The organism is Streptomyces sp. NPDC048392 (assembly GCF_043200575.1).
In the GTDB taxonomy this organism is placed as follows: Bacteria; Actinomycetota; Actinomycetes; order Streptomycetales; family Streptomycetaceae; genus Streptomyces.
In genome coordinates, this window is the sequence record NZ_JBICYB010000029.1 from 1 (window position 1) to 57,389 (window position 57,389).

49 protein-coding genes, 3 pseudogenes and 1 riboswitch (1 of these 53 running past the window's edge) are annotated in these 57,389 nt (G+C 69.5%); of the genes and pseudogenes, 22 read left to right on the forward strand and 30 right to left on the reverse strand.

Annotated features, from left to right (window positions below; all coding sequences use genetic code 11):
* Positions 1–534 precede the first annotated feature (534 nt).
* The 4 genes from ACGFYH_RS28640 to ACGFYH_RS28655 all read right to left on the reverse strand — a co-directional run bounded on the left by ACGFYH_RS28640 (position 535) and on the right by ACGFYH_RS28655 (position 3,601).
* A complete protein-coding gene (locus tag ACGFYH_RS28640) occupies positions 535–1,155 on the reverse strand; it encodes an HAD domain-containing protein (protein ID WP_393806072.1) in 621 nt (206 codons plus the stop codon).
* 15 nt (positions 1,156–1,170) lie between these two features.
* The gene (locus ACGFYH_RS28645; protein ID WP_393806073.1) at positions 1,171–1,863 is read right to left on the reverse strand and encodes a class I SAM-dependent methyltransferase; all 693 of its coding nucleotides are present in this window, start codon (positions 1,861–1,863) and stop codon (positions 1,171–1,173) included.
* A gap of 1 nt (position 1,864) precedes the next feature.
* Entirely contained in the window at positions 1,865–2,776 is a 912-nt protein-coding gene (locus ACGFYH_RS28650) for a phosphotransferase family protein (RefSeq protein ID WP_393806074.1), read from the reverse strand.
* Positions 2,777–2,851: 75 nt separating this feature from the next.
* Entirely contained in the window at positions 2,852–3,601 is a 750-nt protein-coding gene (locus ACGFYH_RS28655; RefSeq protein ID WP_393806075.1) for a hypothetical protein, read from the reverse strand.
* A 223-nt stretch (positions 3,602–3,824) separates the two neighbouring features.
* Here ACGFYH_RS28655 and ACGFYH_RS28660 point away from each other — a divergent pair, with 223 nt between their 5' ends.
* Positions 3,825–5,180: a tetratricopeptide repeat protein gene (locus ACGFYH_RS28660; protein WP_393806076.1), complete on the forward strand. Its 1,356-nt coding sequence runs from the start codon at positions 3,825–3,827 to the stop codon at positions 5,178–5,180.
* A gap of 1 nt (position 5,181) precedes the next feature.
* Entirely contained in the window at positions 5,182–5,712 is a 531-nt protein-coding gene (locus ACGFYH_RS28665) for an NUDIX domain-containing protein (RefSeq protein ID WP_393806077.1), read from the forward strand.
* A gap of 67 nt (positions 5,713–5,779) precedes the next feature.
* On the opposite strand, the gene ACGFYH_RS28670 is transcribed toward ACGFYH_RS28665, so the two are convergent.
* Positions 5,780–6,232, reverse strand: a complete 453-nt coding sequence (locus ACGFYH_RS28670; RefSeq protein ID WP_393806078.1) for a hypothetical protein — start codon at positions 6,230–6,232, stop codon at positions 5,780–5,782.
* Between the two features lie 80 nt (positions 6,233–6,312).
* On the opposite strand from ACGFYH_RS28670, the gene ACGFYH_RS28675 reads away from it, so the two are divergent.
* The gene (locus ACGFYH_RS28675) at positions 6,313–7,431 is read left to right on the forward strand and encodes a DUF4062 domain-containing protein (RefSeq protein ID WP_326443059.1); all 1,119 of its coding nucleotides are present in this window, start codon (positions 6,313–6,315) and stop codon (positions 7,429–7,431) included.
* A gap of 323 nt (positions 7,432–7,754) precedes the next feature.
* Here the strand turns inward: ACGFYH_RS28675 and ACGFYH_RS28680 are convergent, their stop codons facing one another.
* From ACGFYH_RS28680 to ACGFYH_RS28700, 5 genes are all read right to left on the reverse strand, one after another.
* Positions 7,755–7,982: a hypothetical protein gene (locus tag ACGFYH_RS28680; RefSeq protein WP_393806079.1), complete on the reverse strand. Its 228-nt coding sequence runs from the start codon at positions 7,980–7,982 to the stop codon at positions 7,755–7,757.
* A 26-nt stretch (positions 7,983–8,008) separates the two neighbouring features.
* Entirely contained in the window at positions 8,009–8,593 is a 585-nt protein-coding gene (locus ACGFYH_RS28685) for a dihydrofolate reductase family protein (RefSeq protein ID WP_393806080.1), read from the reverse strand.
* Between the two features lie 84 nt (positions 8,594–8,677).
* A complete protein-coding gene (locus tag ACGFYH_RS28690; RefSeq protein ID WP_393806081.1) occupies positions 8,678–9,304 on the reverse strand; it encodes a GNAT family N-acetyltransferase in 627 nt (208 codons plus the stop codon).
* 226 nt (positions 9,305–9,530) lie between these two features.
* Positions 9,531–10,691 (reverse strand): family 2 encapsulin nanocompartment cargo protein polyprenyl transferase, encoded by a 1,161-nt coding sequence (locus tag ACGFYH_RS28695; protein WP_393806082.1) that lies wholly within the window; start codon positions 10,689–10,691, stop codon positions 9,531–9,533.
* A gap of 85 nt (positions 10,692–10,776) precedes the next feature.
* The gene (locus ACGFYH_RS28700) at positions 10,777–12,183 is read right to left on the reverse strand and encodes a family 2B encapsulin nanocompartment shell protein (protein WP_393806083.1); all 1,407 of its coding nucleotides are present in this window, start codon (positions 12,181–12,183) and stop codon (positions 10,777–10,779) included.
* Between the two features lie 327 nt (positions 12,184–12,510).
* Here ACGFYH_RS28700 and ACGFYH_RS28705 point away from each other — a divergent pair, with 327 nt between their 5' ends.
* Together ACGFYH_RS28705 and ACGFYH_RS28710 are read left to right on the forward strand one after the other, a co-directional pair.
* A complete protein-coding gene (locus ACGFYH_RS28705) occupies positions 12,511–13,089 on the forward strand; it encodes an N-acetylmuramoyl-L-alanine amidase (RefSeq protein ID WP_393806138.1) in 579 nt (192 codons plus the stop codon).
* Positions 13,090–13,125: 36 nt separating this feature from the next.
* Positions 13,126–14,034, forward strand: coding sequence for a 1-aminocyclopropane-1-carboxylate deaminase/D-cysteine desulfhydrase (locus tag ACGFYH_RS28710; protein WP_393806084.1), 909 nt, complete (start codon positions 13,126–13,128; stop codon positions 14,032–14,034).
* A gap of 36 nt (positions 14,035–14,070) precedes the next feature.
* On the opposite strand, the gene ACGFYH_RS28715 is transcribed toward ACGFYH_RS28710, so the two are convergent.
* Complete coding sequence (locus ACGFYH_RS28715) at positions 14,071–15,663, reverse strand: Na+/H+ antiporter (RefSeq protein WP_393806085.1); 1,593 nt, start codon at positions 15,661–15,663, stop codon at positions 14,071–14,073.
* Between the two features lie 62 nt (positions 15,664–15,725).
* Here ACGFYH_RS28715 and ACGFYH_RS28720 point away from each other — a divergent pair, with 62 nt between their 5' ends.
* From ACGFYH_RS28720 to ACGFYH_RS28730, 3 genes are all read left to right on the forward strand, one after another.
* A complete protein-coding gene (locus ACGFYH_RS28720; protein WP_271320307.1) occupies positions 15,726–15,986 on the forward strand; it encodes a UBP-type zinc finger domain-containing protein in 261 nt (86 codons plus the stop codon).
* A gap of 249 nt (positions 15,987–16,235) precedes the next feature.
* Positions 16,236–16,649 (forward strand): anti-sigma regulatory factor, encoded by a 414-nt coding sequence (locus tag ACGFYH_RS28725; protein WP_351995178.1) that lies wholly within the window; start codon positions 16,236–16,238, stop codon positions 16,647–16,649.
* Entirely contained in the window at positions 16,646–17,731 is a 1,086-nt protein-coding gene (locus ACGFYH_RS28730) for an RNA polymerase sigma factor SigF (protein WP_393806086.1), read from the forward strand. The genes ACGFYH_RS28725 and ACGFYH_RS28730 overlap by 4 nt, the downstream gene beginning before the upstream one ends.
* Positions 17,732–17,787: 56 nt before the next feature.
* On the opposite strand, the gene ACGFYH_RS28735 is transcribed toward ACGFYH_RS28730, so the two are convergent.
* Positions 17,788–18,240 (reverse strand): hypothetical protein, encoded by a 453-nt coding sequence (locus ACGFYH_RS28735; RefSeq protein ID WP_393806087.1) that lies wholly within the window; start codon positions 18,238–18,240, stop codon positions 17,788–17,790.
* 126 nt (positions 18,241–18,366) lie between these two features.
* Here ACGFYH_RS28735 and ACGFYH_RS28740 point away from each other — a divergent pair, with 126 nt between their 5' ends.
* The gene (locus tag ACGFYH_RS28740; protein WP_393806088.1) at positions 18,367–19,335 is read left to right on the forward strand and encodes a diacylglycerol/lipid kinase family protein; all 969 of its coding nucleotides are present in this window, start codon (positions 18,367–18,369) and stop codon (positions 19,333–19,335) included.
* A gap of 320 nt (positions 19,336–19,655) precedes the next feature.
* Positions 19,656–19,913, forward strand: a complete 258-nt coding sequence (locus ACGFYH_RS28745) for a WhiB family transcriptional regulator (RefSeq protein ID WP_003973730.1) — start codon at positions 19,656–19,658, stop codon at positions 19,911–19,913.
* A gap of 184 nt (positions 19,914–20,097) precedes the next feature.
* Here the strand turns inward: ACGFYH_RS28745 and ACGFYH_RS28750 are convergent, their stop codons facing one another.
* On the reverse strand, positions 20,098–21,573 hold the full coding sequence (locus tag ACGFYH_RS28750) for a sensor histidine kinase (RefSeq protein WP_393806089.1): 1,476 nt from the start codon (positions 21,571–21,573) through the stop codon (positions 20,098–20,100).
* Between the two features lie 427 nt (positions 21,574–22,000).
* Positions 22,001–22,619 (reverse strand): annotated as a pseudogene (locus tag ACGFYH_RS28755) (TetR/AcrR family transcriptional regulator).
* On the opposite strand from ACGFYH_RS28755, the pseudogene ACGFYH_RS28760 reads away from it, so the two are divergent.
* Positions 22,563–22,997, forward strand: a pseudogene (locus tag ACGFYH_RS28760) (SDR family oxidoreductase); the annotation flags it as partial. The pseudogenes ACGFYH_RS28755 and ACGFYH_RS28760 sit on opposite strands and share 57 nt — an antisense overlap.
* 158 nt (positions 22,998–23,155) lie before the next feature.
* The gene (gene nagB, locus ACGFYH_RS28765) at positions 23,156–23,941 is read left to right on the forward strand and encodes a glucosamine-6-phosphate deaminase (RefSeq protein WP_393806090.1); all 786 of its coding nucleotides are present in this window, start codon (positions 23,156–23,158) and stop codon (positions 23,939–23,941) included.
* Positions 23,942–24,262: 321 nt separating this feature from the next.
* On the opposite strand, the gene ACGFYH_RS28770 is transcribed toward nagB, so the two are convergent.
* From ACGFYH_RS28770 to ACGFYH_RS28785, 4 genes are all read right to left on the reverse strand, one after another.
* Positions 24,263–25,753, reverse strand: coding sequence for a glycoside hydrolase family 3 protein (locus tag ACGFYH_RS28770; protein ID WP_393806091.1), 1,491 nt, complete (start codon positions 25,751–25,753; stop codon positions 24,263–24,265).
* Between the two features lie 8 nt (positions 25,754–25,761).
* Positions 25,762–26,592, reverse strand: coding sequence for a carbohydrate ABC transporter permease (locus ACGFYH_RS28775; RefSeq protein ID WP_393806092.1), 831 nt, complete (start codon positions 26,590–26,592; stop codon positions 25,762–25,764).
* The gene (locus tag ACGFYH_RS28780; protein ID WP_393806093.1) at positions 26,589–27,575 is read right to left on the reverse strand and encodes a carbohydrate ABC transporter permease; all 987 of its coding nucleotides are present in this window, start codon (positions 27,573–27,575) and stop codon (positions 26,589–26,591) included. Before ACGFYH_RS28780 ends, ACGFYH_RS28775 begins: the two co-directional genes overlap by 4 nt.
* 97 nt (positions 27,576–27,672) lie before the next feature.
* Positions 27,673–28,950, reverse strand: coding sequence for an extracellular solute-binding protein (locus tag ACGFYH_RS28785; protein WP_393806094.1), 1,278 nt, complete (start codon positions 28,948–28,950; stop codon positions 27,673–27,675).
* A 453-nt stretch (positions 28,951–29,403) separates the two neighbouring features.
* Here ACGFYH_RS28785 and ACGFYH_RS28790 point away from each other — a divergent pair, with 453 nt between their 5' ends.
* The 6 genes from ACGFYH_RS28790 to ACGFYH_RS28815 all read left to right on the forward strand — a co-directional run bounded on the left by ACGFYH_RS28790 (position 29,404) and on the right by ACGFYH_RS28815 (position 36,542).
* Entirely contained in the window at positions 29,404–30,168 is a 765-nt protein-coding gene (locus ACGFYH_RS28790; RefSeq protein ID WP_217167591.1) for a GntR family transcriptional regulator, read from the forward strand.
* 146 nt (positions 30,169–30,314) lie between these two features.
* Complete coding sequence (locus ACGFYH_RS28795; RefSeq protein WP_393806095.1) at positions 30,315–30,590, forward strand: DUF3311 domain-containing protein; 276 nt, start codon at positions 30,315–30,317, stop codon at positions 30,588–30,590.
* Positions 30,587–32,197, forward strand: a complete 1,611-nt coding sequence (gene mctP, locus ACGFYH_RS28800) for a monocarboxylate uptake permease MctP (RefSeq protein WP_393806096.1) — start codon at positions 30,587–30,589, stop codon at positions 32,195–32,197. Before ACGFYH_RS28795 ends, mctP begins: the two co-directional genes overlap by 4 nt.
* 73 nt (positions 32,198–32,270) lie before the next feature.
* Positions 32,271–32,777: a GNAT family N-acetyltransferase gene (locus ACGFYH_RS28805; protein ID WP_393806097.1), complete on the forward strand. Its 507-nt coding sequence runs from the start codon at positions 32,271–32,273 to the stop codon at positions 32,775–32,777.
* A 113-nt stretch (positions 32,778–32,890) separates the two neighbouring features.
* Positions 32,891–32,989, forward strand: a riboswitch (cobalamin riboswitch).
* A gap of 146 nt (positions 32,990–33,135) precedes the next feature.
* Positions 33,136–35,529 carry a ribonucleoside-diphosphate reductase subunit alpha gene (locus tag ACGFYH_RS28810; RefSeq protein ID WP_393806098.1) on the forward strand — a complete coding sequence of 798 codons (2,394 nt, stop codon included), beginning with the start codon at positions 33,136–33,138 and terminating at the stop codon, positions 35,527–35,529.
* Positions 35,529–36,542 (forward strand): ribonucleotide-diphosphate reductase subunit beta, encoded by a 1,014-nt coding sequence (locus ACGFYH_RS28815; protein ID WP_393806099.1) that lies wholly within the window; start codon positions 35,529–35,531, stop codon positions 36,540–36,542. Before ACGFYH_RS28810 ends, ACGFYH_RS28815 begins: the two co-directional genes overlap by 1 nt.
* Here ACGFYH_RS28815 and ACGFYH_RS28820 read toward each other — a convergent pair.
* On the reverse strand, positions 36,455–36,700 hold the full coding sequence (locus tag ACGFYH_RS28820) for a hypothetical protein (RefSeq protein ID WP_393806100.1): 246 nt from the start codon (positions 36,698–36,700) through the stop codon (positions 36,455–36,457). The genes ACGFYH_RS28815 and ACGFYH_RS28820 overlap by 88 nt on opposite strands.
* Positions 36,701–36,792: 92 nt before the next feature.
* On the opposite strand from ACGFYH_RS28820, the gene ACGFYH_RS28825 reads away from it, so the two are divergent.
* A complete protein-coding gene (locus tag ACGFYH_RS28825; RefSeq protein ID WP_393806101.1) occupies positions 36,793–37,761 on the forward strand; it encodes a GlxA family transcriptional regulator in 969 nt (322 codons plus the stop codon).
* Between the two features lie 3 nt (positions 37,762–37,764).
* On the opposite strand, the gene ACGFYH_RS28830 is transcribed toward ACGFYH_RS28825, so the two are convergent.
* The 11 genes from ACGFYH_RS28830 to ACGFYH_RS28880 all read right to left on the reverse strand — a co-directional run bounded on the left by ACGFYH_RS28830 (position 37,765) and on the right by ACGFYH_RS28880 (position 48,778).
* Positions 37,765–39,141 carry a cytochrome P450 gene (locus ACGFYH_RS28830; protein ID WP_393806102.1) on the reverse strand — a complete coding sequence of 459 codons (1,377 nt, stop codon included), beginning with the start codon at positions 39,139–39,141 and terminating at the stop codon, positions 37,765–37,767.
* Positions 39,138–40,223 carry an epi-isozizaene synthase gene (gene cyc1, locus ACGFYH_RS28835; RefSeq protein ID WP_393806103.1) on the reverse strand — a complete coding sequence of 362 codons (1,086 nt, stop codon included), beginning with the start codon at positions 40,221–40,223 and terminating at the stop codon, positions 39,138–39,140. The genes ACGFYH_RS28830 and cyc1 overlap by 4 nt, the downstream gene beginning before the upstream one ends.
* Before the next feature lie 261 nt (positions 40,224–40,484).
* Entirely contained in the window at positions 40,485–41,135 is a 651-nt protein-coding gene (gene def, locus ACGFYH_RS28840) for a peptide deformylase (RefSeq protein ID WP_393806104.1), read from the reverse strand.
* A 116-nt stretch (positions 41,136–41,251) separates the two neighbouring features.
* Positions 41,252–42,232, reverse strand: coding sequence for a tetratricopeptide repeat protein (locus ACGFYH_RS28845; protein WP_393806105.1), 981 nt, complete (start codon positions 42,230–42,232; stop codon positions 41,252–41,254).
* 113 nt (positions 42,233–42,345) lie between these two features.
* Entirely contained in the window at positions 42,346–43,632 is a 1,287-nt protein-coding gene (locus ACGFYH_RS28850; RefSeq protein ID WP_393806139.1) for an HD-GYP domain-containing protein, read from the reverse strand.
* Between the two features lie 44 nt (positions 43,633–43,676).
* Positions 43,677–45,002, reverse strand: coding sequence for an HD-GYP domain-containing protein (locus ACGFYH_RS28855; protein WP_393806106.1), 1,326 nt, complete (start codon positions 45,000–45,002; stop codon positions 43,677–43,679).
* 97 nt (positions 45,003–45,099) lie between these two features.
* Positions 45,100–45,411, reverse strand: a complete 312-nt coding sequence (gene rsrA / locus ACGFYH_RS28860; RefSeq protein WP_393806107.1) for a mycothiol system anti-sigma-R factor — start codon at positions 45,409–45,411, stop codon at positions 45,100–45,102.
* Positions 45,408–46,091, reverse strand: a complete 684-nt coding sequence (sigR, locus tag ACGFYH_RS28865) for an RNA polymerase sigma factor SigR (protein WP_393806108.1) — start codon at positions 46,089–46,091, stop codon at positions 45,408–45,410. The genes rsrA and sigR overlap by 4 nt, the downstream gene beginning before the upstream one ends.
* Before the next feature lie 311 nt (positions 46,092–46,402).
* Positions 46,403–47,050: an alpha/beta family hydrolase gene (locus tag ACGFYH_RS28870; protein ID WP_393806109.1), complete on the reverse strand. Its 648-nt coding sequence runs from the start codon at positions 47,048–47,050 to the stop codon at positions 46,403–46,405.
* Position 47,051: 1 nt separating this feature from the next.
* Entirely contained in the window at positions 47,052–47,867 is an 816-nt protein-coding gene (locus ACGFYH_RS28875) for an SOS response-associated peptidase (RefSeq protein WP_393806110.1), read from the reverse strand.
* A 320-nt stretch (positions 47,868–48,187) separates the two neighbouring features.
* Positions 48,188–48,778 (reverse strand): transposase domain-containing protein, encoded by a 591-nt coding sequence (locus ACGFYH_RS28880; protein ID WP_393806111.1) that lies wholly within the window; start codon positions 48,776–48,778, stop codon positions 48,188–48,190.
* Between the two features lie 254 nt (positions 48,779–49,032).
* On the opposite strand from ACGFYH_RS28880, the gene ACGFYH_RS28885 reads away from it, so the two are divergent.
* The 3 genes and pseudogenes from ACGFYH_RS28885 to ACGFYH_RS28895 form a co-directional block, all read left to right on the forward strand.
* The gene (locus tag ACGFYH_RS28885) at positions 49,033–53,964 is read left to right on the forward strand and encodes a DUF6531 domain-containing protein (protein ID WP_393806112.1); all 4,932 of its coding nucleotides are present in this window, start codon (positions 49,033–49,035) and stop codon (positions 53,962–53,964) included.
* Positions 53,965–54,601: 637 nt separating this feature from the next.
* Positions 54,602–55,892: pseudogene (locus ACGFYH_RS28890) on the forward strand (ISAs1 family transposase).
* 955 nt (positions 55,893–56,847) lie between these two features.
* Positions 56,848–57,389 carry the 5' portion of a M50 family metallopeptidase gene (locus tag ACGFYH_RS28895; protein ID WP_393806113.1) on the forward strand. It continues 181 nt past the right edge of the window, so the window shows 542 of its 723 coding nt (coding positions 1–542); the start codon lies at positions 56,848–56,850; its stop codon lies beyond the right edge, outside the window.

Below are 57,389 nucleotides of genomic sequence, written 5' to 3' on the forward strand. Positions count from 1 at the left end.
CCCACTGGCGCCGCCGCCACCAGGCCCGATCCCAGGCCAGCCACTACCAGCGACAAGCCGCCCAGACATGAAGATCACGATCTACAGCTGGAGTATTAGCCATGTGCTTCTTCCTCTGCTTGAGGTAGCGCCGAATCTGACTTGCCCGGAAGACCGGACCGCTACGAAGGTCTGCGATGGGAACGGGGAAGCGCTTGTCGCGGGTCCGCCAGTTCGCGACAGCCGTCCGGCCGACCCCCGCCATCTCCGCCACTTCGAACAGTCCGACGAGCTGGTCCTCCGCCTCGGGTGTGCCTCCCATGACATCTCCCCGTGAACGGCATTCACATTTACCGGTCAAGGGTGAAGGCCGTTCACAGCAACTGTCAATCCTCAACTCTGTCCCGTAGGTGCAAAGTTGAGGACGCGCGCCCCCTGCGCGCCAGTTCGCTCTGGCATATTTCACCCATAACAACTTCCGGCTCCGGATGCAGTGCTGTTCGTGGCCGTGTCGACGGGCTACTACCAGCTCCCTCGGCGAGGTCACCCCCGTCCTCACCGATGCACTGGAGCCGGACTACCGGTGCAGCAGCAAGTGCGGCCGTGGAGAGAGTAGGGATCAGTTCGGGCTTGGCAGCGCAGGCTGGGAACAACGGAAGGTGCCCATCTCGTGACCTCTACCAGGTGCTCCGGTTGCAGCCCGAGGTAAGGGTCGGGTTGCAGAAGGAGGGTCTCCTTTCCTTGTGCGGTGCGCCGCGCTGCCCAGGCGTGGTCGAGGTTTGTGAAGTCGTCGTCGATCCAGACAGCGGGGGCGCCGTCCAGCCACGTATCGACGTGATCGCGCTTCCACAGGTAGCCGTTGGGGTGGCTGGTGGTGATCTGTGGGCGTGGGAGGTCGACATACGGCAGGTCTGGCAGACCCAGGAGAGGACCGATGAGAGTGACGGCGTCCTGCCGCCAACTGGTGCACCAGACCGGGGTGAACAGCCCGGTGCGGATGATGTCCATGAGAAGGCGGCCGTGCTCGGGGTTGAGCCAGACCGTGACCGGGTTGTCGGCGTTCCGGCCTTCGGGGATTACGTCGTGGCGAGTGTGGGTGGCCGGGGTCGCGCCGTTCGCGTCGGGGAAGGGTATGAGGACGCCGTCGACATCGAGGAGCAGGTAGGGCGGGCGCATCGGTTCCTCCAGCGGTCAGAGCCTGTGGGCGCGGATCAGCAGAGTGGCGGGCGAGCGGCTCATGCGCAGGTCGTGGAACTCCTGTGCGGAGGTGAGGCGGAAGCCGGTCCGGCTGAGGTGCCGCTCCCAGCGGTAGGCGTCGAACTCCCAGCGGGCGATGGGAAGACGGGTGCGGTCTGGCAGGGTGACGAAGTCGCGGCGAGGGCGGTCATCGCTGGAAGCGATGCGACCGCCGCGCTGCGGGTGGGGAACGGAGAAGGCGAGCACCCGACCGGGCTTGAGGCGCTGGGCGATAGCCGGCAGAAGGAGCTCGGGGGCGACGAGCCCCACGGCACCGAAGACGGAGAAGATCGCGTCGAACTGCTCGTCGGAGGCGTGCAGGTAGTGCAGGGCGTGCCCAGCGACGAAGGTGAGGTTGTTCAGTCGTCCGTAGTGGGAGCGGGCGCGGCGGACCTGGAGGCCGACGAAGTCGACGCCGGTGACGTGAGCACCGTGGCGCGTGGCGAGGTGGGCGGCGTTGTGGCCGGGGCCGCAGCCGAGTTCCAGGAGTCGCTTGCCGCGCAGGTCCGGGCCGAGGATCTCGGCGGCGGGGCCCAGGCAGGGGCTCGTGGTCCATTCCATCCGGGCGGGTACCGCCAGAGGTTCGGCGAGCTCGGCGGCGGTGCGCTGGATGGCATGGGCGTACCACGGCGAGGTCTGGGCGAGCACGTCAGATCTCCAGGAGGTGGAGCACGTCGGTGAGGTGTCGGCGGACGACCTTGATGTAGCTGGGGTCAGTGGCCGGGTCGTTGATCCAGCGAACCGACTGCTCCATGAACCACTCCACGGCCCACATGCGGTGCCAGCCCAGGGCCCAGTTCTCGGCGGTCAGCCCGCCGCGTGGGGTGAGCGCGTCCGGGGTGCCTCCGGCAACGACGTACTGCTCCAGGAAGACGCGCAGCCGCAGGGGATGCGGGGGCTCGATGGTCCCGTGCCAACTAGCGAGGTCCAGCAGGCCGGGGCCGGTGAAGGCGCGGGCGAAGTCGAGCAGCCTCCACCCGCGCTCGCCGACGTGCAGGCTGGTGGGGTGAAACTCCGAGTGCACCCATCCGAAGGGCGCCAGCGTCGCTCCGGCCGAGCGGACCTCGGCGGCCTGGGCAATCCGGTCGAGAGCATCCTCGACGTCGTCGGCGTCCTGCCATCGGTCGGCCTTGCGTAGTCGGTCGAGGTGCTCCAGCGCTCGGACGGGCAGCGTACGCAGCCGCTCCTGGTCGAGAACCGGCAGGGCGGAAGCCGTACGGGTGCTGTGCAGGACCACAGCCGCAGCGACGCCGTCGAGGTCGTCGGCATCGCGGGCGGACGGCCCGAGGTCTTCCATGAGCATGCCGAGCCAGGCATCGAGAACGGCGGAGGTGTGGAGCTGGGGCACGGGGACGCCAAGGGTGCGGGCCAGGCGAAGGGCCTGGTCCTCGCTGTCGAAGGGCTTCTTGGCGCACTTGAAGATGGCCGTGGAGCCGTCGGGGAAGGTGATGCGCTCGACGCCGGACATGGACCACACCCGCACCTCCTCCCGTCGGGCAGCGGGCTGGCCGGTCGCGGTGAGCAGGTTGTCGAGGAGTTCGGCGCTGGGGTTCGTGGTCATGTGAGGGCTCCGAGGGATAGTGGCGTCCGGGGCGGGCGAGGGAGGCCGGCCCGCCCCGGAGCCTGATCGGGTGGGTTACGCGGCGGGGTTCACGCGGTGGGCGTAGACCTGCTCGATCCAGCCCGCCTTGAACGCGGCGAGGTCGTCACGGAACCTGGCCATCGCGGCACCGTAGGGCGCGACCACTCCCCCGGACTGGTCCGGCACGGACTGGCAGCCGTGCACGAGCCGTCCCCCGAGCGCGGCGTGGGCCTTGATCGACTCGATGCGCCGGTGCTCGTTGAACCAGGCACCGTGGTACACCTCGTCGAGCATCCCGCCCATCTCGTCGTCCAGGTCGAAGACGACGGAGGTGGCGGCGGGGAAGAACCAGCACGGACCGACGTTGGAGATGCGCCCGTCCAGCTCGACCTTGTTGAGCGCCATCAGCGTGGCCGCCTCACGGAGCATCCGCAGGTGGTCGGCGGTGATCCGCGGGAGACCGAGGCCGGCGAGGTGCTCCTCGCGGAACAGGTACGCGTACACCTCGTACGCGGTGGCCAGCACGCGGGCCGCGTCGGACGTGGACTCGCCGTGGTGCTTATTGAAGTCGAGCGCGAGCTGCTCGACCGCACTCTCGGTCGTCTCGTTCACGTCCAGGAGCTGGGTCTCGACCAGCTCCCAGTCGGCGACGAGCCATGTGTTCGACTCGAAGCGGAAGAAGTACTCGGCCGGGTCGATGGTGATGCGCCGGCCGTCGACCTGGATGCCGGGCAGGCGGCTCCAGCGCGGGTCGAACGCCTCGGGCAGTTCGACCGTGATGGCCGTGGTGTCGATGGTGGTCACCGTGTCTCCGTCTCTGATCGGCCGGGTCCGGACACAGGAGTGCCAGAACCCGGCATGGGCGTACGGAACTTCGGGGTGCCGCCCGGACCAAGGGGGAGCCTGGATCACGGTCACGCCGTTCCGGGCGGCTGCTGATAAGTGAACCGTTGGTCACGCTCAGTGGGTACGGTGGTGGGCAGTTGAAGCGGTATACGCGGTTTACAGCTCCGGTGGGGAGGTGGTCGTGGCGGGGCAGAGAGATCCCAACTCCCGTCTGCGGGATGCCATCAGCGCGGCAGGATGCACCTACGAGGCGCTCGCGAGGGACGTGCGTCGCGTGGCCGCCGAGAACGGCGAGATGCTCCAGACCAACAAGTCGGCCGTCTCGCACTGGGTGAACGGCAGCCGAGCCCCGTCAGGGCAGGTGGGTCAGTACCTGGCCGAGGCGCTGTCCCGGCGAGCAGGACGCCCGATCACCCGGACCGAGATCGGTCTGTATGCCGGTGATGCCGAAGAGCCGGCGGAGGCCGATCCGGTCCTCGCCGTCACCGACCTGGGCCGCGCCGACGTCGAACGCCGCCGCTTCCTCGCCATCGCAGCCTTCACCACCGCCGGCGTCGCCATGCCCCTCAGCCACGACCACGAAGCCACCGCCCGCATGCTCCGCGCCCGCACCGGCACGTCCCTCGTCGGCGCGGAGGACGTGGACGTCGTACGCCAGATCACCACCGCCTTCAGCGCCGCCGACGAACGCCTCGGCGGCGGGCACGGTCTGACCACCGTCTGCGCCTACCTCGCCGACACCGCCGCCCCTATGCTGCGCGGACGCTTCCCCAGCGAAGTCTTACGCCGGACCGCCTTCGGAGCCGTCGCCGAACTCGCCTACCTGGCCGGATGGAAGCACCACGACCTCGGTCAGGAAGGCGCCGCCCAGCGCTACTACCAGGTCGGCTACCAGCTCGCCTGCGAAGCCGACCCCCAAGGCCACGCCGCCTGGATGATGCGCGCCCTCGCCCACCAGGCGCTGAGCCTCAAGCAGCCCCATCACTGCGTCGATCTCGTCGAAGGCGCCCTACGCCTGGGCCTCGGCCACGTCGACGGCCAGACGGAAGCTCTCCTCCACATCACACATGCCCGCGCCTACGCGGCCACGGAGGAGGGCGCATCAGCCGCACGCGCCCTGCTTGCCGCCGAGGATGCCCTCCTACGCGACGACGCCCCGCAGCCCAGCTACTCCCGCGTGAGCGGCCCCGCCGCCGGCACCGTGGCCAGCCACACCGCCCGTACCCTGACCGATCTCGCCGACCACATCGGCACCGAGCAGCAGCACCGCGACGCCCTCACCCGCTGGGACCCCGTGAAGTACAAGCGCGTCCACGCTCTCACCCACGCCGACCTCGGCGACAGCCTCGCCGTCCAGGCCCGCGCCGACGAAGCCGTCGCCGCCTGGGCCCAGGCCCTGATCCTCATGGAGGGCATGACCTCCGACCGGACGCGCAAGGCCATCTCCTCGATCCGCTCCACCCTCGCGGTCTACCAGCACCGGCGAGTCCCTGGCGCGGCCGATCTCGCCCGCCGAGCCCGCGAAGCCCTCGCCTAACATGCCCAACAACCCGCCCGACGAAGGGAACCCCGTGGCCCAGCAAACCGACGACCAGCCGAAGGCCCTCAAGCCAGCCCTCGAATCCATGACCCTGCTGGTCGCCGCAGTCATCGTCCACGACAAGGCCACCAACCGCGTCGTCCTCCTCCAGCGCAGCGAGAACGCCAAGTTCGCCCAGGGCATGTGGGACCTCCCCGTGGGCAAGAGCGAACCTGGCGAACCCATCACGGAGACCGCAGTCCGCGAGCTCTACGAGGAAACCGGTCTCAGGGTGCAGCCCGAGTCCCTCAAGGTCGCCCACATCATCCACGGAGCCTGGGGTGTCGAAGCCCCCAACGGCTTCCTCACCGTCGTCTTCGCCGCTCACGAGTGGGTCGGCGAGCCCGAGAATCGCGAGCCACGCAAGCACACCCAAGTTTGCTGGATCGACACCGATGCCATTCCTGCTGATTTCGTGAGCACAACCGCGAGTGCCATCCACCGCTACCTCATGGATGGTCCGGAAGTCTCCCTCGACGGCTGGGGATAAGGGTTTGCACATGATGAGCTGAAACGGTCACCGATGCCCCATCGGAAAAGCGCACGAATACCGGGCGTCACGCCACGGCCACACATATGCTGAGGAGACAAAGGCCGTACAGGGCTATGGCGAGGTGAAGAATCACCCACAAGCGATGAAGACGAATGCGATGCAGGCGCGGGAAACGACGGTAGTGATCAGCTCTAGCGCTTATCAGCCTTTCGTCGGAAACCAGGACGCCCAGCTCCACCAAGTCATTGGTCAAGGCTCGCGCCTGAGAGAGGTGATAGGACGCCCGTTCGAAGTATTTAGAGACCGCCAGCGCCCCGTATCCTCCAGTCATAGCCACGAAAAGACACAGAGGCATGACGTACGTCGAGAACTTCTGCTGGACAATGAGAGCACTCAAGGCAGCCGTGATAACGAGGAGAAGGCTGCTCAGTGACGAGCGTTGAGTCTCGCACTGCCGTAGCTGCTCCCGGTGCTCCTTCCAGTAAGCACGTATCGCCTCATCCGAGACTTCAGCCATAAAGCAACTCCTTACCCCAGGCAACTCATTGGCCACTTGGTTCGCTTCAACGAACCCTTCAGCAATGGAGATACCGTAGCGTGAGAATCTTCATCAGCAGCGTCCGTAGGGGACTGGAGGAGGAGCGCGACGCGCTGCCTGGCCTCATTCGCGCAGTTGGACACACTCCCGTCCTGTTCGAGGACTTCTCAGCGCAGGCCACGCCCAGCAGGCAGGCATGCCTGGCCGCCCTCGACTCCGCGGATGTTTGCGTCTTCCTGCTCGGGCCGTCCTACGGGCACGTCTTCCCCGAGACAGGGCAATCAGCAACACACGATGAATGGGTCGCGGCTAAGACGGCGGGCAAGCCTCGCTGGGTTTACCGGAAATTGGATGTCACCTTCGAGGACGCCCAGCAGGATTTCGCCAGAACCGTGGAGGCGTACGCCACTGGCGGGTTCCGTGATTCATTCCGAAACACCGCCGAGCTAATGACCAAAGTCGTAGCCAAGGTCAAAGAAGTGGAGTCAGATCGGTCCCCGTTGTCCTTTGCCCCCCTAGCGCAGCCCGTTTCTCTGCGCTGGAGCCTCGACCAGGTCGGCGCCGACGGGGCCACCAACCTTCCTCTATTGGAACTACATGTTCTTCCGGTGGAATTTCCGGGCTACTCGGCAAGAGAACTGGAAGGGGTTGGCACCTCGCTGGCGGACCGGATCCGCCGGGCCGGGGCAGTCGGGAACAGCGTCGCCTTGGCGGCGTCGAGTTCCCGAGAGCAGGCAGTCGTCGGCATCTCCGTTACTCCGCACCGTTTTTTTGATGCTCCTCGGCCCGGAGAGCTGGTGGAGGTTCGCTTGCATAAATCCGGCCAAGTCTCCCTACGGGCGACACTCCCCCAAGACAACATGGGATCCATCCTGGATCACGACGCGCTGCCCCAGCAAGTAACCTCCCTGCTGAGATTCATCGGCGCACTGGACCTGATCCGAGATGAGCGCATTGCTCTGGCAATCGGCGTATCTGATCCCAACATGACCCAAGTCGACAGATTCAACCCACATCAGTCACGTACTCGTGCCGAGCTCAGCGCCTACAGCCGCTCGTTCACGCTGCAAACCGAGCCAGATGAATCCACTAGCTTGGCCGCGCTGGACGCGGGAGCTGAGGAGGTGGCTGGCATCCTTTCGCGAGCCCTGATCAAGCAACATCCCTCAGGATCCTAGAAGCGTGTCTGAGCTGGCCCGGACACGCGGCTTCTGCGGGATAGCGCTACTTACCTCCGACCCGCAGGCCAGTCCGCACAGAGTCCGCAGGACAGCCAATCAGGACCGTCGAGGCCCATCGCCAGCCATCAGCAAAAGGCCAGGTCAGCGCTCCGCAGGAATGATCCCCGCAGGTCACCGACCCGGCCCGTTACTAGGAGACCAAGAAGGCCTGACGACTCGGCAGCACCCGGGGCCGGCGATCGGTGCACCATCGCAGGCCGCGGAAGAGTCCGAAGGGGTCCGACCGCCACGGCGGCCGGGCCCCTTCGGCGTCGTCGTTGTCAGCGGTTGTCCGTGACCGTCTTCCGGGAACGCTCCGGCGTTCCGGGCCGCGCCTCGGCCTCGGCCTCTGCGGCCAGGGTGCTCTTCTCGGGGCCCGCCCCGCACTCCGGGTTGCGGCACGGGCCCGGGACCCATGCCGGTACCCACGCGCCCAGCGTCTTGTGGCGCCGGACGACCGCTTCGACTGGCTGTCCGCAAACGGGACAGACGTAGGTGTCGCTGTCCATACCCCCAGGTTAGAGCGGGCGGCGGCTCAGCGCTTCCTGTGGTACGTCCGCACCATGACGCCGTTGCCGAAGGTCCGCACCGAGTCCGCCACGAACTCGGAGACCTCGAACCCGGAGCCGAACATCGGCATGCCGGTGCCGAGCACCACCGGGTAGGTCTTGACGACCAGCTCGTCGACCTCGTCGATCAGCTCGCCGGCGACGGACGATCCGCCGCACAGGTAGATGCCGAGGGCACCGTCCTCGGCCTTCAGCTCTCGGACCCTGCCGGCCAGGTCCGCCGAAACGATCTCGACGTCCGGGTCGGGCGACTCGGTGAGCGTGCGCGAGGCGACGTACTCGCGCATGTGCGCGTAAGGACGGGTGACGCCCTCCTTGAGTGCCAGGTCGTAGCTGGCCCTCCCCTGGACGATCGTGTCGAACCGCTTGTTCGGCAGGTCGTCGATGCCGAGCGGCCGACGGCCGTGGGTCGGCAGCGTCTCGGGATACTCCGACTTCAGGAACCTCAGGAACTCCTCGTCGACGAACGGGACCATGAACGACGCGTCGCCGTCCGGGCCACCGATGAAGCCGTCGATCGAGCAGGCGATGAAGTACGTGAGTGTGCGCAAACCGGTCTCCTCCTGTTGACCACTACGCACACAGTACTCCACACATAGTAGTATGAATAGTTGCATGGACAGTGGATCAGGTGCCTATCGAGTCCGCGGCTCTCGCCACATCGGCCACATGCGGGGGCCGTCCGGCAGATCCAGGGCACGGCCGGTGAACGCGAAGCCGAGGCGTTCGTACAGCACCCTGCCGCGGGCGCTGCTCGCCTCGAGGTAGGCGGCCAGCCCCTCGCGGTCGCAGCGGTCGAGGGCGCTCCCGATGAGCGCGGTGCCCAGTCCCTCGCCCTGCCGTCCGGGTGTCACGCCGATCATCCACAGGTACTCGTGGGCCCGGCCCGAGGGGTGGATGTCATCCGTGAGCCGGGCTATCTGCTCGACGCGTTCGTTGTCCGGGTCGACGGCCTGGCGCACCTGTGCGGGGCCGTCCTCGGCGCCCTCCCCGGACCCGGTGTCCGGCCCGGCGCCGGCGGGCCCGTCCGCGGGGACGGGCAGCCAGAGCGCGCAGGCGGCGCCGTCCTCGGTCAGGTCGATGCGCCCGTCGGCGAACACGGCGTCGGCGAACGCCGCCATGAGCCGGTGGTGGGTCCGGCGGCGGTACTCCTCCCCGGGAAAGACCCAGCTGCTCACCGGATCGTCCTGGAATGCCTCGTCCAGCAGCCGGACGACCAGTTCCCGCTCCCCCTCGCCCGCGGCCCGGATCGCCACGCCCATGCCTCGCCCGCCCTTCGCTCCAACACCGCTGTTCCGTACGGCGGTTGAGCCTATCCGGTGTCCGGTCGCGCCGGGTGGGGCAGCACCGGGAGCCTGGGACGGCAGGAGGCGGGCCCCGCACACCGTGGGGAAGTGCGGGACCCGCCGGGCCGGAGCCGTCGGCGGTGCGGCCGTACGTCGGTCAGGTGCCGTACGGCCCTGCACGGGCTCCGGAGTCCTGCGGCCGTCAGGAGCTGCGCCGGGTCACGAACTCGGCCAGCGCGAGCAGGCCGCCCGCCGCCTCCGGGTCGGGCACGGCACGGGTCAGTTCCTGCATGGCTCTCGCCATCCGGTCGGCCGCCTGGGCCTGCGCCCAGTCCCGGCCGCCGGCCCGCTCCACGGCCAGGGCGGTGCGCTCCAGGTCCTCCTTGTCCTCCTCGTACGGTGCCGCGTACAGCTCGGCGAGTTCGGCGGCGGCCGGGGTGCCGGAGGTGAGGGCGGCGACCACCGGCAGGGACTTCTTGCGGGCGGCCAGGTCCGCACCGGCCGGCTTGCCGGTGTGGCGGGGGTCGCCCCATATGCCGATGACGTCGTCGATGAGCTGGAAGGCCAGCCCGGCCTCGCGGCCGAACGCGTCCAGGGCCTCGACGTCCTCCGCGGCGGCACCGGCGTACAGCGCGCCGAGGGCACAGGCACACCCCAGCAGTGCACCCGTCTTGGCCTCGGCCATGGCGAGCGTCTCGTCGAGGGTGACCTCGTCCGGCGGGCGTCGCTCCATGGCAGTGTCCGCGTGCTGGCCCTCGCACAGCTCCATGACGCAGTCGGCGAGCCGGGTGGCCGCCGCCGCGGACGCCGGGTGCGGGTCCGCGGCGAGCAGCCGCAGGGCGAGCGCCTGGAGGGCGTCCCCGGCGAGGATCGCGTCGGGGACGCCGAACACGGTCCAGGCGGTCGGCCGATGGCGCCGGGTGGCGTCCCGGTCCATCACGTCGTCGTGCAGCAGCGTGAAGTTGTGGACCAGCTCCACCGCCGCCGCGGCCCGGCCGGCGGCCGCGCGGGCGCCGGGCCCGCCGAGTGCGGCCGCGGCGGTGAGGACGAGGGCGGGGCGGATCGCCTTGCCCGCGTTGCCGGCCGCGGGCGTGCCGTCCGCGTGCTGCCATCCGAAGTGGTAGAGCGCGGTCCGGCGCATCGCTGGGGGCATCGACGCGATGGCGGAGCGCAGTTCGGGGTCGACCGACGCCCGCGACTCCCTCAGGAGCACCGACGCCTCGTGCCCCTCGGCCGCCCCCGGCCCCCGGCCCTCGGACGGCACCTCCGGCTCGTTCTCCCGCTGTGTGCCGATGGGCCCGTGCCTTTCCGGCGTTTCGGTGGGGCGGCGCGTCGCGATGGCGCCGCGCCGGGTCTCCGTCATGGACTCACCTTCCCCATGGGCCCGTCCGTCCCCCCGGGGTGTACCCGCCCGGGAGGGCGGGGACACGGCGTTCGGGGCAGTGGCGTCACCGCCAGCGGCCGATCTCGACGTTCTCCAGGACGCCCAGCGCGTCCGGCACCAGGACCGCGGCCGAGTAGTAGGCCGTGACCAGGTACTTGATGACGGCCTGCTCGTTGATGCCCATGAAGCGCACCGACAGACTCGGCTCGATCTCGTCCGGGATGCCGGTGGCCCGCAGGCCGATGACCCCCTGGTCCTGCTCGCCGGTGCGCATCGCGATGATCGATGATGTGCGGGCCTCGGTGACCGGGATCTTGTTGCACGGGTAGATGGGTACACCACGCCAGGTCGGGATGCGGTTGCCCGCGACGTCGATCGTCTCGGGGACGAGTCCGCGCTTGTTGAGCTCGCGGCCGATGGCGGCGATGGCGCGCGGGTGGGCGAGCAGCAGCTTGGTGCCGCGGCGGCGGCTGAGCAGTTCGTCCAGGTCGTCCGGACCGGGCGCGCCGTCGTGCGGCTGGATCCGCTGGTCGTACTCGCAGTTGTGCAGCAGACCGAACTCGCGGTTGTTGATGAGCTCGTGCTCCTGGCGTTCCTTCAACGCCTCGACGGTCAGCCGGATCTGCTGCTCCGTCTGGTTCATCGGCTGGTTGTACAGGTCGGCCACGCGGGAGTGGATGCGCAGTACGGTCTGGGCGACGCTCAGTTCGTACTCACGGGGCCGGGCCTCGTAGTCGACGAAGGTGTGCGGGATGTCCGGCTCGCCGCTGTGACCGGCGGAGAGGTCGATCGCCTTCTCACCGTGCTTGTTGGTGCGCTGCTCCGGGATCGAACGCCGCTGCTCCAGGTGTTCGCGCAGGGAGTCCGACCGCCCCGCGACCTGCTCCACCTCCTGGCGGGGCAGCACGAGTACCGTGCAGGCGGTGACCGCGCGGGCGGTGTACTCCCAGATGGCGTCCCCGTCGAGCAGCGCCTGGTCGCCGAAGTAGGCGCCGTCGGCGAGGACGCCGAGCACCGCGTCGTCGCCGTAGGGGCCCGTGCCGACCTTCTCGATCCTGCCGTGTGCCAGCAGGTAGACCTCGTCGGCCCGGCCGCCGAACGAGGCGATCACCTCACCGGGGCCGAACTCCCGCTGCTCACAGCGCTGCGCGAGTTCCGACAGGACTTCGTCGTCCTCGTACGACCGCAGGGCCGGCAGCTCGCCCAGCTCCGCGGGGATGACCTCGACGCGGTCGCCCGTCTTCACGAACGTCACGCGGCCGTCCCCGACGGCGAAGGTCAGACGCCGGTTGACCCGGTACGTGCCGCCCTGGATGTCCACCCAGGGGAGCGAGCGCAGCAGCCAGCGCGAGCTGATCTCCTGCATTTGAGGAACGGACTTGGTGGTGGTGGCCAGGTTCCGCGCGGCCGCCGTGCCGAGGCTCTGCTGCGGCCTGGTCTGCTCGGTGCGGACCTCTTCGCCTACCGACATAAGGAATTGCCCTCCCGGTCATGCCGGACGGCTGCGCCCGGCATCGATGTGCACGGACCAGCCTTCCTCACGGAGCGTGCCGGTGCTATTACACGAAAGAGCGGGAATGGATCAGGTCCGACCGGGGCAGGCATGGGGGCTTGTCCAGCGTCTCGGCGACTTGTGCGGCCCGGCCGGGCGCCGCCGGCCGGACGGCATTGTCCGAAACGGCTCGCACACGGACCGAACAAGTAATAGGAGGCGCTCCGTTTCGGTACAAGCACCGTACGAGGCGGTCGCGCCGGGTGGTCGTCGCACAGCGTGAAGGAGCCGGCCGTGGCCTCACCCATGTCCGCGAGCAGTTTCCTCAAGGCGCTGAAGGCCGAGGGCCTCAGCGTCGTCGAGGTGGGCGACTGGCGGGATCACCACCGCAACCACAAGGGGCCCTGGGGCCCTGTGCACGGTGTGATGATCCACCACACCGTCACCAGGGGCGGTGCACGGACGGTGGACATCTGCCGCAAGGGCTACGAGGGTCTGCCGGGCCCCCTGTGCCACGGCGTCGTCACCAAGGACGGCAAGGTCCATCTGGTCGGATACGGCAGGGCCAACCACGCCGGTCTCGGCGACGACGACGTCCTGCGCGCGGTGATCGCGGAGAAGGCACTGCCCCGGGACAACGAGGCGAACACCGACGGCAACCGGCACTTCTACGGCTTCGAGTGCGAGAACCTGGGCGACGGCGAGGATCCCTGGCCGGCGGTGCAGCTGGAGGCGATCGAGCGGGCCGCCGCGGCCGTGTGCCGCCACCACGGGTGGAACGAGCGGTCCGTCATCGGCCACCTGGAGTGGCAGCCGGGGAAGGCGGATCCGCGCGGGTTCACGATGGCGTCGATGCGGGAGCGGGTCCGGGACCGGCTCAAGTGAGGTGTCCCCTGTGCGCGGCGGCGTGACAATGGCGGGGTGACCGGCACCGACACCAGCGACCTCGCCGCACTGCGGCCCCGGCTGCCCTCTCCCGTACAGGAGCTGACCGACGGGCGGTTCGAGCGGCACGGTGTCCGGTTACTGCTCAAGCGGGACGATCTGATCCACCCCGAGCTGGTCGGCAACAAATGGCGCAAACTGGCGCCGAATCTCACCGCCGCGGACGGTCGTACCGTCGTCACGTTCGGCGGCGCCTACTCCAACCACCTGCGGGCCGCGGCGGCCGCCGGCCGACTGCTCGGGCTGCCCACGGTGGGCGTGGTCCGCGGTCAGGAACTGGCCGGACGGCCACTCAACCCCTCACTGACCCGGTGCGCCGCCGACGGCATGCGACTGCACTTCGTCGACCGCTCGACGTATCGCCGCAAGGCCGAGCCGGAGACCCTGGCGGCCCTCCTGCGCGCGGTGGACGCCGAGGACGCGGTCGTCGTCCCCGAGGGCGGCAGCAACGCGGAGGCCGTCCGCGGCTGCCGCGCCCTGGGCGAGGAGCTGGGCGGGCACGCGGACGTGGCCGCCGTCGCCTGCGGCACCGGCGGCACGCTCGCCGGGCTGACCGCCGGACTGCCGCGGGGGCGCCGGTCACTCGGGATACCCGTCCTCAGGGGCGGTTTCCTGGACGGCGACATACGGCGCCTGCAGGACCGCGCGTTCGGCGGGCCACGCGGCGACTGGAGCCTCGACGACCGCTTCCATCACGGGGGCTACGCCCGTACGACGCCCGAGCTGGACGCCTTCGCCGAGGACTTCGAACGCCGCCACGGCCTCCCCCTGGAGCGCACCTACGTCGCCAAGCTGCTGTACGCCCTGCTCCGCCTCGCCGAGGAGGGCGCCTTTCCGCGCGGAACGACCCTGGCGGCGGTCGTGACGGGCCGGCCCTTCCCCTGAGCGGGGCGGTGTGCGCCGGCGCGCACACCGCCCCGCTCACGTCGCCTCCCGGTACGCCGCCGCCTCCTCGAGATCCAGTCGGCGCAGCAGCGTCCGCAGCATCTCGTCGTCGATGTAGCGGCCGTCCCGCAGCCGTACGAAAACCTCGCGCTCGGCGCTGATCATCTCCCGGGAAAGCCGTCGGTAGGTGTCGTCGACGGTCTCGCCGGTGACGGGATTGACCTGCCCGAGCCGCTCCCAGACGGCATTGCGGCGGCGCTCCAGGACCATGCGGAGACGGTCGGCGAGCGGGGCGGGCAAGGTGTTGCGCTCGTCGGCTAGCAGGTCGTCCAGGCGCTGCTCCGCGGCCCGCGAGGCCTGCGCCTGGGCGTTGGCCTCCGCCAGCGTCTCGGCCTGTACATCGCGTGCGGGGAACTTCAGCAGGCGGATCAGCGGCGGAAGGCTGACGCCCTGGACGACCAGCGTGCCGATGACCGTCGTGAAGGTGAGGAACAGGATGAGGTTGCGCTCCGGAAAGGGTTCGCCGCCGTGCACGGTGAGCGGGATGGAGAAGGCGACGGCCAGTGAGACCACGCCCCGCATCCCGGCCCAGCCGATCACGAACGGCCCCCTCCAGGAAAGCGCGCCCTCGCGCGCGCGTACGCGTGCCGACAACCGGGGCAGGTAGGTCGCCGGGTACACCCAGACGAATCTCGCCGCGGCGACCACGAGGAAGACGGCGACCGCGTACCGGGCGGCGTCGACGCCCTCGTACTCCCCCAGGCCCTTGAGGACGACGGGCAGCTGGAGGCCGATCAGGGCGAACACGGCCGACTCCAGGACGAACGCGACCATCTTCCACACCGCCCCCTCCTGGAGCCGGGTGGCGAAGTCGACCTCCCACGCGCGGTGGCCGAGGTAGAGCGCCACGACCACCACCGCGAGCACCCCGGAGGCGTGCACCTGCTCGGCGACCGCGTAGGCGACGAACGGGATCAGCAGGGAGAGCGTGTTCTGCAGCAGCGCCTCCCTCAGGTGCGTGCGCAGCCAGTGGAGCGGCACCATCAGCACCAGCCCGACGCCGACGCCGCCCACCGCGGCCACCAGGAACTCGCCGATCCCGCCGGCCCAGGTCGCGCCCTCGCCGACGGCCGCCGCGAGCGCCACCTTGAAGGCGGTGATCGCGGTGGCGTCGTTCACCAGGGACTCGCCCTGGAGGATCGTGGTGATCCGGGAGGGCAGCCCCACCCGGCGGGCGACCGCCGTGGCGGCGACGGCGTCCGGCGGTGCCACGACCGCGCCGAGGACCAGGGCCGCGGTCAGCGGCAGGCCCGGCACGACGAGGTACGCGGCGCAGCCGACCACGAACGTGGCGAAGAGGACGTAGCCCACGGAAAGCAGCGCCACGGGCCTCAGTTGCGCCCGCAGATCCAGGTAGGAGCTGTCGGTGGCCGCCGTGTAGAGCAGCGGGGGCAGCAGCAGGGGCAGGACGATGTGCGGGTCGAGGGTGTAGTCGGGCACGCCGGGGACGTAGCTCACCGCCAGACCCACCGCGACCAGCAGCAGCGGCACCGGCACCGGTACGCGCCGTCCCGCCGCGGCGATCGCAGCACTGCCCGCCACCAGCAACAGCAGCGGCATCACGTCCATCGTCCTCGCCCGCCCTCGTTTTCGCGCGCGGTCTCCCGCGCGCCCGTCGTAACCTGGCAATCATGAAACAGTGCACGCACGCCGACGCGCTGCCGCACCCGGAACCCGAGCCGTGCGGCGAGACCTGTCCGGAGTGTCTGGCCGAGGGCACGGACCCGGTGCAGCTGAGGCTGTGTCTCGTCTGCGGTCACGTCGGCTGCTGCGACTCCTCGCCCAGGCAGCACGCGACGGCACATCACAAGGAGACCGGTCACCCGGTGATGCGCACCTTCGAGCCCGGGGAGAGCTGGCGCTGGTGCTTCGTCGACCACGTCCTCGTGTGACCTCTGCCCGGGACGGTTCGACCGTCTGACGCCTGGGTACGTCAACCCGGCGCGCGCTCTTCCGATTTGAGCCCGTCGACCCCCTAGCCACTGTGCGTGTTCAGGTGTTTACTATGAGTGACAGCCGGGGTTGGGGTCTCGGGGACAGGAAAGTTCGGAGCGCGATAACGTCACCGCTGAACCACGTATCGCGTTACCCGGAGGGGCGACCCTCGGCCCGGTAACGCTTGTACCACCTTGGAGGTGAGGGTGTCCCAGATCGCAGGCGAGCCCGCGACCCAGGACTTCGTCGAAGTCCGGCTGCCGGCCGCGGGTGCCTACCTGTCGGTGCTGCGTACGGCGACGGCCGGCCTCGCAGCCCGTTTGGACTTCACCCTCGACGAGATCGAGGACCTGCGCATCGCAGTCGACGAGGCCTGCGCGATCCTGCTTCAGCAGGCCGTGCCCGGCTCGGTGCTCAGCTGCGTCTTCCGCCTCGTCGACGACTCGCTCGAGGTCACCGTCTCGGCCCCGACCACGGACGGCCACGCCCCGTCGCGGGACACCTTCGCGTGGACGGTGCTGTCCGCCCTCGCGGGCAAGGTCTCCTCCGCCGTGGACGAGGACAGAACCGTTTCGATCAGCCTCTACAAGCAACGCGGCGCGGGACCCGGGCCGACGTGAGGGACGGGGACGGGCCGGTGCGGGACGAAGAGCGCGGCACACGGGAGCTGCCGGCCGAGGGCACACGCTCTCCGAACGAGGCGCGACGCATGGCGGACGGCATCGACGGCATCCCCGAGCAGGCCCGGCCGCATCCGGAGGACGAGACCTCGCCCGAGGCCGCCGTTCCGGGCGACGGGCCGCCGACCGGGGACCACCCCGTCCGGCCCGTCCGAGCGGAGGCGGGGGCTCGGGAAAGGGCGACGGGCGGGACGATGAGCGAGCACGAGCGACACTCCGAGGGCCACGCGCCGGGTGCGCGGGGCACACAGGGCACACGGCACCACCCGCAGGACCGCAGCGGTGCACGCCTCCTGTTCGCCGAGCTGCGCACGCTGACGAAGGACAGCCCCGAGTACGCGGAGCTGCGCAACCGGCTGGTCCGGATGCACCTGCCGCTCGTCGAGCACCTCGCGCGCCGCTTCCGCAACCGCGGCGAGCCCCTGGACGACCTCACCCAGGTCGCCACCATCGGGCTGATCAAGTCGGTCGACCGCTTCGACCCGGACCGCGGGGTGGAGTTCTCCACCTACGCCACCCCCACGGTCGTCGGCGAGATCAAACGGCACTTCCGGGACAAGGGCTGGGCGGTGCGCGTCCCGCGCCGGCTCCAGGAGCTGCGGCTGGCCCTGACGACGGCCACGGCGGAGCTCTCCCAGCTGCACGGCCGCTCTCCCACGGTCCACGAGCTCGCCGAGAGGCTGTCCATCTCGGAGGAGGAGGTCCTGGAGGGCCTGGAGTCGGCCAACGCGTACTCCACGCTGTCGCTGGACGTCCCGGACACCGACGACGAGTCCCCGGCGGTCGCCGACACCCTCGGCGCCGAGGACGAGGCCCTTGAGGGGGTCGAGTACCGGGAGTCGCTGAAGCCGCTGCTTGAGGATCTGCCGCCGCGGGAGAAGCGGATCCTGCTGCTGCGCTTCTTCGGCAACATGACCCAGTCGCAGATCGCGCAGGAGGTCGGCATCTCGCAGATGCACGTGTCGCGGCTGCTGGCCCGCACGCTGGCGCAGCTGCGCGAGAAGCTGCTGGTCGAGGAGTAGCCGCCCGGCCGAGGAAGCCGGGCCGGGTACCGCCGGGCGGCGTGGGCGCCTTCCGGCTAGTTCCCGGCGTTGCCGGGCCCCCGGATGCCGAGGGCCCGGGTGGTGGTGGGATTGACGAGCAGGACCAGTGCCGCGACCGCCACGACGCCGAGCACGATGCCCGCCGGGACGGCCAGGCTGTCGGCCCGCACCATGTTGAAGGCGACGGGCAGTGCCATGATCTGCGTGATCACCGCGGGCCCCCGGCTCCAGCCCCGCCGGCCGATCAGCCCGCGGGCGGCGAGCAGGGGCAGCAGGGCGAGGACGATCAGGGTGACGCCGCCGGTGACGGCCGAGGTCCGGTCGTCGGGATGCCCGGTGAGGCCCTCCACGAGCATCCAGGCGCCGCCTACGACGAGCGCCAGCCCCTCCAGCGCGGCGAGCGCGGCCGCGGCGGTCAGCCGGCCGGGACGGGGGCCCGCCTCTTCGGTGACTGCGGGGGTGGGGGCGGGGGTCTGCTCACTGCTCACCCCTGAAGGGTAGCCCTCGGCCTGTCAGCGGCCGCCCGGGTGTCCGGCATGTCACGTACGCGGGTGCCGGTGGCGATCTCCACCTCGGTCTGGGCCGGGTACCACCCAGTAGGTACCCTGCAAACCATGCGTGCACTTCTCGTGGTCAATCCGGCGGCAACCACCACGAGCGCGCGCACGCGCGACGTGTTGATCCACGCGCTCGCGAGCGAGATGAAGCTGGAGGCGGTCACCACCGAGTACCGCGGCCACGCACGCGACCTCGGCCGGCAGGCGGCACAGAGCGACGACATCGACCTGGTGGTGGCCCTCGGCGGCGACGGCACGGTGAACGAGGTCGTCAACGGGCTGCTGCACGCGGGCCCCGCCCCGGAGCACCTGCCCGGCCTCGCGGTCGTCCCCGGTGGTTCCACCAACGTCTTCGCCCGCGCCCTCGGCCTGCCCAACCACGCGGTGGAGGCCACCGGCGCCCTGCTGGACGCCCTGCGCGAGGGCAGCGAGCGGACCGTCGGACTGGGCCTGGCGTCGGGTACGCCGGGCTCGGAGGACGAGGCGGTCCCGGCCCGCTGGTTCACCTTCAACGCCGGGCTGGGATTCGACGCCGGCGTGGTCGGCCGGGTCGAGCAGCACCGCGAGCGCGGCAAGAAGTCGACACACGCCCTCTACGTCCGTCAGGTGGTGCGCCAGCTGATCGGCGAGCCGCACCGCCGCAGCGGGACGATCACTCTGGAGCGGGCGGGCGAGGACCCGGTCACCGATCTGGTGCTGTCCATAGTTTCGAACACGTGCCCCTGGACGTTCCTCGGCAATCGGCCGATCTACGCCTCACCCGAGGCCTCGTTCGACACCGCGCTCGACGTCTTCGGCCTCAGTCGGCTGTCGACGGCCGCGGTTGCCCGGTATGGCACCCAGTTGCTCACTTCGTCCCCCGAGCGCGGACCTAGAGGCCGGCACGCGGTCTCCCTGCACGATCTGACCGACTTCACCTTGCATTCGAAGGTGCCCCTGCCCCTCCAGATGGACGGTGACCACCTGGGGCTGCGGACCAGCGTGACGTTCACAGGCGTACGCCGTGCACTGCGTGTGATTGTGTGAGCAGAAGGGGCGAAAGTCCTTTCACTCGAACGTTTAGACCAGGGTCCACCCCATGGAAGTACGGCTGTGACCTAGTCGACACCGAAGAATCAAAAAAAACTTTCCGGAAGGGGTTGTATCCGCCGCCGAGGTTTGCGAGTCTCTTCTTGGCGATCGGGACAGCCCGCAAGACCGGCATCCACTGATCACCGGAACCCCTCTTCAAACCACAGGACCACGCCAGGGAACCTGGCGGTAGGCCCTTCCCTTGTTGAGGGATTCGTGAAAGCGTTCACATTCACAAGCATTCCAGCATGTAATACCAAGGAGAGGTAGCAGCCATGGACTGGCGTCACCGCGCCGTTTGCCGCGAGGAAGACCCCGAGCTCTTCTTCCCCATCGGCAACACCGGTCCCGCGCTGCTGCAGATCGAGGAAGCCAAGGCCGTCTGCCGTCGCTGCCCTGTCATGGAGCAGTGCCTGCAGTGGGCGCTCGAGTCCGGCCAGGACTCCGGCGTCTGGGGTGGTCTCAGCGAGGACGAGCGCCGCGCAATGAAGCGCCGTGCCGCCCGCAACCGGGCTCGTCAGGCCTCCGCCTGACAACCCACCCCTACTGACAGCCTCAGCTTGGCGGCGCGTACAGCGAGTACGCATCCCCCGCTCCCGAGCCGCAGCGCGCAGTACCCCCGATGCGCATCGGACGATGCAATGCACGAGCACTGGCCTCGGACCTTCACCGGTCCGGGGCTTTTTGCTGTGCGGACCGGCTTCTTCGTTTCGCTTCCTACTTGCGCGCGGGTACGGGGACGTTCAGGATCACCCGGGTGCCGCGCTCGGGGGCCGCGACCATGTCGAAGCTGCCGCCCAGCTCGCCCTCGACCAGGGTGCGGACGATCTGCAGGCCGAGATTGCCGGAGCGGTGCGGGTCGAAGCCTGCGGGCAGACCGACGCCGTCGTCCTGGACGGTGACCAGGAGCCGGGCCTCCTTGGCAGTACCGCCGCGGACCGCCGACACCTCGACCGTGCCGGTGTCGCCGTCCCGGAAGCCGTGTTCCAGCGCGTTCTGCAGGACCTCGGTCAGCACCATCGACAAGGGGGTCGCGACCTCGGCGTCCAGGATGCCGAAACGGCCGGTGCGCCGGCCGGTGACCTTGCCCGGCGAGATCTCCGCCACCATCGCCAGCACCCGGTCGGCGATCTCGTCGAACTCCACCCGCTCGTCCAGGTTCTGGGAGAGCGTCTCGTGCACGATCGCGATCGAGCCGACCCTGCGCACGGCCTCCTCCAGCGCCTCGCGGCCCCGGTCGGACTCGATGCGCCGGGCCTGGAGACGCAGCAGGGCGGCCACCGTCTGGAGGTTGTTCTTCACCCGGTGGTGGATCTCCCGGATGGTGGCGTCCTTGGTGATCAACTCGCGTTCCCGGCGACGCAGTTCCGTCACGTCGCGCAGGAGCACCAGCGAACCGATGCGCGTGCCCTTGGGCTTCAGCGGGATGGCGCGGAACTGGATCACCCCGTCGTGCGCCTCGATCTCGAACTCGCGCGGCGCCCAGCCGCTGGCCACCTTGGCGAGCGCCTCGTCCACCGGTCCGCGGGACGGGGCGAGTTCGGCGGTGGTCCGGCCCAGGTGATGGCCCACCAGGTCGGCGGCCAGGCCCATGCGGTGGTAGGCCGACAGGGCGTTCGGGGAGGCGTACTGGACGATGCCGTCCCCGTCGACCCGGATCAGGCCGTCGCCGACCCGGGGCGAGGCGTCCATGTCGACCTGCTGGTTCTCGAACGGGAAGGCACCGGCCGCGATCATCTGCGCGAGGTCCGAGGCGCTCTGCAGGTACGTCAGCTCCAGGCGGCTCGGCGTGCGCACGGTGAGCAGGTTGGTGTTGCGGGCGATGACGCCCAGCACGCGTCCCTGACGGCGTACGGGGATGGACTCGACCCGGACCGGGACCTCCTCGCGCCACTCGGGGTCGCCCTCGCGCACGATCCGGCCCTCGTCCAGGGCGGCGTCCAGCATGGGGCGCCGGCCGCGCGGGACGAGGTGGCCGACCATGTCGTCCTGGTACGAGGTGGGGCCGGTGTTGGGCCGCATCTGGGCGACGGAGACGTAGCGCGTGCCGTCGCGGGTGGGCACCCACAGGACCAGGTCGGCGAAGGAGAGGTCGGAGAGAAGCTGCCACTCCGAGACCAGCAGATGGAGCCACTCGAGGTCGGAGTCGTCGAGCGCTGTGTGCTGGCGTACGAGTTCGTTCATGGAGGGCACGGAGCTGAGCGTACCTGGCGGTACGGACAGCGATCGAAACCAGCCACTCCTCACCGCTTCCCCGCTCCCGGAGCGGCCGGGAGAACCCCGGAGACACCCGCGGGCCGCGGCGCCTGGGAGGGACCCTCAGCCCTCCCGGCACCGCAGCCCCGAGCAACATCGGCCGTGGGGTGTGCGGTCCCGGTCGGCCGAAGGATGAGGAGCCGGGGCAGTCAGGGCAGAGAGCTCCGGTTCCTCGGTCCGTCCTCCTGTGCGGGGAGGGCGGAAGCCTGGCGATCACCTTGCGTGAGCGACACGGTCGGTGCCTCGGTGACCATTGTGGACTAGACCACTAACCGTGTCCATGCGGTGGACGTTGTTTGTTGTTGGTGGGTTCTGCCGACTGTACCGACATCCGAGCAGCCGCCAGAAGCCTAACCCTGTTGGCTCACACGCGGGGCCAGACCGCCAGGGCAATTTCCGCGAAGGCTTCCGGCTCCGTCCGGCTCGCGCCGTCGCGCGCCTGCTGGGACATGCCCTGGATCATCGCGCCGGTGTACCGGGCGAGGCCGGCGGCGTCGGTGTCCGGCGGCAGTACGCCCTTCTCCACGTCGGCCCCGATCCGGCTCTCGATCGCGGCGATGTTGGCGTTGCGCCTGCCCCGCAGGGACTGCCCGACCTCGGCGGTCGCGCAGCCGGCGGCCGCGTGGACGACGAGGCAGCCGGGCGCCGGCCGGGGGCCGTGTACTCGGCGGCGGCCTCGCGCAGCATCCTCACCACGCCCGCCCCGCGCGGTCGCCTCCTCCGCGAGGGCACGGTCACCGAAGGAGCCGTACCGCACGCCGTACTCCTGGACGACCTCCTCGAAGAGCGAACGCTTGTCGCCGAAGGCGGCGTAGAGGCTCGGGGCGCGGCGTAGAGGCTCGGGGCGCGGCGTAGAGGCTCGGGGCGCCGATGTCCACGACCCGCGTCAGGCCGGAGACGGACGTGGCCTCGCAACCGTGTTCCCGGAAGGCGACGCGCTCTTCACGGTCAACGTGAAGGCGCCGTTCTTCATCCTCAAGCACGGGATGGGGCGGCTGCGCGACGGCGGCCGGGTCGTCAACATCTCTTCGGGGCCGGCCCGTACGGCGGTGACGCCGGACAGCATGGCGTACGCGATGACGAAGGGCGCGCTGGAGGTGCTCTCGCGCGACCTCTCCAAGGTGCTCGGCGCCCGCGGCATCACGGTGAGCTCGGTGGCGCCCGGCATCATCGACACGGACAGCACCGCAGCACTGCTGTACGGAAGCGCGGACGGCTGGGAGCGGGCGGCGGCGCTCTCCGCGCTGGGCGGGGTGGGGGTGCCGGCCGAAGTGGCCGACGTGGTCGCGTTCCTCGCCTCGCACGCGGGCCGATGGGTGACGGGAAGCTGGGTGGACGCCACGGGAGATTCACTGACCTGACGCCGCGGCGGTCGCACCACCACCCACGCCACCGTCCGCGCCACCACCCACCCGGCCGTTTCGACGCGCCCGCATGGCCCCCCTCTGTTAGATTGGTCTAAACCACATAGCCAGTCCCGGGCCCCGGGTGAGTCCTCTCTTCGAAACGGCAGGCCAGCGTGGAAGTTGTCATCGTTCCCGATGCCAAGGCGGGCGGCGAACTCATAGCCGAGGCCATGGCGCAGCTGCTCCGGCGCAAGCCCGACGCCCTGCTCGGGGTGGCCACCGGCTCGACGCCGCTGCCCGTGTACGAGGCACTGGCGGCCAAGGTGCGCTCGGGTGCCGCGGACACCGCGCGGGCGCGGATCGCCCAGCTCGACGAGTACGCGGGGCTGCCCGCGGAGCACCCGGAGTCGTACCGCTCGGTGCTGCGGCGCGAGGTGCTCGAACCACTGGGGATCGACATGGACGCGTTCATGGGCCCCGACGGGACGGCCGCGGACGTGCAGAGCGCGTGCGAAGCCTACGACCGGGCGCTGAGCGGGGCCGGAGGGGTCGACCTCCAACTGCTGGGCATCGGCACGGACGGTCACATCGGTTTCAACGAGCCGTGCTCCTCGCTCGCCTCACGGACGCGGATCAAGACCCTGACCGAGCAGACCCGCGTCGACAACGCGCGCTTCTTCGAGGGCGACATCGAGCAGGTGCCGCACCACGTGATCACACAGGGCATCGGCACCATCCTGGAGGCCCGGCACCTGGTACTGCTCGCCACCGGTGAGGGCAAGGCGGACGCGGTGGCCGCCAGCGTCGAGGGACCCGTCGCGGCCGTGTGTCCGGCCTCCGCCCTGCAACTGCACCCGCACGCCACGGTCGTCGTCGACGAGGCCGCCGCCTCCAAGCTGAAGCTCGCCGACTACTTCCGGCACACCTACGCCCACAAGCCGGACTGGCAGGGCATCTGACCCGTCCCGTCCGAGCCCCCCGTGGCGGCCGGCCGCCCACGCGCGAAAGGCGCCGGATCCCCTCGCCGGGACCCGGCGCCTTCGTCGTCTCGCCGGCCGCACCCGCACCCCGGCGGGCCACCTCACCGGAACCACGGGTGCGCCCGTCCAGAGTCCGCGACGCCGGCCCGCTCCGCGGAGCCGTGACACCGCCACCCTGCCCGGCGGGCGGACCGACGTGCCGGGCGGAGCTCCTCGCCGCAAGCCCGGGCGCGGCCCACGCACGCCGATGGCGCCGGTCCGCCGCGGGACCGGCGCCGTCGGTGGGCGGCGGGGTGTTCGTCAGGCGCCCGCGATGGCCTCCGCCGCCGCTCGGCCGCAGACGCGGGCCGCGCCGTGGGTGGCCAGGTGGAGGGCGCCGCGGGGTTCGGCGCGCGGGACGCCCATCTCGACGACGATCGTGTCGGGGCGGGCCGCCAGCAGGGCGTCGAGAGCCGCCGCCATCCAGGGGTGGCGGTGCTCGTCGCGGACGACGGCGACGATGCGGCGGGGGCCCGCCGCGGCCAGCGCCTCGCCTCCGGCGCCGGCTCCGTTGAAGCTGCCGGTCTCGGTGCCCGGAAGCAGGCGGAAGAGCTCGGCGGCGATACCCCAGGGGGTCTCGTCGCCGACCGCGATGTTCGCCACGGGGGTGAGGGCGGCGACGTACGGCGGTTCGGTGAGCGGGGTGAAGTCCCCGGCGGCGGTGACCCGCAGAGCGCGGCGGGCCGCACGCAGGCCCACGTCACCGTCGGCGGTGTCCCCGGCCCGGGCGTCCGGCCGGTTCGCCGCGGTCCAGCGGGACAGGGCGCGGACGCGTTCCGCTGCGTCGGCCAGGCGCTCCTCGGGCAGCTCGCCCGTGTGGACGGCCTCGACCAGCGCGTCGCTCAACCGCCGTACGGTGCCCTCGTCGGACAGGCCGCCGCCCACGCAGATCGCGTCGGCGCCGGCCGCGACGGCCAGGACGCTGCCGCGTTCGATGCCGTACGTGCCCGCGATGGCGCGCATCTCGATGCCGTCGGTGACGATGAGCCCGTCGTAGCCCAGCTCGCCCCTGAGCAGGTCGGTCAGGATGCGGCGGGACAACGTCGCCGGGCGGTCCGGGTCCAGGGCCGGGACCAGGATGTGAGCGCTCATCACCGCGCGGCTGCCGGCCGCGACGGCCGCGCGGAACGGGACCAGGTCGCGTTCGGCCAGCACGTCGGCGTCGACGTCGATGAGCGGCACGGCGTGGTGGGAGTCGATGCCCGTGTCGCCGTGGCCCGGGAAGTGCTTGGTGCAGGTGGCCACGCCCGCGGACTGCATGCCGGTGACGTAGGCGGCGGTGTGCCGGGCGACCAGGTCGGTGCCGGCGCCGAAGGAGCGCACGCCGATGACCGGGTTGTCCGGGTTCGAGTTCACGTCGGCGGACGGGGCCCAGTTGAAGTTGACGCCCGAGGCGGCGAGCCGGCGGCCCAGTTCCGCGGCCACCGCCCGGGTCAGCCCGACGTCGTCCACCGCGCCGAGGGCGTGGTTGCCGGGGAAGGAGGAGCCGGTGCGCACCTCCAACCGGGTGACGTCACCGCCCTCCTCGTCGATCGCGACCAGCACGTCCTCGCGCTCGGCGCGCAGCTGCGCGGTCAGGGCCGCCACCTGCTCGGGCGAGGTGACGTTGCGCCCGAACAGGGCGACGGACGCCAGCCCTTCGCCGAGTCGGCGCAGCAGCCAGTCGGGGGCGGTGGTGCCGGCGAAGCCGGGCTGGAGGACCGTGAGCGCGTCGCGCGTGAGGGTGTCGGTGGCCCTGGCGATGGTCGTCATCGGTGGCGTTATCCCTTCACGGCACCGGCGGTCAGGCCGCTGACGGCCTTGCGCTGGAGGAAGACGAAGAGGATCAGGATCGGGACGGCGAAGAGGGACGAGGCCGCCATGGTCGCACCCCAGTCGTCGCCGAACTGGGTCTGGAAGCTGGACAGCCACAGAGGCAGCGTCTGGGCCTCGGCGTCCTTGTTGAGCACCAGGACCAGGGCGAACTCGTTCCACGCGGTGATGAAACCGAACAGCGAGGTGGACATCAGACCCGGCGCGAGCAGGGGCAGGATGACCCGGCGGAACGCCTGGGCGCGGGTGCAGCCGTCGACCATCGCCGACTCCTCCAGCTCCTTCGGCACCGCGGCGACGAAGCCGCGCAGCGTCAGGATGGTGAAGGGCAGGATCATCATCATGTAGAAGAGGGTCAGCGGCACGAGACTGTTCAGCATCGACGCGTCCCGCACGATCATGTACATCGCGATGATCATGACTTCCCAGGGCGCCATCTGGGCCAGCATGAAGCCGATGACGAAGCCGCGCCGGCCCTTGAAGCGCATGCGCGCCAGGGCGAAGGAGCCGGCCAGCGCGATGACCAGCGAGAAGACCACGGCCAGCACGGTGACCGTCAGCGAGTTGGTGACGTACGTCCAGAAGTGGTCGACGTCGGTCGCGGTCCTGAAATGTTCGAAGGTGACCTCGGTCGGGAACCAGACCGGGTCCTCCGAGAGGATGTCGCCGGTCGGCTTGAGGGCCGTGGCGAACATCCAGTACACGGGGAAGACGAAGCCGATGAACAGGACGACGGCCGTGGCGTTGGGCCACAGGCGGCCGAAGAGCGAGCGCTTCACAGCTCGTCCTCCCCTTGCTTGAGCACGATCCTGAGGTAGTAGGCAGTCAGGCCGAGCAGGATCAGGATGGTCAGTACGGCGATCGCCGCGCCCATGCCGTAGTGCTGGTTGCCGACGCCCTCGACGTAGGCGTAGACGGGCAGGATCTCCGTGAGCCGGTCCGGCCCGCCCTCGTTGATGAGGTAGACCTGTACGAACGCCTTGAACACCCAGATGACCTCGAGGAAGGTCGTCGCGTAGAGGAACGGCCGCAGGAACGGCATGGTGACCGTGGTGAAGCTCCGCCAGGCGCCGGCGCCGTCGAGGGACGCGGCCTCGTAGAGCTCCTTCGGGATGGTGGTGGTCGCCGCGTAGAGGTTGATCGCGACGAACGGGATGGACATCCACACGATCAGCAGGATGACGACGAAGAACGTCGACATCTGGCTGCTGGTCCAGCTGTAGTCGGCCATGGAGTGCCAGCCGAGCTTGTCCAGGACCCAGTTGACGACGCCGAAGCGCTGGGCGAACAGCCACTTGTAGACGGTGGTGGCGGCCACGATCGGCATGGCCCAGGCCAGTACCAGGCCCAGCAGCAGCGTGAACCGCATGCGCTTGCCCAGGCGGGCGAGCAGCAGGCCGACCAGGGTGCCCAGACCCATGATCAGGACGACGTTGACCGCCGTGAACAGGATCGAGCGGAGGGTGACCCGCCAGAAGTCCTCGCTGGCGAGGGTCTCCTGGTAGTTGTCGACCCCGTTCCACTCGGTGACGTGCTGGATCAGCTGCCCCATGTTGAGGTTCTGGAAGGACAGCAGCAAGTCCTTCAGCAGTGGCCAGCCGAGCAGCAGCACGGTGGCCGCGCAGGCGGGCAGCAGCAACAGGTACGGGGTGAGCGCGCCGGCACGGGACGCGGCTCTCTTGGCCGGTCCGCCGGATGCCCCGCCGTCCGTCTTGCGGACGTCCGCCGGGCCCGAGGGCGGCCGTTCGGTCTGCACGGTCATGCTCGCGTTCTCTCTTCTCGACCTGTCTACGTCGACCCGCGTACGGTCGCCGGGGCGGGGGCCGTCGTACGGCTGCCCCGCCCCGGCCGACCCCGTGTTACTGCTGCTGCGACAGGCGCTTGTTGAACTCGCCCTCGACCTGCTCGGCCGCCTCGGCCGGGGACTTCCCGTTCAGCACGGCGGTCATGTAGGTCTTGATCGGGTTGGGCGGGTTCTCGACCGCGGCCCACTCCGGGATCAGCGGCGTGGTGCCACCGCCGGCGGCGGCCGGTGCGGCGGCCTCGGCGGCGGCGTTGCCCTTCAGATTGCTCTGCAGCGCGTCCTTGTTGGGGATGACGCCGTTGGCCTTGGCCAGCGCACCCTCGTTCTTGTCGGACAGCGTGATCTTCAGGAACTCCTTGGCGAGGTCCTGCCTCTTGCTGCCCGCGGCGACGGCGAGGTTGGAGCCGCCGAGGAAGACGCCCTCGGGCTTGTCCGCGGTCTCACCCGGGATGGTGAAGTAGCCGAGGTCCTTCTCGATCGCCGGGTTGGCCTCGATCGCGATGCCGGCTTCCCAGCCCATGCCGATGAACGCGCCGGTCTTGCCCTTGGCGAAGACCTCACCCTGCTGCGGGGTGGCCTCGTCCTTGTCCTTGGGCGCCTTGGACAGCGCCTGGAACTTCTTGTAGGTCTCCATCGCCGCGGTGATCTTCGGGTCGTCGAGGTTGGAGACGTACTTGTCGCCGTCCTTCTTGACCAGTTCGGCACCCTCGCCGATCGCCAGGCCGACGAAGTGGTACCAGTTCTGGCCCGGCAGGTAGATCGGCTCGGCGTCGGTCTTGTCACCGATGGTCTTGAGGTCGTTGTAGAACTCGTCGCGGGTCTTGGGAAGCTCCTTGATCCCCGCGTCGGCCCAGACCTTCTTGTTGTAGACGACCACACGGTTGACCACGAACCAGGGAGCCGCGTACTGCTTGCCGTCGAACACCGACGACTCGTTGAGGGACTCGGACCAGTCGGCGCCGATCGAGCTCTTCAGGTCGGCCAGGTCGGCGAGACCGCCGGTCTTCGCGTAGGCCGGCGTCTGGGTGTTGCCGATCTCGAAGACGTCCGGCGGGTTCTCCTCGGACAGGGCGGTGGTCAGCTTCTGCTGGATGCCGTTCCACTGCTGAACCTCGAATTTGACCTTGGCCTTGGTCTTCGCCTCGAACTCCGCGGCGACGTCCTTCTGCCACTGGTCCGGCGAAGACCCGTCCATCACCCACACGGTGAGCGTCTCACCGGCGTAGCCGTCCGCTCCGGCCTTCTTGCCGTCGTCGTCGCTGTCGCCCCCGCATGCCGCGATCGAGACCATCATGCCCGCGATACCGATCGCGGCTATCAGCTTGCGCTTCACGCCATCCTCCTCAGGGATGCCACACAACCCCCCTGCCTCCCCGCGGTTGCTCGTCGACGCGGACCGCCCATGGGGCCGGGACCTGGACCAATGGTGTAGACCAGTAGGGGGAGCTTGGCCCAGACCAATAGGACTGTCAAGGGTGTTCAAACTCAGTCCGGCCGTCCGTGATGCGACCGAGATATGCAGGGACCTTTCATTGCGCAAGCCACAGATCGGGCGCGCCGCGGCCGGGTGTACCACCGCCCACCGCGCGACGTGCCGGTACGGTTCCGAACGCGCGTACCAGCGACGCCGGACCCGCCTGTGGACTAGACCAAGGGGGGTCTCGGAGGTATACAGAAGGGATCACGGAGCGTGCGGGGCCATCCCGGCACGAAGCCGTGCCACGATGTGGGCCGTGGCCGACAGGGATAGCGGTCGCTTCGGCACCCGGAGCCGGGAAGGCAGAGCATGAGCACCGACGTCAGCAGTGCGGAGAACGAGGGTGGGGCGACCGTCCGTACCGCGCGCGTGCCCAAGTACTACCGTCTGAAGAAGCATCTGCTCGACATGACCCGGACCCAGACACCGGGCACGCCGGTCCCGCCGGAGCGCACACTGGCCGCCGAGTTCGACACCTCGCGCACGACGGTGCGCCAGGCCCTGCAGGAGCTGGTCGTCGAGGGCCGCCTGGAGCGCATCCAGGGCAAGGGCACGTTCGTCGCCAAGCCCAAGGTGTCGCAGGCGCTGCAACTCACCTCGTACACCGAGGACATGCGGGCCCAGGGCCTCGAACCCACCTCGCAGCTGCTGGACATCGGCTACATCACCGCCGACGACCGCCTCGCCGGGCTGCTGGACATCACGGCCGGCGGCCGGGTGCTGCGGATCGAGCGGCTGCGCATGGCCAACGCGGAGCCGATGGCGATCGAGACCACCCACCTCAGCGCGAAGCGCTTCCCGGCCCTGCGCCGCTCCCTGGTGAAGTACACGTCCCTCTACACCGCGCTCGCCGAGGTGTACGACGTCCATCTCGCCGAGGCCGAGGAGACCATCGAGACCTCCCTGGCGACCCCGCGCGAGGCCGGCCTGCTCGGCACCGACGTGGGACTGCCGATGCTGATGCTCTCCCGGCACTCGCAGGACCGCACCGGCCAGCCGGTGGAGTGGGTGCGGTCGGTGTACCGGGGCGACCGCTACAAGTTCGTAGCACGCCTCAAGCGCCCCCAGGACTAGGGCATGTCCGGCACACCTCCCCTCGGGTAGGCGTGAAGTTGCAGTTGAGGACCGATATACGGACGAGGTCTTCCGCTGTCTTGACACCGTCACCTACATTTCGTGCGCACTGCACGAGGTGATCAGCGAGGGGACGGAGCCGCCGCATGTCAGAAGACCCTGAAGTCAGCAGAGAGCCGGTGGTGACGCCGGTCCGCGTCGTCATCGGCCTCTGCCTCGTCGCACCGTTCGTCGCCATGCTGTGGGTCGGTTCGTACACGAAGACCGACCCGGCCTTCATCGGCATCCCGTTCTTCTACTGGTACCAGATGGCGTGGGTGCTGATCTCCACCGTGCTGACGGTGACCGCGTACAAGCTGTGGCAGCACGACCAGCGCGGGCGCGCCGCCCACTCCGCCGCGAACGGCGGTGAGTCGCGATGAACGACGGCGTGAACGGCGTCGCACTCGCCGTCTTCATCTTCTTCTTCATCCTGGTCACCGCCATGGGCTTCCTGGCCGCCCGCTGGCGCCGGGCCGAGAACGAGCACAGCCTCGACGAGTGGGGCCTCGGCGGCCGCTCCTTCGGCACCTGGGTCACCTGGTTCCTGCTGGGCGGCGACCTGTACACGGCGTACACGTTCGTCGCCGTCCCGGCGGCGATCTACGCGGCGGGCGCGTCCGGCTTCTTCGCGGTGCCCTACACGATCCTGGTCTACCCGCTGATCTTCACCTTCCTGCCGCGGCTGTGGTCGGTCTCGCACAAGCACGGGTACGTGACGACCTCGGACTTCGTGCGCGGCCGGTTCGGCTCCAAGGGCCTGTCGCTGGCGGTGGCCGTCACCGGCATCCTGGCGACCATGCCCTACATCGCGCTCCAGCTGGTCGGCATCCAGGCCGTCCTCGACGTGATGGGCGTCGGCGGCGGCGAGGACACCAACTGGTTCGTCAAGGACCTGCCCCTGCTGATCGCCTTCGGTGTGCTGGCGGCGTACACCTATTCGTCGGGTCTGCGCGCGCCCGCGCTGATCGCGTTCGTGAAGGACACCCTGATCTACATCGTCATCGCGGTGGCGATCATCTACATCCCGATCAAGCTGGGCGGCTTCGACGACATCTTCGCGTCGGCGAGCGACAAGTTCACCGAGTCGGGCAAGGGCGGAGTGGTGCCGGCCGCGGGGGGCCAGTGGACGTACGCGACCCTCGCTCTCGGCTCGGCGCTCGCGCTCTTCATGTACCCGCACTCGATCACCGCCACGCTGTCCTCGCGCAGCCGTGAGGTGATCCGCCGCAACACCACGATCCTGCCGCTGTACTCCCTGATGCTGGGCCTGCTCGCGCTGCTGGGCTTCATGGCGATCGCGGCGGGGGTCAAGGTGGAGAACGGCCAGCTGGCGATCCCGCAGCTGTTCGAGAACATGTTCCCGGACTGGTTCGCGGGCGTGGCCTTCGCGGCGATCGGCATCGGCGCCCTGGTCCCGGCGGCGATCATGTCGATCGCCGCCGCGAACCTCTTCACCCGCAACATCTACAAGGACTTCATCAAGCCGGACGCCACGCCGCAGCAGGAGACGAAGGTCTCCAAGCTGGTGTCGCTGCTGGTGAAGGTGGGTGCGCTGATCTTCGTCCTGGGCATGGACAAGACCGTCGCGATCAACTTCCAGCTGCTGGGCGGCATCTGGATCCTGCAGACCTTCCCGGCCCTGGTCGGCGGCCTGTTCACCCGCTGGTTCCACCGCTGGGCGCTGCTCGGCGGCTGGGCGGTCGGCATGGTCTACGGCACGGTCGCCGCCTACGGCGTGGCCTCGCCCACGCAAGCGCACTTCGGCGGCTCCTCCAAGGAGATCCCCGGCATCGGCGAGATCGGGTACATCGGTCTCACCGCCTTCGTGCTGAACGTCCTGGTCACCGTGGTCCTGACCTTCGTCCTGCGGACACTCAAGGCGCCCGACGGCATCGACGAGACCAGGCCGGGCGACTACACGGTGGACGCCGGTGACCCCGGTGTCCAGGTGGAACTGCCGCCGGCCACGGCGGGCAGCTCGCACTGACCCCTGGTCGAAAGCGGGCCGCCGGAGAGAATCCGGCGGCCCGTTGTCGTACCCGTCGGGCACACTCGGCGTCATGGACTTCGAGATCCGGCGGGCGAGGGCCGAGGAGTACGACACTCTCGGCCAGATCACCGCGCAGGCCTACCTGCGCGACGGCCTCCTCGACTTCGGGGAGAGCGACGCGTACCTGGACGAGCTGCGCGACGTGGCCAAGCGGGCGAAGGCCGCTGAGGTGCTGGTCGCCGCGGCGGGCTGCCGGGTGCTCGGCGGCGTGACCTTCGTGCCGTCCGGCGGCCCCATGGCGGACATCGCCCGGCCGGGCGAGGCCGAGATACGCATGCTCGCCGTCGCCCGCGACGCACGCGGCCGCGGTGCCGGCGAGGCCCTCGTGCGGGCCTGTGTCGACCGCGCCCGGACCGTCGATGGCTGTGGGGGCGTCGTGCTGTCGACCCAGCGCACCATGCGCACCGCCCACCGCCTCTACGAGCGCCTGGGCTTCGCCCGCACGCCCGACCGCGACTGGAATCCGCTGCCGGAGCTGGACGACATCATCCTCCTCACCTATGAACTGACGCTCTGACAACGGCGCGACGACAGCCGGGCACCACACCCGGACACCACACCGGACACAACATCTGGGGGTGCTGGCGGAGTCCGGCACAAGATGTATGCTCATGCTCGCTGTCGCCGCAGGGGAATCCGGTGCGAATCCGGAACTGTCCCGCAACGGTGTACACGCGTGTTCCCGTGCGCCCGCGTACGTCCGGGACACGTGTGTCCAGTCCGAGGACCTGCCGACAGTGCGCCCGGCCGTCCCGGTCCGGGTGCCATGACGTCCGGGCCTCGTGGAGTGGGCCGGTGGACGCGACCGCCGTGCGCGCTCGTGTGCTGCCCGCTGCCCTCCGCCAGGCCCCGTGCCGAGCGAGGGAGTGCCCCACGTGACCATCGCGCCAACCGACCCGGCTTCAGCGGCCCCGGTGACGACCTCAGCGACCCCGGTGGCGGTGACCGGGGAAACCGACGGACCCGGTACCGCCCTGCTGCGCACCCTGACCGGGCTGACCGCCGACCTCCCCGACGCCGACCCCGGCCGGGTGGCCGCCGCCGCGTTGCGCGGCCGGTCCGCCCGCGCGGACGAGGCCGAGCTGCGCGAGCTGGCCACGGAGGCGGCCGCCGGCCTGATCTCCGAGGACCCGGTCTACTCCCGGCTGGCCGCCCGGCTGCTGACCCTCGGTATCCGCGCCGAGGCCGCCACCCAGGGTGTCGTCACCTTCACCGACTCGGTCGCCACCGGCCATCGCGAGGGCCTGATCGCCGACCGCACCGCCGAGTTCGTACGACTGCACGCCGACCGGCTGGACGCGCTGATCGACCCGGCCGCCGACGACCGCTTCGGCTACTTCGGGCTGCGCACCCTGTACAGCCGCTACCTGCTCCGCCACCCGATCACCCGCGAAGCCGTCGAGACCCCCCAGCACTTCCTGCTGCGCGTGGCCGCCGGACTCGCCGAGGACGACACCGCACGGTCCGTGGACGAGGTCGCCGCGCTCTACGGACTGATGAGCCGCCTGGACTACCTCCCCTCCTCCCCCACCCTCTTCAACTCCGGCACCCGGCACGCACAGATGTCGTCCTGCTACCTCCTGGACTCCCCCAAGGACGAGCTGGACTCCCTCTACGACCGCCTCCACCAGGTGGCCCGGCTGTCCAAGCACGCCGGCGGCATCGGCATCGCCTACTCACGCGTCCGCGCCCGGGGTTCACTGATCCGCGGCACCAACGGGCACTCCAACGGCATCGTCCCCTTCCTGAAGACGCTCGACGCCTCGGTCGCCGCCGTCAACCAGGGCGGCCGGCGCAAAGGCGCGGCGGCGGTCTACCTGGAGACCTGGCACGCGGACATCGAGGAGTTCCTGGAGCTGCGGGACAACACCGGTGAGGACGCCCGCCGTACGCACAACCTGAACCTCGCGCACTGGGTGCCGGACGAGTTCATGCGCCGGGTGGATGCGGACGGGGCCTGGTCGCTGTTCTCGCCCGCCGACGTGCCCGAGCTGGTGGACCTGTGGGGCGAGGAGTTCGACGCGGCCTATCGCAGGGCGGAGGAGACCGGGCTCGCCCGCAGGACGCTGCCCGCCCGTGAGCTGTACGGCCGCATGATGCGCACCCTCGCGCAGACCGGCAACGGGTGGATGACCTTCAAGGACACCGCCAACCGGACGGCGAACCAGACCGCGACCCCCGGCCATGTCGTCCACTCCTCCAATCTCTGCACGGAGATCATCGAGGTCACCGACGACGGGGAGACGGCGGTGTGCAACCTGGGCTCGGTCAACCTCGGCGCGTTCGTCGACCCGGCGTCCGGCGGCATGGACTGGAAGCGGCTGGACGCCGCCGTCCGCACGGCCGTCACCTTCCTGGACCGGGTCGTCGACGTCAACTTCTACCCGACCGGGCAGGCGGGCCGCTCCAACGCCCGCTGGCGCCCGGTCGGCCTGGGCGCGATGGGCCTCCAGGACGTCTTCTTCCGGCTGCGCCTGCCCTTCGACTCCCCCGAGGCCGAGGCCCTCTCCACGCGGATCGCCGAGCGGATCATGCTCGCCGCGTACGAGACCTCGGCCGACCTCGCCGAGCGGAACGGCCCGCTGCCGGCCTGGGAGAAGACCCGCACCGCCCAGGGCGTGCTGCACCCCGACCACTACGGCGTCGAAACCACCTGGCCGGAGCGCTGGGCGGCCCTGCGCGAGCGGATGGCCACCACCGGGCTGCGCAACTCGCTGCTCCTGGCGATCGCGCCGACCGCGACCATCGCGTCCATCGCGGGCGCCTACGAGTGCATCGAGCCGCAGGTGTCCAACCTGTTCAAGCGCGAGACCCTGTCCGGCGAGTTCCTGCAGGTCAACTCCTACCTGGTGGACGACCTCAAGCGGCTCGGCGTGTGGGACGCCCGCACCCGCGAGGCGCTGCGCGAGGCCAACGGTTCGGTGCAGGGCTTCACCTGGGTCCCCGAGGACGTCCGCGTGCTGTACCGCACCGCCTGGGAGATCCCGCAGCGCGGCCTGATCGACATGGCGGCCGCCCGCACTCCCTACCTCGACCAGGCCCAGTCGCTGAACCTGTTCCTGGAGACGCCGACCATCGGAAAGCTCTCCTCGATGTACGCGTACGCCTGGAAGCGGGGCCTGAAGACCACGTACTACCTGCGGTCCCGCCCGGCGACCCGCATCGCCCGCGCCGCCGGCCACGCCACCGTCCCCGTGCAGCCCTCCCCCGACCCCCAAGCGGAGGCCTGCTCCCTGGAGAACCCCGAGTCCTGCGAGGCCTGCCAGTAATGAACGACCACACGAAGAACCTGCTCGACCCGGGCTTCGAGCTGACGCTCCGCCCCATGCGCTACCCGGACTTCTACGAGCGCTACCGGGACGCCATCAAGAACACCTGGCACGTGGAGGAGGTCGACCTCCACTCGGACGTGGCGGACCTCGCCAGGCTCAGCCCCATGGAGCAGCACCTCATCGGCCGGCTGGTGGCCTTCTTCGCCACCGGTGACTCGATCGTCGCGAACAACCTGGTGCTGACCCTCTACAAGCACATCAACTCCCCCGAGGCGCGGCTGTACCTGTCCCGCCAGCTCTTCGAGGAGGCCGTCCACGTCCAGTTCTATCTGACGCTGCTCGACACCTACCTGCCCGACCCGGCGGACCGCACCGCCGCATTCGCGGCTGTGGAGAACATCCCCTCGATCCGCGAGAAGGCCGAGTTCTGCTTCAGGTGGATGGATTCGGTGGAGTCCGTCGACCGGCTGGAGACGCAGACCGACCGGCGCCGCTTCCTGCTCAACCTCATCTGTTTCGCCGCGTGCATCGAGGGCCTGTTCTTCTACGGCGCCTTCGCCTACGTCTACTGGTTCCGCAGCCGGGGTCTGCTGCACGGCCTGGCGACCGGCACCAACTGGGTGTTCAGGGACGAGACCATGCACATGTCCTTCGCCTTCGACGTCGTCGACACCGTGCGCAAGGAGGAGCCGGAGCTGTTCGACGACGCGCTCCAGCGGGAGGTCACCGACATGCTGCGGGAGGCCGTCGAGGCCGAGCTGCAGTTCGCGCGCGACCTGTGCGGTGACGGCCTCCCCGGCATGAACACCGACTCCATGCGGCAGTACCTGGAGTGCGTGGCCGACCAGCGTCTGACCCGGCTCGGCTTCGCCCCGGTGTACGGCTCCGAGAACCCCTTCTCCTTCATGGAGCTGCAGGGCGTTCAGGAGTTGACCAACTTCTTCGAGCGGCGTCCCTCGGCGTACCAGGTGGCGGTGGAGGGGACCGTCGACCTGGACGAGGACTTCTGAGCCCGCCTGTCCGCCCCGTCCCTCTCCTGGGCCTCCCTGATCCGACGGTCGACGCGCCGGTCGCGCACGATGCCGATCACCGAGGGGAGGACCATGAGGACGAGGAGTCCGAAGGTCGCGAGCATTCCGATCAGGGCTTCGATCTGGTTTCCGTTCATGACACTACTGTCGCGCCGGATACTCCTTACCGGGAGTGGCAGCACTGCCGTAGAGCCTCGATTTCCTGCCACTTCCGAGGCACACTGGCGGCATGCTGCGGAACGTGGCCGCCGTCCTGCTGGACGGCGTGCATCCATTCGAACTCGGCGTCGTCTGCGAGGTGTTCGGCATCGACCGGAGCGACGAGGGCCTGCCGGACTACGACTTCGCGGTGGTGTCGGCGGAGGGCCCGGCGCTGAGCACCCATGTCGGCGGGCTCTCGGTCTCCACGCCGTACGGTCTCGACCGGCTGGAGGAGGCCGACCTGATCACCGTGCCGGCCGGCAGCGACTTCGTCCGCCGGGAGTACCCGCCCGAGCTGCTGGACGCCCTGCGGCAGGCCGTGGACCGGGGCGCACGCGTGCTGAGCGTGTGCTCCGGGGCCTTCGTGCTGGGCGCCGCCGGACTGCTGGACGGGCGGCGGTGCGCGGTGCACTGGCACCACGCGGCCGAGCTGGGCCGGCAGTACCCGCGGGCGCAGGTCGAGCCGGACGTGCTCTACGTGGACGAGGACCCGGTGATCACCTCCGCCGGGACCGCCGCCGGCATCGACGCCTGTCTGCACATCGTCCGCAAGGAACAGGGGCCGGAGGTCGCCAACAAGATCGCCCGGCGCATGGTCGTGCCGCCGCACCGGGACGGCGGGCAGGCGCAGTACATCGAACGGCCGCTGCCGCGCTCCTCGTGCGACACCGTCGGCGAGGTGCTGGCCTGGATGGAGGAGCACCTCGACGAGGAGGTCACCGTCGAGCAGCTCGCGGCCCGGGCGCACATGTCCCCGCGCACCTTCGCCCGCCGCTTCCAGCAGGAGACGGGTACGACTCCCTACCGCTGGATCCTGCGCCAGCGCGTGCTGCTGGCCCAGCGGCTGCTGGAGGCGACGGACGAGACGATGGACACGATCGCCCGGCGCGCCGGATTCGGTACGGCGGCGGCCCTGAGGCACCAGTTCGTCAGGTCCCTGGGTACCACCCCGCACGCCTATCGGCGCACTTTCCGGGGCCCGGCGGCCGCCGCCTGAGCCTCACCTCGCCACGGGCCTGACCAGCAGGTCGTGCGGACGCAGGGTGATGCCGACCCGGACCGCGTCGTTCGAGCCCGCCACCTGCTCGAAGCGGTACTTCGTGGCGAGCGCGGCCGTGATGAGCGTCAGCTGTGCCATCGAGAAGTGGTCACTGGGGCACTTTCGATTGCCCACACTGAACGGCTTCATGGCGTATTTCGGCACATTCTTCGCGCGTTCCGGGAGCCACCGGTCCGGGTCGAACTCCAGGTTGTCGGCGTACGACTTCGGATCGCGTTGGATTGCGTACGGACTGTAGATGATGTCCGCACCGGCCGGAATGCGGTACCCACCGAGTTCGGTCTCGGCCACCGCGCGCCGCGTCAATACCCATACGGCGGGGCGCAAACGCATGGCCTCGACGATGACATTGCCCGTGTGCGTGAGCGCGCGGACGTCCTCGAATGCCACGGGACGTCCGCCGGTGACCGCTTCGACTTCGTCGCGTATGCGGTCGGCATGTTCCGGATGGTCGGCAAGTGCCTGGAGCAACCACATGATCGTGGACGCGATGGTTTCACTGCCGGGGGTGAGTATCGCGACCACCTGGTCGTGGATCTCCCGTTCCCCGATCGGGTCGCCATTGTCGTCCTTGGCCTCCAGCAATGCCGTGAGCAAATCGTCCGGCTTTTGACCGGATGCGCGGCGCTCGGCGATGATCTCGTCCACCAGCAGATGCAGATCGGCCAACGCGTTGTTGAATTGGCGGTTGGCCGGAAGCGGCAGCCGGTAGAGCGGTCCGAGCGGGACCACCATGCGCCGGTACATGCCCCGGAAGACTGTGGCGAGCGCGACGCACAGCCGCTCCGCCCGCTCATCCATGTACTGCCCGCGCAGCAGGCAGCGGGCCGCGACGCGCACGGCGACCCGGAAGGACTCGGAGGTGGCGTCGACGGTCCGCCCCGGCTGCCAGCGCTCGGTGAGCGCGTGCGCCTCCTCCTCCATGATCGGCCCGTAGGCGGGGATGGCGTCGAGCCGGAACGCCGGCTGGATGGTGCGCCGCTGACGGCGGTGGAGCGGGCCGTTGGCCGTGGCCACGCCCTCCTTGCCGAGCAGGCCCTCCAGCGACTCCCACAGCGGGCCGGCTATGTGGTAGTCGGGGCTCAGGGCCAGGGCGCCGGTCAGCTCCGGATCCGTGACCGCGTAGACGGTCTTCGGGCCGAGCCTGATACGCACGATGTCGCCGTGGTCGCGCAGCTGGGACATGAAGGCCAGCGGGTCGCGGGCCAGCCGCCAGCCGTGGCCGAGCAGCGGTACGCCGCCGCCCGCTACGGGTGGTTCGCGCAGCTCGGGTGCGGCCTTCGCACGGGTCTCGGGGTTGAAGGACTCGACGGTCATTTCTCACCTGCCGCTTCGTTGTTGACGTACGGGGGCGTGGACCGGTCGTCCCAGCTGTCGACCATGTACCGGCCGGACTCGTGGTGGAACCAGTAGACGGAACTGAACCAGTTCCGCATATTGCCGACGTTGGCCCGCACGGCGCCGCTCAGTTCTTTCCCGCGTACGGTTCCGTCGGCGAGCTCGTCGGCGAACCGTAAGGTGTCCTTTTCCGCGGCGATGAATTCTGTGATGCATTCTTCGACGCGTCGCCGGACTTCTACGATGGCTTCTTCCAGCGTGAGCGAATGATGGGTGATGAGACTGATTCCGAGATTGTGGACCTCATCTCCCGCAATCTCCTTGGGCAGCGAGCAGAGGTCGTTGTACCAGGCGGCGAATTCCTGGCTGAGCAGCGCCGCCCGGCGATATGCCGGGTGTTTCCGGACGGCGTCGGGCAGTTCGCAGCCCGAGCTCGGCTCGAGCAGGTCGGTCCAGATCCAGTGCGCGAAGGTGAGCCGACGCAGTTCGAGGTAGTCCTCCACGCCCGGCACGATTTGGCGGGTCCGGTTGTCGAATTCCCGGTCGTACGCATCGATCACCGCGTGGAAGTGCCGGGCGAACCGGGCGTTCCACGTCGTCGGCAGGAAGGCGTAGAGCCGCCGCACACTGTCGGCGAACCCGGCCACCAGTGTGTCCTCGTGGTGCAGGTGGTCCCCGGGGGAGTCGAGTGCCGTGTGCAGTCGGCCGCGCAGTCGCCGCCAGGCGCCGGGACGGCCGTGGACGATGTCGCGGTCGTGCCGGTCGTCCCAGACGAAGAACCACGCGCTGTAGTCCGCTATCGCCTGCATGACCTCGTCGGGGGCGCCCAGGTAGTACCCCGCCATGAGGTCCGTGTAGCACAGGCCGTCGGCATATTCCTCGACCTTGTCCGCCGGCATGAGCCGTTTTTCGAGCAGCCAGGTGCGGGTCTTCTCCTGGAGCTTCGGCCAATACGGGTGCAGTTGCCGCGGAAATGCCGCCTCGATCACCGGAAGACGAAGCGTTGGCGGTACTGCGACCACGGTCGGTGCCGCTGTGGTGCCGTGTGGGAAGGCATGCACGAACAAACCCCTCTCAGCCGCCGGTGGCGCACCCCTCTCGCTGAGCGGGGCGTGCGCCGTTGCGTATCCCCGCACTTCCCATTCAGCACCACAACTGACCGTTCTGGGAACGGATTTGCTTCATTCACTACCCCCAGGTGCCGGAATTCTCCTGTTGTGTGGCGGCTTTCGGCGCGGCTTTCGGCAGACGCACGGCGCCCGCTCGGGTGAGACCCGAACGGGCGCCGTTCGCAAGGGAGATGTGTGACCCGTGATGCGGTGTCAGTCGTTCGGGACCACGGGGTAGCGCGGCTCGTTCTCGGCCATCTGCCGCAGCGCGTCCTTGCGTTCGCGCTTGGAGAGCCGGTCGATGTACAGGTACCCGTACAGGTGGTCCGTCTCGTGCTGCAAACACCGCGCGAAGTAGCCGGTGCCGCGTACCTTGACCGGATTGCCCTTCTCGTCCTGCCCGGTCACCTCGGCGTAGTCGGGGCGGGCGAGCGGCGCGTAGGCCGTCGGCACGGACAGGCAGCCCTCGTTGCTGTCGTCCAGGCGGCGCCGGTCGGCGGGCAGTTCGACGAGCCTCGGGTTGCAGACCACGCCGACGTGGCGGACGCCCTCGTCGTCGGGGCAGTCGTAGACGAAGACCTTCTTGCCCACGCCGATCTGGTTGGCGGCCAGGCCCACACCCTCGGCGGTGCGCTGGCTGGCGAACATGTCCGCCACCAGCTGCTGGAACTCCTCACCGAAGTCGGTGACGTCCTCGCACTCCTTGTGCAGCACCGGATTGCCGACCACCGTGATCGGACGCGAGGTGCCGCGCCCGCGCCAGTCGGCCTCACGCTCCTCGCAGTCCTCGGTGTCGACGACGAACCCCTCGTCGTCCACGGGGAGCACGCCCGGGTGCTGCTGATCGGTGTCCTGCTGGGCCATGACCGACGTATGCCTTCCTCGAACAACTAAGGGTGATGCCGACGGCTACCGCTGCCGCGGAGTCCGGAAGACTTCCCGGTCCGGTGAAGACTTCCCGGTAAAGACTACGGGGCCGCTCAGCAGACCTCTTCCAGATCCCGCCAGTCACGGGAGTCCGGGCTGTCCGCGACCCACCCGTCCAGCAGCCCCTTCACCAGCGCGGCCGGTGCCGCCACACCGCACTCCCGCTCCGGCGCCCACAGCTGCCCGTCCGTGCGGTGGCCCAGGGGCCCGGGGTGCCCGGGTTCGCTGTGGTCGTGCGGGTCGAGGTGCTCGCCCTCCCCCTCGTCGGACGGCATCCGGGACTCCGAGCACATCCGGCACAGCAGCCGGACGGAGGACGACCAGTCCTCGGCGGCGAACCCCGCGTCGGCGGCCAGCTGCTCCAAGGCGTCCCGGTCGGACTCGGTGGCGGCCTCCAGGAGGACCACCCAGGTGGGCACGGGCGAGGGCGCCCACAGCTCGATCTCGTCGAAGACGGGGTAGGAGTGCCCGGCGCTGGTCGTGCGCTCACCGTGCGGCACGCCGTCGTGCAGGACGACCTCGCCCCAGCGCCGCCCCGAGGACGGCAGCGGGATGGACAGCACCTCGACACGGGCGGGGTCGAGCCGCCGCCCCCACACGACCTCGGCCTCGCCCTCCGGGGACAGCCGTACGGCCGCGCTGCCGAGGTCCATGCCGAGCGGCTCACCGGCGTCCGTGGCCTCGCCGGGGGTGCGCAGCCCGTAGGCCTGCCACGCCCGGCGGGCCAGCGGCCAGTCCTGCAGGGCGGTCGCGGCGATGCCGACGTTCCACCAGTCGGGGGCGCCGGTGCCCCGGTCCAGCAGTGCCACGGCCCTGAGGCCGGCCGCCCTGGCCTGCTCCCAGTCGTGCCGGAACTTGTGCAGCAGGGCGAGGTTGAACCAGGACTCCGACAGCCAGGGCTCCAGGTCGGCGGCCCGCGTCAGCAGCGCGCCCGCGTCCTCGTAGCGACCGTCGCCGATCAGCGTGAACGCGCGGTCGGTGGCCTGCCGCCAGGAGGCGGAGGGCCGGTGCCGTGCCTTGCCGAAGATCCTCACGATTCCCGCCTGCCAGTTCCGTTCAGTGGGCTGGCTGTGCCTTTCGCGCCCCCGGACACCCTCTCCCGGGCATCAAACCACGTACGGCTGCGGAGGCGCTCATTACCCATGGGTTACCCAGCCGCGGGCCCGGTAAGGCTGCCTCGGGCGAGGACCCGGGCCAGCGCCTCCACCACCTCGGGAGCGTAGTCGCCCGCGGTGGCCAGGCGCAGCTCCTCCAGCGCCGTCAGGACACCGCCCGGACCCGCGTCCCGCGCCTTCTCCTCGTAGGCGTTGACGACGCGCACGATCCGCGCCGCGACCGGCTGCTCCCGGCAGGGGTCGGCCTGCCGCTCCACCACCACCGCGACCGCCGCGTCGACGCCGGTCTGGCGGACGACGGCTCCGCCGAGCAGCGCGATCCGCCGCTGCTCGGTGACGGGCAGGCCGGCGGTGGCTCCCGCCGGGACCGGGTCGACCAGGCTCAGCTGGCCGATGTCGTGCATGAGGGCCGCGTACTCCAGCACGGTCAGCTCGGCCCCGGACAGCCCGAGGTCCCGGCCCACGGCCACGCCGAGTGCGGCGACACGGCGGGCGTGCCCGGCCGGGGTGTACCCGGCGATCTCGGTGGCGCGGGCCAGGGAGGCGATGGTCTGCCGGTAGGTGGCCCGGACGGCGGCGTACCGGCGGTAGGACAGCTGGGCGAGCAGCAGGGGCACGGAGAAGACGGGGAGCGCCCACAGTCCCGCGACGCTCACCGCGAGCGCCATCACCGCGCCGGTGGCGCACACCGCGGAGGTGATCCCGACCATGCCGCGCAGCTCCTCCCGCAGCAGCGGCCCGAAGGGCCACCCGGTGCGGGCGTGCGCGGGTGCCGCGGCGAGCACGGCGTCGCACAGCGTGGTCAGGGCGAGCACCGCGATCAGCAGCAGCGCGTAGGCGGAACCGCTCCAGTCCTGGAAGACGCCCCGGTTGAACAGCGGCTGGAAGCACACGGCGGCGAAGGCGACGGTGAGCACACGCCGCACCAGGTGGTCGAGGACGGGTCCGCTGCCGCGGGCGACGTAGGGCACGCTGCCGAGCAGGGAGGCGGCGAGCACGACGGTGACGGTCTGGGCGACACCGTGCTGCGTGGGCTGCCCGGCCACGTCTCCGAGCAGCGCGTACGCCAGCGCTCCGGCGGCCCCGAGCGGAGCGGCCTCCCGGGCCTCGGCGCCGGTCCGCCGGGTCAGCTCACCGAGGGCGACGAGGGCCCCGAAGGCCAGCGCGACCGGCCGCTGCACGGGCCCCGACCACAGCACGCAGACCAGGCAGCCGAGCGCGAGGAGCCCGGCACAGACGGGTGTGAGGAGAGGGGCCGCCGGGGTCCGGGGCTTCCCCCGGGTCCGCGGTGGCGGAACCGGGGACGGGAACTCCCCCAGGAGCGGAGACGGGGACGGCGGCCGGGCTTCCGGCCGGAAGGGCGTCACGGCGCTCCTTTGCCGACACTGTCCCGCGCGCCCCCGCTCCGGCCCGGGGCCGGGCCGGCGGGGAGGGCAAAAGCGCCGTCCGCCGTGACCGACGGGCGCCAGCCCTGGCGTCCGAGGGCGCGGACCAGCGCCCGCACCATCCGCGGGTCGAAGTGTCCCCCGGAACACCGCTCGAGCTCCTGAAGCGCCGCCGCGACGGGACGGGCCCTGCTGTAGGAGCGCGTGGACGTCATCGCGTCGAAGGCGTCGGCGACGGCCACCACCCGGGCCGACTCGGGAATCCGGTCGCCGGCCAGTCCGTAGGGGTAGCCGCTGCCGTCCAGCCGTTCGTGGTGATGGAGGACGGCGGCGCGGGCCTCCCCGAGGAAGCGGATGCCGCGCACCATCTCGTGCCCGTACTCGGGGTGCAGCTCGATCACCCGCCGCTCCTCGGGCGTCAGCGGCCCGTCCTTGCGCAGCAGCCGGGTGGGCACGCCGAGCTTGCCCACGTCGTGCAGGATCCCGGCGAAGCGGAGGGTCTCGACGCGCTCGTCGTCCATGCCCAGCTCGCGGGCGATCATCATGGAGGCCTGGCCGACGCGTTCGCTGTGGCCGCGCGTGTAACCGTCCTTGATGTCGACGGCCTGCACCAGCGCGCGGATGGTCGCCTGGTGCGCGGCCCGCTCCCGGTGGTACTGGGCGAACGCCCACCACGCCACGCACATCGGCAGCAGGACGAGCAGGGCGGCCACCGGGCCGTACGGGCTGCGCCACAGGACCGCCATCATCAGCCCGGCGAGCCCGTGCACGGCGATCGGTCCGAGCGACCGGGGGAACAGACCCCGCCAGGCCCGGTTGGCCGGAACACGGTCGGCGAGCGTCAGGATTCCGCCGTCCAGGAGGGTGAGCACCACGCAGAACGCCAGTACCGCGGCCCCGGCGGGCACGAGCGCGTACGGGAAGTCGGGCTCGACGACCGCGTCCCGGCCGCCGAGCCACCAGTGGACACGGGCGGCGGCCCATACGGCGAGCGTCAGCTGTGCGGCCCGCCAGACGCGCCGCAGGCCGAAGGGCCGACGTGACACCGGGGACAGCAGGGCCCCGGGCAGTGCCACGAGGGCGGCGGCGGGCGGCGGCAGCAGGAAGGCGCCGGCGAGCAGGACGGGATAGCAGGTCCCGGCGAACCGGGACCGCGCGACCAGCTCCGAGCCCGCGTACAGACCGGCCGGCAGCAGCACCGCCCACCAGGGCGCGTGCACCGCCGGCAGCGGTCGCAGGCAGAGCAGGGCGGCGACGGCGACGCAGGCCACGTACACACGTGCCCGCGCCGGTACCGCGTCCATGAGTGCCTCCCCCGGCCACGCCTGTCAGGCTCCGGAGCCTAGGAGGCAGGGGGGAGGCCGCGGGCAGATAACCCGCGGATTAGCACGTACGAGTGACTCAGGAATCCTGCGAAGCCGACGGCGTGGCCGTGACGTCGTGCTCGGGCACGGACTGCCCGGAGCGGATCAGGTCCAGCCGGCCCATGACCTTGGCGCGCAGGTCGCCCGGTACGTCGTCGTGTCCGCAGCACCGCTTGACCAGCTTCTTCACGGCCCGCTCCAGCCCGTACTTCTCCAGGCAGGGCGAGCACTCCTCGAAGTGGTGCTCGAACTTCACGCAGTCCGAGTCCGGCATCTCCCGGTCGAGGAACTCGTAGAGATGATCGAGGATTTCGCTGCAATCCGTCTCGTGCGGCTCTCCGCAGCTCATGACCCCGAGCCTTTCGCTTCGTTCGACTCTCCGGCGCCGGCGGGGACCAGGCCGCGGTCGCGGGCGTAGTCCTCCAGCATGCCGCGCAGCTGACGGCGTCCACGGTGCAGCCGGGACATCACCGTACCGATGGGTGTCCCCATGATGTCTGCGATCTCCTTGTAGGCAAAGCCCTCGACGTCCGCCAGATACACGGCGATACGGAATTCCTCGGGGATCGCCTGGAGCGCCCGCTTCACGTCCGAGTCGGGCAGGTGGTCGAGCGCCTGCGACTCCGCGGAGCGCAGACCCGTCGACATGTGCGACTCGGCACGCGCGAGCTGCCAGTCCTCGATCTCCTCGGCCGCGCTGCGCTGAGGTTCGCGCTGCTTCTTGCGGTACGAGTTGATGAAGGTGTTGGTGAGGATGCGGTACAGCCACGCCTTGAGGTTGGTGCCCTCACGGAACTGGTGGAAGGAGGCGTACGCCTTGGCGTAGGTCTCCTGCACCAGGTCCTCGGCGTCGGCCGGATTACGCGTCATGCGCAGCGCGGCCGAGTACATCTGGTCGAGGAACTCCAGCGCGTCCCGCTCGAAGCGCGCACTGCGCTCCGCGGCCGACTCCGCGTCCGTACCCCGGCCCTCGGGCTGCTCCGCCTGGCCGTGTTCGGTCCCTGCGTCGGTCCCAGTGACCGGACCCACCTCCTCCGAAGATTTCGCGAGACCGAGACCGGCCCCACTCGAATCGGAGGATAGACGACGATCCGCTCCGCCCGCCGCCCGAATGGGAGCGGTCTTGGCCGCGTGCAGTACCGTCCAGTCCAGGTCGGACCGGCTGCCGCGGCTCGAATCAGACTCTGCCGGGCGCGGCCCGTCCGCGGGGCGGTGGTGGGAGGCGGGCGGGCAGAAGGCTGAACCCATGCGGCGGACTTCCTCTCCTACGGCGTCGATGCTGATTCACAGCAACGTATGCCCCGCACAACAGTGGTCGCCTGCCGGTCATTCCCCGGCGTTCAGCCGAGTGAGCCGACCCACTCGACGACACCGTCGGTGATCAGTTCCAGCGCTTTCTCCTGGGTGATCCCGGCCCGCCTGGGCACGGCGAAGCCGTGATCGCCGTACGGCACCTCGGTCAGCTCGTACGTCCCCCCGGGCGCCTCGGGAAACTCCTGCGGCCTGCCGAACGGGTCGTTGCCGCCCTGCACCACAAGGGTGGGCACACCGGCGCCGAGCAGCTCGTGGGCGCGGGACTTCTCGGGCCTGCCCGGCGGGTGCAGGGGAAAGCTGAGGGCGAGGACGGCCCGGGCGCCCAGTTCGGCCGCGGTACGGCAGGCGACACGGGCGCCGGCGCTCCGGCCGCCCGAGATCACCGGCAGACCGGGCGCGGCGAGCGCGGGCCAGACACCCCGCCAGCCGGTGTCCAGGGTCTTCGGCGCGGGCGCCAGCTTCTTGCCGGCCACCCGCCAGGGCTGCTCGACGAGGGCGACGCTGACCCCGTGCGCGGGCAGTGCGGCCGCCAGTGCCGTCAGGTCGCGCGCCTCGATGCCGCCGCCCGCGCCGTGGCCCGCGGCGAGGACGAGGCGGGGCCTCTTCGCCCGATGCCAGGTGACACGGGCAGGGCCCGCTTCGGTGTCGATGGTCTCGGTGGTGTCGCTGGTCACGTCAGAAAAGTGTGCCCTCTTCCGGCGCCTCCAGCTCCTTGAGCAGCTCCGGCCCGTTGTTGCGGACGTTGCTCACGGCCGTGGAGACGGGGAACGCCCGCATCAGCCCGGCGGGCGGGGGCGCCAGCAGGGAGGTCAGCTCGTCGGGGTCGGTACGTGCCGGGTCGAGCCAGGCTTCCCAGCGGTCCGGCGTCAGCATCAGCGGCATCCGCGGGTGGATGTCGGCCAGGGCGTGCGGTCCGTCGGCCGGCGCGACCGCGAGCGGCGTGGCCTCGGCCTCGGTGGTGATCACCGAGCACGTCACCCACCAGGCCTGCGGGTGGTCGTCGGGGAGCGTCCTGTCCCGCCAGAACTCGTAGAGCCCGGCCATGGCGAACACGGAGCCGTCGGCCGGGGTCACGAAGTACGGCTGCTTCCGGGGCCGCTTCGTGCGTCCCTCGACCTCCAGGTCCCGCTCCTGCCGGCCGGTGACCCACTCGTAGTAGCCGTCGGCGGGCAGGAGGCAGCGCCGGGTGCTGAAGGCGCGGCGGTAGGAGGGCTTCTCGTGGACGGTCTCCGCGCGGGCGTTGATCATCCGGGCGCCGCCCTCGGGCGTCTTGGACCAGGACGGGACGAGGCCCCACTTCAGCTTCCGCAGCTGGCGAACCGGCTCCGGGCCCCCGGCGTCTTTCAGGGGACGGTCCAGGACGGCGTAGACCTCCTTGGTGGGGGCCACGTTGTAGTCGGGCTCCAAGCTCTCCTCGGGCTCCCACTTCTCGATTTCAAAGATTCCCGCGAGATCCTCGGGTCGACGACTCGCCGCATACCGTCCGCACATATGGAGAACCCCTTTGACCTGCGAAAATATCTGTTCAGTCAGCACCAAGTCAGCACAGTGCCGACCAGCGTCACATCCATCACCTTGACCGCCCGGCCAGTGGCGTCCGGCGTAAGGTGCCCGTACGTGTCCGCCGTCCCCTTGATGCTCCTGTGCCCCGGCCACCGGGACATGTGCAAGAGTGACAGACCGCTACTGAGCGCGGTCGAGGCGAACCAAGTCGCAGGGAGTGACCGCGACCAGTCGTAACCCAGGGTCTTCATAACCTTACGGAACACAGACGAGTAGTCCGAGGTGGTGCCCAGGGTTCCGGTGATCGTCTATAAGCGCATCCTGCTGGGCAGCAGGCGTGGGGCGTAGGTGGTCTCGCCCGCGGTAGTGGGGCCGAACACCACGTCGATGAGGGTGCGGGTGCCGCAGGCGACCAGGGCCAGGAGGCGAACCTGGGGGTAGCCGGTGCCGCCGTGGTTTCCGGCCTGTTTGGTGAACCTGGTCAGGACGGCGGGGCTGTCGGGCACGGTCAGTACGGTGCCGTCCAGTGAGACCACCAGCAGGCCGCGCCATCGTGTCCCGGGTGTCCGCACGTCGGCCCCGGGGCCTTTGACCAGGTCGAACAGCCACCACAGCGGCTTGCTGCCGATCCGGCGGCGGGCCTGGGCCAGTGCGCTCGGCGAGGGTTCGGCGACCGGCAGTCCGGCCAGCGCGCCGGTGAGCTTGCGCCACACCCCCGGATAGCCGGTCTCCGGGAACAGGCACGCGGCCAGCAGCAGGTAGACGACCACACGGGAGGGCAGGTCCCGCAGCCGTGACTGCACGGTCCTGGTGGCTTCCAGTGCCGTGTCGACCATCTCGAAGGGCACCAGCTGAGTGAGTTCGCCGAGATGGCCCGGCGCGAAGGGGCCTTCGGCCACCCGGACGGCACGGGTGATGGCAGACTGTCCGGACAGCGGAGCCTCCGGTTCTTGTGAACGGCTTGTCTTGGTCGACTGCCAGTTCTACCGGGGCTCCACTCCTCATGTCCGGCGAAACCACCCCGCGGTCAGCAGCTGCAGTCGCGGACCCTGCATGGGTTTCCGCCTACGCCAGCGCGTATCCGGAATATCTGTCAATCGGCGGTCAGCTCAAGTTCAGTTCGGGCACTGCGGCGTCGTACTCCGGTCTCTGGATGTACGTCGTGGACGAAGGCGGCACCATCGTCTTCGACCAAGAGGTCAACAGGGCGACTGGAAATCCTACCGGTAAGTTCCTGGAGAACGGGGCCTGGTGTTACGGCTGGTGGGCCAACAACACCTACCCCGCCGACCAGTGCTTCTGGTGGTCGTCGAACAAGCTGGGCGGCCATCTGAAGGACGGAAAGAAGTACTACGCCTGGATATTCCTGAAAGGGACGGACGGCACATACGGCGCCAACGGCACAACGTCCGGCCTTGTCCAAGCGTTCTACACCCCGGGCATCTCCAAGGCGCAAAGTGGTATGTGCACGTGCTACGCGCAGACCCACCGCGCCGACCCCGTCAACACGGCGACCGGCATCTTCACCGAACACTTCAACGATGCCCTGCTCGGCGGATCCGGGGTACCGCTGTCCCTGGACCGGTACTACCGCTCCGACTCCAGCTCGGTCGGACTCCTGGGCAAGGGATGGACAACTCCCTTCGATTCCAAGCTGACGGTTGCGTCGAGCAGCGTGACCTACCAGACGGACGACGGCGCGAAAGTCGTCTTCGCGCAGGCGAGCAGCGGCTCGTACACGGCGCCCGCCGGAACGAAGGCGCGGCTGGCGAAGACCGGTACCGGTTACACCCTCATCACTCCTGACCAGATCCGCCGCTCCTATACGAGCAGCGGGCAGTTGACGTCCCTTGTCGACATCAGCGGCCACGGCCTGACCCTGTCCTACAGCGCCGGCAAGTTGGCCTCGGTGACCGACGCCGGTGGCCGCACCACTGACTTCTCCGTAGACGCCAACGGGTTGCTGACCAAGGCGACGCTGCCCGACTCGACGTCGGTCACCTACGGCTACACCGGTGGGCTGCTGGCCTCCGTCACTGATCGCGCGGAGAAGAAGTCCTTCTACGGGTACGACGGGAGCAGCCGTCTCAACTCCGTCACTGATCCGGCCGGCGGCCGTGTGACCAATGTGTATGACTCCAGCGGACGGGTCACATCGCAGACGGATCAGGAGGGCAGGGTAACGAAGTTCATGTGGGGAGGTGTGACGGGCTCCCGTGAGACAGACACCACGGACGCGAACGGTGGCGTCTGGACTGACGTGTACTCCGGAAACGTTCTCCTGCGGAGCATCGACCCCTACGGCCATGAGACCGCGTACACCTACGACCGCTACCTGCGCCAGGTAGGAATCACTGACGCCCGCGGCAACTCGACCGACCTGACCTACGACAGCGCCGGGCACGTCCTGTCGTACACCCCGCCGACCTCTCTCGGTTACTCGGAGAGCTGGACCTACAACACGGCGGGCAACGCCCTCACCTACACCGACGGTCGGGGCGACAAGACGACGTACGAGTACAACTCCGTGCAGCAGCTGACCTCGTCCACCAACCAACGAGGCGGCCAGGTCCGCTATGAGTACAACTCGCTGGGTGCGCTCAAGAGCATCACCTCGGCCCGAGGCAAGACCACCACCTTCGGGTACGACGCGGCCGGCAATCGCACCTCCGTCACCACTCCGCTGGGATACAAGACCACCTTCGAGTACGACTCGGCAGGCCGGGTCACGGCGCAGACCGATCCGCGAGGCAACGCCGACGGCGCCGATGCCGCGGACTACACCACCCACTATGCGTACGACGCACGCGGGCTGCTGGAAAAGTCGACCGATCCACTCGGTCACTCGACCTCGTACCACTACGACGACACGGGTCTGCTCAGCTCCGTGGAAGATCCGGCAGGCCGGACCACGTCGTACGAGTACGACGACGCCGGCCGCCTCACCAAGACCATTGCTCCCGCAGGCAGAACCACGGTCCGCAAGTACGACAACGTGGGCAACCTGCTGTCCGAGACCAACGCCCTCGGTCACACGACCTCCTACACCTACGACAAGGCCAACCGTCTCAGCTCGATGACCACTCCGCGGGGCAACGTCGCGGGTGCGGACGCGAGCGCCTACACGACCACCTACGGATACGACGCCAACGGCAACCGGACCCAGGTGGTGGATCCGACCGGCACGAAGACCACGACCACGTACGACGCGCTCAACCGCCCGACATCGGTGACCGATCCCCTCCTCCATGTCACCAAGACCGGCTACGACAAGGCCGGCAACGTCTCATCCACTACGGATGCGCTGGGCAAGACCACCAAGTACACGTACGACGACGCCGGACATGTCCTCAGTCGGACCAACCCGCTGGGCGAGGTCACCGCGTACGGCTACGACGCGGACGGCAACACCATCTCCGAGCTGACCCCCCTCGGCCGCAAGTGGACATGGAGCTATGACGCCGACGGACGCCGGGCGTCACAGGTCGACCCGCGCGGCAACGCCACAGGCGCCACCGCAGCCGACTACACCACCGCTTACGGGTACGACGCGGCCGGCAACCGGACCAGCACCACAGACCCGTACGGCAACCAGCAGTCCACCGAGTACAACAGCCTGAACCAGCTCACGGCAGGACAGGACGCGGCCAAGCACCGCACCACGTACGCCTATGACGACCTGGGCCGCATCAAGACGGTCACCGCCCCCGACGACGGCACCACCACCTACTCCTACGACACCGCCGGCAACGTCCACACCCGCACCGACGCCAACCAGCACGTCACCACCTACGGCTACGACGCGCTGAACCAGCTCACCTCGGTCACCGACCCGCTCAACCACACCGTCGTCCACCACTACGACCCCGACGGCAACAACGACACCACCACCGACGCCCGCGGCACCGTCACCACCGTCACCTTCGACGCGCTCGGCCGGCCCACCGCGACCAAGTACAGCGACGGCACCCACGCCACGTCCACAGCCTACGACGCGGCCGGAAACACCCACCAGATCATCGATGCGAGCGGCACCCGCACCTTCACCTACGACAAGGACGACCGAGTCACCGGCATCGCCATGCCGAACGGGAAGGCCTTCGCCTACAAGTACGACGACGCGGGCCAGCTGACAGAGCGCACCTACCCGGACGGCCAGCTGACGGCCTACACCTACACCGCCGACGGCGATCAGGACTCCGCCACCACCAACGGGGCGAAGACCACCATCACGCACACCTCGGCACACCTGCCGCTGGCCATCACCTACCCCAACGGCTACACCGAAACCCGCAGCTACGATCGCGCCTTCCGTCTCACCGACATCGTCAGCAAGAACGCCACCAAAACTCTCTCCTCCCGCCACAACGTCCTGGACGGCAACGGCCGACCCGTGCGCGTCGACGCAACGGAGAACTACGCGGGCACCACAACCGCCACCTCCGCCCACTACACCTACGACGCCTCCGGCCGGCTGCTGAGCGACTGCGCCTCCGCCACCCAGACCACCAGCTGCCCGTCCGGCTCCCCGACCACCAGCTACACCTACGACCAAGTCGGCAACCGGCTGACCCAGACCAGTCCCGATGGTACGACCACCTACAAGTACAACGAAGCCGACGAACTCCTCCAGAGGACCAACGGCACCGCCACCACCAGCTACACCTACGACGCCGACGGCAACCAGACCACCGACGGCACCGACATCCTCACCTACGACGCCACCAACCACCTGAAGTCCAAGGGCGCCACCAGCTACACCTACGACGCCGACGGCAACCTGACCTCAAGGTCCAAGGGCGGCCTCATCACCGCCTACACCTGGGACATCAACAACGGTCTCCCCCAGTTGGCGATGGTGGGCAGCGCCGACTTCACCTACAACGAACTCGGCCAAGTCGCCTCCACCAGACAGGCCGCCGGCACCTTCTACTACCATCACGACCTCATGGGGTCGATCACCGACCTCACCAGTGCAAGCGGCGCAGACACCTCCCACCACGCCTTCGGCGCCTTCGGCGAGAACTCCCACAACCTCAACGGCGGCGCTGAAGACACTCCGAACAGCAACTTCGGCTTCACCGGCGCCTATACCGACCAGACCATCCAGAACGACTACGACGCCGTCGCCACCAGTATCGACCTGCGAGCCCGCAACTACGACCCTGACACCGGCCGCTTCACCAGCCGCGACCCCCTCCCCACAGACGCCGCCACGCCCTACCAATCCGCCTACAACTACGCCAACAACGCACCCACCTACCTCGCCGATCCGTCCGGTCAATGCTGGTGGATACCGAACAGCGGCAGTAAGAGCTGCTGGACCACAAAAATCCCCGGCACCGACGCCATTCCGCTCGCACCGTCCATCGAGGCCTTCGGCAAGTCCATCGTCGACGCCTGCAAGAGCGGCGCCGCTTACGCGGAGACGAACGGACGCTGGGGCTGGACCGGCTGCGTCGACGAATTCACCGGCGTCAACTCCTTCCGCAAGTCCGCCGACTGCATCAGTGCGGGCGCCTACGGTGAAGGGGCACTTTGGGGACTCAACGGCGTGGGCATCGCCGGCCTGTCACTGCTCGGACCCGAGGGGAGTGCGGCAGAAGGAGTTGGCGGTAGAGCCGCTACCCTTGGCGAAAGGCCGTCCACGAACCCGTTCCCGGGCATCGGCGCTCCCTTGAAGTCCATCGTGACGCCCAAGACTGTCTATCGTGGCGATGCGAGGGACCCTTCGGTGGTCTTCAGCACGGGATTCCAGGTCAAAGCCTCAGACGGCAACCTCGATCTGCATCAGTATGGGCTCTACAACACACCGTCCGCGTGGGTGGGGACAAGCGTTCGCCCCAGCTTGGCCGCCATGTTCCCGCAGAGCGCGAAAGGCAGTACCTGGGTGTATGAAATCGCCTCACCCGGAACAGGGATCAACATGAACAAAGCCATGGGCATGGGTTACGTCTTCAGGGCCGAGAAGGAGATCGTGTTCCCGGAGGGTATAGACCCTTCCCGCATCGTCCGCGCCGTGAGATGGTCCTGGGGAATGCCCACGAAGCAGGTAATCGAGAACCCTGGATACGTGCCGCGATGATCAGAGTCTGTGTTCCAGTGCGCTTGCGGGACGACGCTGAAGAGTCATGGATCGCTCGGTGTTCCGAAACAGCACCTTGGAGAATCGAGGTGTCGAATCCCCGGGGGCAGCGCTACGCCGCAGAGGGCGCTGATCTGTTCGTCGCCCTCCAGGAAGTCCGCAAGAGTCTGGATTCGATCGGTGTGCGTCTTTGCTGCAACGGCGCGCGCACCAATGCACGCCCCTCACCGCTGGCGGCTCGGCAAGGGTCTGAGTTCGTTTACCTGGTGCATCGAGGCAGGCCAGCCACCAGCAGAGACGTGGTCCCAATTCTCGGTCCTGCGCCAGTGGAGACCATTGGGACCGTGGATGAGCAGGAACGGGCCTGGCGCTCTCTTGCCCTTTCCCGCACGCGTTCTCTGTGGCCAATCAATCCTGCGTGGTGGGCCGCATGGCTGCGCGTAAAAATGCACGGGCCGCAGTTCTGGATTCCCTCAGTGGACGCGGATGGGTTCACTACTTGGGTGCGGGGTCAGGGCCCCGGGGAGAATCCCATCACTCCCGGTTTGACCGGTTGATCATCGATGCCCGGACATGAGACGAGCACGGCTCTTGTAGATCATGGAGTTCTCTACGCTCCCAGATCAGCAAGGCTGCCGTGCTCGTCGCTCCATCCTCGCTCATGCCCGTGTCCCTGGGCACGTCGCCCTGCTCATCCACCGGTGCGGTCGGGGAGGTGTCGGCGGAGGGACTGCTCCAGGCGCTGGCCAAGGTGCCCGACCCGCGTGATCCGCGGGGCGTTCGATACCGGCTGGCCACGCTGCTCGCGATCGGGGTGTGCGCGATGACGGCGGCCGGGCACAACTCCCTCGTTGCGATCGCGGAATGGGCCCGTCGGTGCGATCAGGAGGTGCTGGCCCGTCTGGGCTGCCCGTTCGATCCGTTCGCCGGCCGGTATCGGGCTCCGGGCGAGCGGACCTTACGGGACGCCTTCGCCAAAGTGGACCCCGGCGCGCTGACCGCCGCGGGTATCGCCCGGCTCGCAGCGCCGGCGCCGCCCGCCGCCGGACCGCTGAGCCCCGACGGCGTCCCCGAACGCGAACAACGCCGTGCCCACCGAGCGGCCGTGCTTGCCCCGGGACCCGGTCCGGCTGAGGCGGCGGGCGTTCGCCGTGGACGGCAAGTGCCTGCGCGGAGCCGTCCGCGCCGACGGCAGCCGGGTGTTCGTCCTGACCGCCGTCCGTCACGACGACGCACTGACCGCCGCCCTGCGGGACATCGACGCGAAGACCAACGAGATTCCTGAGTTCGCCGCCCCGCTCCTGGACACCATCGACGACGCGGACCTGCACGAGGCCGTGATCACGGTGGACGCGATGCACGCGCAGAAGGATCACGCCCGCTACCTCGTCGAGGACCGTCACGCGCACTACCTGCTGTCGGTGAAGAACAACCAGCCCACGTTCGCGGGGCAGTTGAGGAAGGTGCCCTGGGGCAAGGCACCTGTCCTCGACCGTTCACGCGACCGGGGACACGGCCGCGAGGAGGTACGGGAGGTGAAGGTCGTCTCCGTGCACGGCCTGCTCTTCCCGCACGCCCGCCAGGTCGTTCGCATCCATCGCAAACGCCAGCCCCTCGGTGCGAAGAAGTGGCAGACCGAGACGGTCTACGCAGTGACCGACCTGTCCGCCGACCAGGCGTCCCCCGCCGAGATCGCTTCCTGGGCCCGCGGCCACTGGATCATCGAGAACACCGTCCACTGGACCAAGGACGTCACCTTCGCCAAGGACGCCAGCCAGGTCCGACGTCACCACACCCCGGCCGTCGTGAGCGCCTTGCACGACCTGACCCGCACGGCCCTCGACCGGGCCGGCTGGACCAACATCGCCAGCGGCCGACGCTCTCACACTCGCCCCGACGCAGCCCTCACCCTGCATGGCATCCCATGATCAAAACAGGCGAACGGGATTCTCCCCGGGGCCCTGGGATCCCGGCCGTCCGCTCACGCCGCTGCCCTCGTCGACGACGTCCCAACAAGGTCCGGGCCGACGAGGCGTACCACTCCGCCGGCAACCTGGCGTGGCTGCGCGAACGCCACATCACTCCACGGATCGCCCGGCCGGGCGTGGAGTCTCCGAACGCCTCGGAAGGCACCGATGGAAGGTCCAGAGAGCGATCTCATGGCTCTTCGGATACCGCCGCCTGGCCATCCGCTACGCACGCAAGGGCAGCCGCTTCCTCGCCTTCCTCGGGCTCGCGGCAGTCATGACCTGCTACAAGAAGCTCGCCAAGATCACGACGTGAGACACCGTCTTACCAACGAGCCAGGCCGATGCCGCCGGTGCTCATGCACGATGTGAGCGTCATCGCGGTCGAGGGCCGCCAGCGACCCGCCTGGCACCAGGAGTGCAGTGCCAGGCTCACGGCAGAGACCCCGAGCCAGTCACGGAACGGATTCTGAAAGGCGCGACGTGAACCAGGCACTCAACGATCACCGGTGCCTCACGGCGTGGCCTTGGTCACGGCTGCGTCTGAAGCAGCCACGTACGGCCCACACAGGCACACCGGGATTGGTACGAGCCTCGCACTCACGGACCAGCGCCTCGTGTGCAAGGAGATCAGCACCAGCCCAGCACGGGACGGGTTCCTTGGGGTGATCACAGGTGTCTACAGGTCAGCACGCAGTCAGCACGGGTAAAGCAAGAGCCCCGGATCACTCCGGGACTGTAACGCTGTGACCTGCATGTTTGCCGTCAGGAACGATGCCTGTTACGCCAGGGTCTCAGATAACGTCCGCACATACGTGCCACACTGCCAGGCCCACCCGCCTCCCGACCACCACCCCTCAACGAGGCGCTGCGCGCCGCACCGCCAGCCCGCTAGTACGAGGAGCCCTCTCCGCACATGGACCACCTCGCATCGGCCTCGCTCACCTCCCTGTGGGACGAGGTCTCCGGCACCCAGTCCGATCCCGACCTCTGGGTGGTGCTCGCGACCCTGGTGGCAGCGCTGGCCGTCGTCGTGACGCACGGGTCGTGGCGGATAGCGCGCAACGCGATCACCATCGCCCACGAGGGCGGTCACGGACTGGTGGCCCTGCTGACCGGGCGCACCCTGACCGGGATCACCCTGCACTCGGACACCAGCGGCCTGACCGTCAGCCGGGGCAAACCGCACGGCCTCGGAATGATCCTCACCGCGGTCGCCGGCTACACCGCTCCCCCGCTGCTCGGTCTCGGCGGCGCCGCGCTGCTCGGCGCGGGTCGCATCACCCTGCTGCTGTGGCTGGCGACGGTGCTGCTCGTCGGCCTGCTGGTGATGGTCCGCAACGCGTACGGGGTCTTGACGGTGGTGGTCAGCGGCGGCACGTTCGTCGTGGTGTCCTGGCTGACCGGGCCGCAGGTGCAGGCGGCGTTCGCGTACGCGGTGGTCTGGTTCCTGCTGCT

What these genes read in the sequence shown, in the direction of transcription:
- ACGFYH_RS28780 (WP_393806093.1), bottom strand. Translation starts at nt 27,575, where the DNA reads ATGACCGTGCAGACCGAACGGCCGCCCTCGGGCCCGGCGGACGTCCGC.
- ACGFYH_RS28705 (WP_393806138.1), top strand. Translation starts at nt 12,511, where the DNA reads ATGTCCGCGAGCAGTTTCCTCAAGGCGCTGAAGGCCGAGGGCCTCAGC.
- ACGFYH_RS28640 (WP_393806072.1), bottom strand. Translation starts at nt 1,155, where the DNA reads ATGCGCCCGCCCTACCTGCTCCTCGATGTCGACGGCGTCCTCATACCC.
- ACGFYH_RS28790 (WP_217167591.1), top strand. Translation starts at nt 29,404, where the DNA reads ATGAGCACCGACGTCAGCAGTGCGGAGAACGAGGGTGGGGCGACCGTC.
- ACGFYH_RS28680 (WP_393806079.1), bottom strand. Translation starts at nt 7,982, where the DNA reads ATGGACAGCGACACCTACGTCTGTCCCGTTTGCGGACAGCCAGTCGAA.
- ACGFYH_RS28740 (WP_393806088.1), top strand. Translation starts at nt 18,367, where the DNA reads ATGCGTGCACTTCTCGTGGTCAATCCGGCGGCAACCACCACGAGCGCG.
- ACGFYH_RS28825 (WP_393806101.1), top strand. Translation starts at nt 36,793, where the DNA reads ATGCTGCGGAACGTGGCCGCCGTCCTGCTGGACGGCGTGCATCCATTC.
- ACGFYH_RS28885 (WP_393806112.1), top strand. Translation starts at nt 49,033, where the DNA reads ATGTACGTCGTGGACGAAGGCGGCACCATCGTCTTCGACCAAGAGGTC.
- ACGFYH_RS28720 (WP_271320307.1), top strand. Translation starts at nt 15,726, where the DNA reads ATGAAACAGTGCACGCACGCCGACGCGCTGCCGCACCCGGAACCCGAG.
- ACGFYH_RS28815 (WP_393806099.1), top strand. Translation starts at nt 35,529, where the DNA reads ATGAACGACCACACGAAGAACCTGCTCGACCCGGGCTTCGAGCTGACG.
- ACGFYH_RS28805 (WP_393806097.1), top strand. Translation starts at nt 32,271, where the DNA reads ATGGACTTCGAGATCCGGCGGGCGAGGGCCGAGGAGTACGACACTCTC.
- ACGFYH_RS28690 (WP_393806081.1), bottom strand. Translation starts at nt 9,304, where the DNA reads ATGGGCGTGGCGATCCGGGCCGCGGGCGAGGGGGAGCGGGAACTGGTC.
- def (WP_393806104.1), bottom strand. Translation starts at nt 41,135, where the DNA reads ATGGCCCAGCAGGACACCGATCAGCAGCACCCGGGCGTGCTCCCCGTG.
- ACGFYH_RS28795 (WP_393806095.1), top strand. Translation starts at nt 30,315, where the DNA reads ATGTCAGAAGACCCTGAAGTCAGCAGAGAGCCGGTGGTGACGCCGGTC.
- ACGFYH_RS28745 (WP_003973730.1), top strand. Translation starts at nt 19,656, where the DNA reads ATGGACTGGCGTCACCGCGCCGTTTGCCGCGAGGAAGACCCCGAGCTC.
- ACGFYH_RS28700 (WP_393806083.1), bottom strand. Translation starts at nt 12,183, where the DNA reads ATGTCGGTAGGCGAAGAGGTCCGCACCGAGCAGACCAGGCCGCAGCAG.
- ACGFYH_RS28830 (WP_393806102.1), bottom strand. Translation starts at nt 39,141, where the DNA reads ATGACCGTCGAGTCCTTCAACCCCGAGACCCGTGCGAAGGCCGCACCC.
- ACGFYH_RS28695 (WP_393806082.1), bottom strand. Translation starts at nt 10,691, where the DNA reads ATGACGGAGACCCGGCGCGGCGCCATCGCGACGCGCCGCCCCACCGAA.
- ACGFYH_RS28665 (WP_393806077.1), top strand. Translation starts at nt 5,182, where the DNA reads ATGCCCAACAACCCGCCCGACGAAGGGAACCCCGTGGCCCAGCAAACC.
- rsrA (WP_393806107.1), bottom strand. Translation starts at nt 45,411, where the DNA reads ATGAGCTGCGGAGAGCCGCACGAGACGGATTGCAGCGAAATCCTCGAT.
- mctP (WP_393806096.1), top strand. Translation starts at nt 30,587, where the DNA reads ATGAACGACGGCGTGAACGGCGTCGCACTCGCCGTCTTCATCTTCTTC.
- ACGFYH_RS28820 (WP_393806100.1), bottom strand. Translation starts at nt 36,700, where the DNA reads ATGAACGGAAACCAGATCGAAGCCCTGATCGGAATGCTCGCGACCTTC.
- ACGFYH_RS28875 (WP_393806110.1), bottom strand. Translation starts at nt 47,867, where the DNA reads ATGTGCGGACGGTATGCGGCGAGTCGTCGACCCGAGGATCTCGCGGGA.
- ACGFYH_RS28855 (WP_393806106.1), bottom strand. Translation starts at nt 45,002, where the DNA reads ATGGACGCGGTACCGGCGCGGGCACGTGTGTACGTGGCCTGCGTCGCC.
- ACGFYH_RS28650 (WP_393806074.1), bottom strand. Translation starts at nt 2,776, where the DNA reads ATGACCACGAACCCCAGCGCCGAACTCCTCGACAACCTGCTCACCGCG.
- ACGFYH_RS28770 (WP_393806091.1), bottom strand. Translation starts at nt 25,753, where the DNA reads ATGACGACCATCGCCAGGGCCACCGACACCCTCACGCGCGACGCGCTC.
- ACGFYH_RS28715 (WP_393806085.1), bottom strand. Translation starts at nt 15,663, where the DNA reads ATGGACGTGATGCCGCTGCTGTTGCTGGTGGCGGGCAGTGCTGCGATC.
- ACGFYH_RS28670 (WP_393806078.1), bottom strand. Translation starts at nt 6,232, where the DNA reads ATGGCTGAAGTCTCGGATGAGGCGATACGTGCTTACTGGAAGGAGCAC.